At 45.2% G+C, this 57671-nt stretch carries 54 protein-coding genes (2 of these 54 cut by a window edge); 27 read left to right on the forward strand and 27 right to left on the reverse strand.

Annotated features, from left to right (window positions below):
- From ACLI09_RS07020 to ACLI09_RS07060, 9 genes are all read left to right on the forward strand, one after another.
- Nucleotides 1-1118 carry the final stretch of a T9SS type A sorting domain-containing protein gene (locus tag ACLI09_RS07020; protein WP_411418887.1) on the forward strand. 2011 nt of this gene lie to the left of the window's left edge, so only the last 1118 of its 3129 coding nucleotides appear in the window; the start codon falls outside the window, past its left edge; it ends in the stop codon at nucleotides 1116-1118.
- A 463-nt stretch (nucleotides 1119-1581) separates the two neighbouring features.
- Nucleotides 1582-1995, forward strand: coding sequence for a response regulator (locus ACLI09_RS07025; RefSeq protein ID WP_411418888.1), 414 nt, complete (start codon nucleotides 1582-1584; stop codon nucleotides 1993-1995).
- A 9-nt stretch (nucleotides 1996-2004) separates the two neighbouring features.
- Nucleotides 2005-2538 (forward strand): heme NO-binding domain-containing protein, encoded by a 534-nt coding sequence (locus tag ACLI09_RS07030; RefSeq protein WP_411418889.1) that lies wholly within the window; start codon nucleotides 2005-2007, stop codon nucleotides 2536-2538.
- Nucleotides 2539-2540: 2 nt separating this feature from the next.
- Nucleotides 2541-4460: a PAS domain-containing protein gene (locus ACLI09_RS07035; protein ID WP_411418890.1), complete on the forward strand. Its 1920-nt coding sequence runs from the start codon at nucleotides 2541-2543 to the stop codon at nucleotides 4458-4460.
- Nucleotides 4461-4466: 6 nt separating this feature from the next.
- Nucleotides 4467-5600 carry an FIST signal transduction protein gene (locus ACLI09_RS07040; protein ID WP_411418891.1) on the forward strand — a complete coding sequence of 378 codons (1134 nt, stop codon included), beginning with the start codon at nucleotides 4467-4469 and terminating at the stop codon, nucleotides 5598-5600.
- Nucleotides 5597-6649 carry a sensor histidine kinase gene (locus ACLI09_RS07045; protein WP_411418892.1) on the forward strand — a complete coding sequence of 351 codons (1053 nt, stop codon included), beginning with the start codon at nucleotides 5597-5599 and terminating at the stop codon, nucleotides 6647-6649. The genes ACLI09_RS07040 and ACLI09_RS07045 overlap by 4 nt, the downstream gene beginning before the upstream one ends.
- Complete coding sequence (locus tag ACLI09_RS07050; protein ID WP_411418893.1) at nucleotides 6622-6939, forward strand: Hpt domain-containing protein; 318 nt, start codon at nucleotides 6622-6624, stop codon at nucleotides 6937-6939. The genes ACLI09_RS07045 and ACLI09_RS07050 overlap by 28 nt, the downstream gene beginning before the upstream one ends.
- Nucleotides 6940-6953: 14 nt before the next feature.
- Entirely contained in the window at nucleotides 6954-7721 is a 768-nt protein-coding gene (locus ACLI09_RS07055) for a LytR/AlgR family response regulator transcription factor (RefSeq protein WP_411418894.1), read from the forward strand.
- A gap of 157 nt (nucleotides 7722-7878) precedes the next feature.
- Nucleotides 7879-8289, forward strand: a complete 411-nt coding sequence (locus tag ACLI09_RS07060) for a response regulator (protein WP_411418895.1) — start codon at nucleotides 7879-7881, stop codon at nucleotides 8287-8289.
- Between the two features lie 107 nt (nucleotides 8290-8396).
- On the opposite strand, the gene ACLI09_RS07065 is transcribed toward ACLI09_RS07060, so the two are convergent.
- From ACLI09_RS07065 to ACLI09_RS07080, 4 genes are all read right to left on the reverse strand, one after another.
- Nucleotides 8397-9320, reverse strand: coding sequence for a transporter (locus ACLI09_RS07065; protein ID WP_411418896.1), 924 nt, complete (start codon nucleotides 9318-9320; stop codon nucleotides 8397-8399).
- Nucleotides 9321-9343: 23 nt separating this feature from the next.
- On the reverse strand, nucleotides 9344-10384 hold the full coding sequence (locus ACLI09_RS07070; protein WP_411418897.1) for a cytochrome-c peroxidase: 1041 nt from the start codon (nucleotides 10382-10384) through the stop codon (nucleotides 9344-9346).
- A gap of 12 nt (nucleotides 10385-10396) precedes the next feature.
- Nucleotides 10397-11197, reverse strand: a complete 801-nt coding sequence (locus ACLI09_RS07075; RefSeq protein WP_411418898.1) for an MbnP family protein — start codon at nucleotides 11195-11197, stop codon at nucleotides 10397-10399.
- Between the two features lie 98 nt (nucleotides 11198-11295).
- Nucleotides 11296-11670, reverse strand: coding sequence for a hypothetical protein (locus ACLI09_RS07080; protein WP_411418899.1), 375 nt, complete (start codon nucleotides 11668-11670; stop codon nucleotides 11296-11298).
- A gap of 109 nt (nucleotides 11671-11779) precedes the next feature.
- Here ACLI09_RS07080 and ACLI09_RS07085 point away from each other — a divergent pair, with 109 nt between their 5' ends.
- Together ACLI09_RS07085 and ACLI09_RS07090 are read left to right on the forward strand one after the other, a co-directional pair.
- Nucleotides 11780-12235, forward strand: a complete 456-nt coding sequence (locus tag ACLI09_RS07085; RefSeq protein ID WP_411418900.1) for a hypothetical protein — start codon at nucleotides 11780-11782, stop codon at nucleotides 12233-12235.
- Nucleotides 12236-12316: 81 nt separating this feature from the next.
- On the forward strand, nucleotides 12317-12673 hold the full coding sequence (locus tag ACLI09_RS07090; protein ID WP_411418901.1) for a hypothetical protein: 357 nt from the start codon (nucleotides 12317-12319) through the stop codon (nucleotides 12671-12673).
- A 90-nt stretch (nucleotides 12674-12763) separates the two neighbouring features.
- Here ACLI09_RS07090 and ACLI09_RS07095 read toward each other — a convergent pair whose 3' ends face one another.
- Both ACLI09_RS07095 and ACLI09_RS07100 read right to left on the reverse strand, forming a co-directional pair.
- Nucleotides 12764-13054, reverse strand: a complete 291-nt coding sequence (locus ACLI09_RS07095) for a hypothetical protein (protein ID WP_411418902.1) — start codon at nucleotides 13052-13054, stop codon at nucleotides 12764-12766.
- A 55-nt stretch (nucleotides 13055-13109) separates the two neighbouring features.
- Complete coding sequence (locus ACLI09_RS07100) at nucleotides 13110-13967, reverse strand: SDR family oxidoreductase (RefSeq protein ID WP_411418903.1); 858 nt, start codon at nucleotides 13965-13967, stop codon at nucleotides 13110-13112.
- 200 nt (nucleotides 13968-14167) lie between these two features.
- On the opposite strand from ACLI09_RS07100, the gene ACLI09_RS07105 reads away from it, so the two are divergent.
- Together ACLI09_RS07105 and ACLI09_RS07110 are read left to right on the forward strand one after the other, a co-directional pair.
- Nucleotides 14168-14680 (forward strand): hypothetical protein, encoded by a 513-nt coding sequence (locus tag ACLI09_RS07105; protein WP_411418904.1) that lies wholly within the window; start codon nucleotides 14168-14170, stop codon nucleotides 14678-14680.
- A gap of 114 nt (nucleotides 14681-14794) precedes the next feature.
- Nucleotides 14795-15661, forward strand: a complete 867-nt coding sequence (locus ACLI09_RS07110) for a hypothetical protein (RefSeq protein ID WP_411418905.1) — start codon at nucleotides 14795-14797, stop codon at nucleotides 15659-15661.
- Here ACLI09_RS07110 and ACLI09_RS07115 read toward each other — a convergent pair.
- Complete coding sequence (locus tag ACLI09_RS07115) at nucleotides 15644-19357, reverse strand: metallophosphoesterase (RefSeq protein WP_411418906.1); 3714 nt, start codon at nucleotides 19355-19357, stop codon at nucleotides 15644-15646. The two genes, ACLI09_RS07110 and ACLI09_RS07115, sit on opposite strands and share 18 nt — an antisense overlap.
- A gap of 28 nt (nucleotides 19358-19385) precedes the next feature.
- Here ACLI09_RS07115 and ACLI09_RS07120 point away from each other — a divergent pair, with 28 nt between their 5' ends.
- Nucleotides 19386-20564 carry a Pycsar system effector family protein gene (locus ACLI09_RS07120; RefSeq protein WP_411418907.1) on the forward strand — a complete coding sequence of 393 codons (1179 nt, stop codon included), beginning with the start codon at nucleotides 19386-19388 and terminating at the stop codon, nucleotides 20562-20564.
- Between the two features lie 139 nt (nucleotides 20565-20703).
- Here the strand turns inward: ACLI09_RS07120 and ACLI09_RS07125 are convergent, their stop codons facing one another.
- Entirely contained in the window at nucleotides 20704-23082 is a 2379-nt protein-coding gene (locus ACLI09_RS07125; RefSeq protein ID WP_411418908.1) for a GAF domain-containing protein, read from the reverse strand.
- 153 nt (nucleotides 23083-23235) lie between these two features.
- Between ACLI09_RS07125 and ACLI09_RS07130 the strand changes: the two genes are divergently transcribed.
- The 4 genes from ACLI09_RS07130 to hemL are packed head-to-tail and all read left to right on the forward strand — an operon-like array spanning nucleotide 23236 to nucleotide 27249.
- On the forward strand, nucleotides 23236-24015 hold the full coding sequence (locus ACLI09_RS07130; RefSeq protein ID WP_411418909.1) for an enhanced serine sensitivity protein SseB C-terminal domain-containing protein: 780 nt from the start codon (nucleotides 23236-23238) through the stop codon (nucleotides 24013-24015).
- Between the two features lie 21 nt (nucleotides 24016-24036).
- Entirely contained in the window at nucleotides 24037-24939 is a 903-nt protein-coding gene (locus ACLI09_RS07135) for a 1-aminocyclopropane-1-carboxylate deaminase/D-cysteine desulfhydrase (protein WP_411418910.1), read from the forward strand.
- Complete coding sequence (locus ACLI09_RS07140) at nucleotides 24932-25957, forward strand: glucosaminidase domain-containing protein (protein ID WP_411418911.1); 1026 nt, start codon at nucleotides 24932-24934, stop codon at nucleotides 25955-25957. Before ACLI09_RS07135 ends, ACLI09_RS07140 begins: the two co-directional genes overlap by 8 nt.
- Nucleotides 25958-25962: 5 nt before the next feature.
- The gene (gene hemL / locus ACLI09_RS07145) at nucleotides 25963-27249 is read left to right on the forward strand and encodes a glutamate-1-semialdehyde 2,1-aminomutase (protein ID WP_411418912.1); all 1287 of its coding nucleotides are present in this window, start codon (nucleotides 25963-25965) and stop codon (nucleotides 27247-27249) included.
- Between the two features lie 287 nt (nucleotides 27250-27536).
- Here hemL and ACLI09_RS07150 read toward each other — a convergent pair whose 3' ends face one another.
- Both ACLI09_RS07150 and ACLI09_RS07155 read right to left on the reverse strand, forming a co-directional pair.
- Nucleotides 27537-28616: a fatty acid desaturase family protein gene (locus ACLI09_RS07150; RefSeq protein ID WP_411418913.1), complete on the reverse strand. Its 1080-nt coding sequence runs from the start codon at nucleotides 28614-28616 to the stop codon at nucleotides 27537-27539.
- Between the two features lie 211 nt (nucleotides 28617-28827).
- Entirely contained in the window at nucleotides 28828-29472 is a 645-nt protein-coding gene (locus tag ACLI09_RS07155) for a response regulator (RefSeq protein WP_411418914.1), read from the reverse strand.
- 178 nt (nucleotides 29473-29650) lie between these two features.
- On the opposite strand from ACLI09_RS07155, the gene ACLI09_RS07160 reads away from it, so the two are divergent.
- Together ACLI09_RS07160 and ACLI09_RS07165 are read left to right on the forward strand one after the other, a co-directional pair.
- Complete coding sequence (locus ACLI09_RS07160) at nucleotides 29651-31663, forward strand: sensor histidine kinase (protein WP_411418915.1); 2013 nt, start codon at nucleotides 29651-29653, stop codon at nucleotides 31661-31663.
- A gap of 340 nt (nucleotides 31664-32003) precedes the next feature.
- Complete coding sequence (locus ACLI09_RS07165; protein WP_411418916.1) at nucleotides 32004-32372, forward strand: hypothetical protein; 369 nt, start codon at nucleotides 32004-32006, stop codon at nucleotides 32370-32372.
- Here the strand turns inward: ACLI09_RS07165 and ACLI09_RS07170 are convergent.
- Entirely contained in the window at nucleotides 32360-33235 is an 876-nt protein-coding gene (locus tag ACLI09_RS07170) for a hypothetical protein (protein ID WP_411418917.1), read from the reverse strand. The genes ACLI09_RS07165 and ACLI09_RS07170 overlap by 13 nt on opposite strands.
- A gap of 308 nt (nucleotides 33236-33543) precedes the next feature.
- Between ACLI09_RS07170 and ACLI09_RS07175 the strand changes: the two genes are divergently transcribed.
- A complete protein-coding gene (locus ACLI09_RS07175) occupies nucleotides 33544-36324 on the forward strand; it encodes a class I SAM-dependent DNA methyltransferase (protein ID WP_411418918.1) in 2781 nt (926 codons plus the stop codon).
- 383 nt (nucleotides 36325-36707) lie between these two features.
- Here ACLI09_RS07175 and ACLI09_RS07180 read toward each other — a convergent pair whose 3' ends face one another.
- The 12 genes from ACLI09_RS07180 to ACLI09_RS07235 all read right to left on the reverse strand — a co-directional run bounded on the left by ACLI09_RS07180 (nucleotide 36708) and on the right by ACLI09_RS07235 (nucleotide 47343).
- Entirely contained in the window at nucleotides 36708-37697 is a 990-nt protein-coding gene (locus tag ACLI09_RS07180) for an aspartate-semialdehyde dehydrogenase (RefSeq protein ID WP_411418919.1), read from the reverse strand.
- 182 nt (nucleotides 37698-37879) lie between these two features.
- A complete protein-coding gene (gene mscL, locus ACLI09_RS07185; RefSeq protein WP_411418920.1) occupies nucleotides 37880-38272 on the reverse strand; it encodes a large conductance mechanosensitive channel protein MscL in 393 nt (130 codons plus the stop codon).
- A gap of 363 nt (nucleotides 38273-38635) precedes the next feature.
- Nucleotides 38636-39412 carry a TIGR03915 family putative DNA repair protein gene (locus tag ACLI09_RS07190; RefSeq protein WP_411418921.1) on the reverse strand — a complete coding sequence of 259 codons (777 nt, stop codon included), beginning with the start codon at nucleotides 39410-39412 and terminating at the stop codon, nucleotides 38636-38638.
- Between the two features lie 65 nt (nucleotides 39413-39477).
- Entirely contained in the window at nucleotides 39478-40737 is a 1260-nt protein-coding gene (locus ACLI09_RS07195; RefSeq protein ID WP_411418922.1) for a putative DNA modification/repair radical SAM protein, read from the reverse strand.
- A gap of 594 nt (nucleotides 40738-41331) precedes the next feature.
- Entirely contained in the window at nucleotides 41332-41751 is a 420-nt protein-coding gene (locus tag ACLI09_RS07200; protein WP_411418923.1) for an endonuclease domain-containing protein, read from the reverse strand.
- Nucleotides 41752-42051: 300 nt separating this feature from the next.
- Nucleotides 42052-44493 carry a bifunctional UDP-N-acetylmuramoyl-tripeptide:D-alanyl-D-alanine ligase/alanine racemase gene (locus ACLI09_RS07205; protein ID WP_411418924.1) on the reverse strand — a complete coding sequence of 814 codons (2442 nt, stop codon included), beginning with the start codon at nucleotides 44491-44493 and terminating at the stop codon, nucleotides 42052-42054.
- On the reverse strand, nucleotides 44490-44780 hold the full coding sequence (locus ACLI09_RS07210; RefSeq protein WP_411418925.1) for a type II toxin-antitoxin system RelE/ParE family toxin: 291 nt from the start codon (nucleotides 44778-44780) through the stop codon (nucleotides 44490-44492). Before ACLI09_RS07210 ends, ACLI09_RS07205 begins: the two co-directional genes overlap by 4 nt.
- Complete coding sequence (locus ACLI09_RS07215; RefSeq protein ID WP_411418926.1) at nucleotides 44777-45169, reverse strand: hypothetical protein; 393 nt, start codon at nucleotides 45167-45169, stop codon at nucleotides 44777-44779. Before ACLI09_RS07215 ends, ACLI09_RS07210 begins: the two co-directional genes overlap by 4 nt.
- A 128-nt stretch (nucleotides 45170-45297) precedes the next feature.
- Nucleotides 45298-45711: a type II toxin-antitoxin system VapC family toxin gene (locus ACLI09_RS07220; protein ID WP_411418927.1), complete on the reverse strand. Its 414-nt coding sequence runs from the start codon at nucleotides 45709-45711 to the stop codon at nucleotides 45298-45300.
- 2 nt (nucleotides 45712-45713) lie between these two features.
- Nucleotides 45714-45956 carry a DUF6364 family protein gene (locus ACLI09_RS07225; protein ID WP_411418928.1) on the reverse strand — a complete coding sequence of 81 codons (243 nt, stop codon included), beginning with the start codon at nucleotides 45954-45956 and terminating at the stop codon, nucleotides 45714-45716.
- 47 nt (nucleotides 45957-46003) lie between these two features.
- Nucleotides 46004-46696 (reverse strand): hypothetical protein, encoded by a 693-nt coding sequence (locus ACLI09_RS07230; protein ID WP_411418929.1) that lies wholly within the window; start codon nucleotides 46694-46696, stop codon nucleotides 46004-46006.
- Nucleotides 46697-46707: 11 nt separating this feature from the next.
- A complete protein-coding gene (locus tag ACLI09_RS07235) occupies nucleotides 46708-47343 on the reverse strand; it encodes a thymidine kinase (protein WP_411418930.1) in 636 nt (211 codons plus the stop codon).
- A gap of 101 nt (nucleotides 47344-47444) precedes the next feature.
- Between ACLI09_RS07235 and ACLI09_RS07240 the strand changes: the two genes are divergently transcribed.
- The 4 genes from ACLI09_RS07240 to ACLI09_RS07255 all read left to right on the forward strand — a co-directional run bounded on the left by ACLI09_RS07240 (nucleotide 47445) and on the right by ACLI09_RS07255 (nucleotide 52202).
- Nucleotides 47445-48980 (forward strand): hypothetical protein, encoded by a 1536-nt coding sequence (locus ACLI09_RS07240; RefSeq protein WP_411418931.1) that lies wholly within the window; start codon nucleotides 47445-47447, stop codon nucleotides 48978-48980.
- Nucleotides 48980-49672, forward strand: a complete 693-nt coding sequence (gene rsmI / locus ACLI09_RS07245) for a 16S rRNA (cytidine(1402)-2'-O)-methyltransferase (RefSeq protein WP_411418932.1) — start codon at nucleotides 48980-48982, stop codon at nucleotides 49670-49672. Before ACLI09_RS07240 ends, rsmI begins: the two co-directional genes overlap by 1 nt.
- Nucleotides 49673-50068: 396 nt before the next feature.
- Nucleotides 50069-50704, forward strand: coding sequence for a hypothetical protein (locus ACLI09_RS07250; protein ID WP_411418933.1), 636 nt, complete (start codon nucleotides 50069-50071; stop codon nucleotides 50702-50704).
- A 118-nt stretch (nucleotides 50705-50822) separates the two neighbouring features.
- Entirely contained in the window at nucleotides 50823-52202 is a 1380-nt protein-coding gene (locus tag ACLI09_RS07255; RefSeq protein WP_411418934.1) for a glycine-rich domain-containing protein, read from the forward strand.
- On the opposite strand, the gene ACLI09_RS07260 is transcribed toward ACLI09_RS07255, so the two are convergent.
- From ACLI09_RS07260 to ACLI09_RS07270, 3 genes are read right to left on the reverse strand one after another with little or no spacing between them, the layout of a single operon-like run.
- Nucleotides 52199-53329, reverse strand: a complete 1131-nt coding sequence (locus ACLI09_RS07260; protein WP_411418935.1) for an NAD(P)/FAD-dependent oxidoreductase — start codon at nucleotides 53327-53329, stop codon at nucleotides 52199-52201. The two genes, ACLI09_RS07255 and ACLI09_RS07260, sit on opposite strands and share 4 nt — an antisense overlap.
- A 3-nt stretch (nucleotides 53330-53332) precedes the next feature.
- Entirely contained in the window at nucleotides 53333-54079 is a 747-nt protein-coding gene (locus tag ACLI09_RS07265; protein ID WP_411418936.1) for a DedA family protein, read from the reverse strand.
- A gap of 26 nt (nucleotides 54080-54105) precedes the next feature.
- Nucleotides 54106-55326, reverse strand: a complete 1221-nt coding sequence (locus ACLI09_RS07270) for a dicarboxylate/amino acid:cation symporter (RefSeq protein WP_411418937.1) — start codon at nucleotides 55324-55326, stop codon at nucleotides 54106-54108.
- An 84-nt stretch (nucleotides 55327-55410) separates the two neighbouring features.
- Here ACLI09_RS07270 and ACLI09_RS07275 point away from each other — a divergent pair, with 84 nt between their 5' ends.
- On the forward strand, nucleotides 55411-55731 hold the full coding sequence (locus ACLI09_RS07275) for a hypothetical protein (RefSeq protein ID WP_411418938.1): 321 nt from the start codon (nucleotides 55411-55413) through the stop codon (nucleotides 55729-55731).
- Nucleotides 55732-55884: 153 nt separating this feature from the next.
- On the forward strand, nucleotides 55885-56946 hold the full coding sequence (locus tag ACLI09_RS07280) for a DUF6438 domain-containing protein (RefSeq protein WP_411418939.1): 1062 nt from the start codon (nucleotides 55885-55887) through the stop codon (nucleotides 56944-56946).
- A 51-nt stretch (nucleotides 56947-56997) separates the two neighbouring features.
- Here the strand turns inward: ACLI09_RS07280 and ACLI09_RS07285 are convergent, their stop codons facing one another.
- Nucleotides 56998-57671: the final stretch of an MATE family efflux transporter gene (locus tag ACLI09_RS07285; RefSeq protein ID WP_411418940.1), read on the reverse strand. 742 nt of this gene lie beyond the right edge of the window; 674 of the gene's 1416 nt are visible here — the last part of the coding sequence; its start codon lies beyond the right edge, outside the window; it ends in the stop codon at nucleotides 56998-57000.

Here is a 57671-nt window from a genome sequence, read left to right on the forward strand (position 1 = left end):
TAAAGAATAAGTTTTTCACTTATGGAATTTCAGCCGAATCGGTAGACCATTTTAATTTTATACCCGTACCAAGCGCTTTAGACATCGGAAAAGGCACAACGACTTTAAATAATTCCGATTATTTTCAAAAGTACACATCGGATAATCCGCCTTTATCACCAAAAGATTCACCATTTTCAAACTTTACTACATCATATACTCCTGACAGTAATCTTAACGAATCTCATATAAGCTTTAATACCCGGAATGGCAACTGGCTTGCTTTGGAACTAGATACGGATCCCGGTAATAGTAGTTTTTTTGATTGTGAATACAAGTGTGATATCGAAATAACCGGCCCGGCTATTGCTTGTGGCTTACAAACCTTCTCAGTTCCCGCAGGGGCAGATGGTATAACATGGTCTGTAATTCCATCAAGCGCAGGAACAATAAGCAGTGGCCAAAATACACCAAATGTTAGTATTTTATCTACACCGGGGTATAGGGGTGCCGTCAAAATACGGGCTGTCATTACATCGGCGTTATGTGGCGGCGTTACACTCAATAAAGATATTTGGGTAGGTACACCGTTGCTTAGCTCAACAATGGATGCCCTTATAACCCCCGAAGAAGCTGAAAATTATGTGTTCTGCCAAAATGAAGACCCTATTGTGGTTCCATTTACCGCAAAAGGCTATACCTCACTAGAACTGAACGCTCAAACGCAAAACTTTAATTACGTGATTGCAGGCAGCAATATTTATATCTATACGTATCAAACCGGCACTATTGCCTTTACGCTACAGGCAGAAAGCCCCTGCGGGGCGGCAAACCCGGTGATGTTTTTATTTACGATAGTCGACTGTCCTTCATCAAGTGAGTTTTATTACAAGGCATACCCTAACCCTGCTACAGACTATATAAACATTAAGATTCGCGATGCAAATGTGCTTCCCGCGTCAGGTAGCGCTATTTCGGCCACGCTGCACGATTTTACGGGCAACCCTGTAAGGAGTAATATCCCTGTTGCAAATAATGAGGCGGTTATAGATGTAGCAGCACTTCCTAAAGGATATTATATTTTAACCATAAAAGTAAACGATGCCCCTGAATCGCACCTTGTTTATATAGAGAAATAGAGGTTATTTTAAATAACATTATAGTACAAAAAAAACAAACCTGCAGCTTTGGGGCGCTGCAGGTTTTTTAGCATGGTAGCATTAGTAGTCTTCAAAAATAATGGGGCTTTTTGAAGTATATTTTTTTATTGTAGTGTCTTATTATATCAGGTACGATCCTGTGTTCCTTATTTACATGACAAATATAGGGCTGAGACACAATTTGACCGGCCCTAGTTCGGTTACCGTGTTATTTGTGTAGCCCATAACAGCTAATGTGTCGACGAACTGTCGTATAACCCCTATTATATATTAATAAATTGTTAATTAATATATTTACCTGACAATACCATTACCATTCATCGAAACTTTATTGCTTCCCAACGACACAAAGCCGCAAAACAGCGTTGGTTGTATTTTATTAAAACCATGCACGGTATTTTTGATGTTTTACAATACACACCTTATTTACCACACTTGCCACATGTCAGGAATACTAAACATCTTATTGATAGAAGACGACGCTATTGAAGTAATGAAATTCAATAGGGTACTGAAATCGCTGGGCCTCAGCCACAAAGTTATTGAAGCCGGAAATGGCGAAGAAGCCCTTACCATATTAAAAGAAAAAAACATAATACCTGACATTATATTGCTTGACCTTAATATGCCTAAAATAAATGGTATTGAATTTTTAGGCATATTAAAATCGGATGAGGTGCTTAAGTACATACCCGCGATAATATTAAGCACCAGCAACAACCACCGCGATGTTATGGAGTGCTACAGTATAGGCATAGCCGGCTACCTTATAAAGCCGCTTCGGTATGAAGATTATACCGACCGTATAAAAAAATTACTGGAATACTGGAGCGCAAACGAACTTACTTCGCAATAAAACGCATTTATGTACGGAGTAATTTATATTGCAATAAAAGAGTATGCAGAAACCGCGTTTGGCCCGGTTAAATGGCAGTCTATTGTAGAAAAAAGTGGTGTTACTGTTGATTTTACCCTTACCGAACAACCATATAACGACGATATTTCTTATAAATTAGCAAAAGCAACCGCTGATTGTACCGGCATGCTACTGCAAAATATTTTGTATAACTTTGGGCTTCAGGTAATCCGCACAACAAATGCAAGCTTTAAGCCCATAATGAGCGGCAGGGGCGAATCCCTGCGTGATTATTTACTTAATTTACCTAACTTCCATAACCGGATAAGCTTTATTTACCCGGAACTTATGCCGCCGGAGTTCAGGCTGTCTGATATAAACGACATCAGCCTGATGTTTCACTACCGCAAAAAAAGGGAAGGGATGACCGAATATTTTAGGGGATACCTGACCGGCCTGGCGGAAGTTTATAAAGAAAACGTAACCATAACAGCTGTATCGGCCACTAGCGATACCGAGGAAGTGTATAAAATAACCTGGTAGTAATGCAAAAATTTACTTTTAATAAAGAAGGTTTTAATAACCTCTTTCCTTTTCACTTACTGCTTGATGGCGACCTCAATATAACATCCATTGGCAAAAGTATTGCAAAACTATACCCCAATCTTAAAGAAGGTGAAAGCTTTAAAGCGCTGTTCCGCATTAAACGGCCTTTTTTAGACACCATAACGCCGGCCGGCCTGCTTACTAACCTTACCCAGCTTGTAATACTCGAATCGCGCACCGGCTCTGATGTGCAGCTGCGCGGGCAGTTTGAACAAATGGACGATTGCTTTTTATTTATTGGTTCCCCGTGGTTTGTATCTTTAGAAGAAATAAAGCAGCAAAACCTTAGCATTTTAGATTTTGCAAACTATGACCCGCTGCTGGACCTGCTGCAACTTATAAAAACACAGGAAATAACTACCCTTGAGCTGCGCAACCTCTTAAAAATAAATAATAACCAGCGTGAGGAGCTGCGAAAAGACCGCGAAGAGCTAAACCGCATCGCCATGGTGGCCAGCGCTAATAATAACGGAATTGTTTTTACCACGCCCGACGCTAAAATATTTTGGTGTAACGACGCTTATATGAGGCAAACCGGTTTTAGCCGTGAAGAAGTAATAGGCAAAACACCTGTACAGATAGGCAATAACCCGGCAATAGATAAAGTTGAGCTGCATACCATGATAGACCGCTTTTATAAAGGCGAACCTTTTGATGTAGAAATAACGCACGGCCGTAAAGATGGTTCATACTTCTGGACACGCATACAGGGACAGCCCGTATATAACGATGATGGTAAAGTGCTACAGTTTTTTGCCATGGTTGAAGACATGTCTGAAATGAGGGAAAAGGAAGAAGAGCTAAAACTCCTCTCGGTAATTACCGAAAAGAATACTAACTCTATAGTGGTGTGCGATAAAAATGGGCATATAGAATGGGCAAACAAAAGCTTTGAACAAACAACCGGGTACAGCATTACAGAGCTGATAGGCAAAAAACCGGGTAAACTGCTGCAAGGGAAGGAAACTAACCCTGAAACAGCGGCATACCTTGCACAACAAATAAGGGCAGGCGAGCCCTTTAAGTGCGAAATATTAAACTACAAAAAAAACGGAATTAAATACTGGGCGCAGATACAGGGCCAGGCACTGTATAATGAGCGTGGCGAAATAGCGCGCTACTTTGCCATAGAAGAAGATATTACCGAGCGAAAAAAGCTGGAACGGCAAAAAGAAGAGCTTGTAACAAGCCTTGAAAAAAGCAATAAAGAACTGGAGGATTATGCCCAGATTGTATCGCACGACCTTAAGTCGCCGCTGCGAAGCATTAACTCGCTAATTGCCTGGATAAAAGAAGAGAATGAAGGCGGGCTAAGCGACCAGACCGCGCTTTATTTAAGCATGATTGAAAACAAGCTCGAAAAAATGGACAGCCTTATACAGGGTGTGCTTACCTATTCGCGTATAGACAAGGCCGATGTAAATAAAGAGCGTATAAACCTTCATGAAATAGTACGTAATATTATAAGCATTATACACATACCTGATAATATAACCGTGCAGGTAGATGGCACACTGCCCACAATACTGGCAGACCGCTACCGCATGCACCAACTCTTTCAAAACCTTATAGGCAACGCCGTTAACTATATAGATAAGCCGCATGGGCTGGTAAACATAGGCTACACCGAAACAGGCGCACATTATACCTTTTATGTAAAAGACAATGGCCCGGGCATAGCCCCTGAAAACCACCAAAAAATTTTTAAGATTTTTCAGTCCCTTATTAAAAATGAAAGATCTACCGGCCTGGGGCTGTCTATCGTAAAGAAAATTGCGGATAACTATAAAGGCAGGGTATGGCTGGAAAGCGAACTTAAAAACGGCACCACTTTTTTTATACAATTACCTAAAAAATAAAATACCATGAAATTAGTACAGGCATATTATACTACAGCAGGCGGGTGGAAGTACCTAACAGACAAAGTAATGCTTAGCAACCCGCTTGTACTTGTTTTTGGCAACAGGCTTTTATTGCAGGATGAAGCGGCATTTGCCGGTATAAAAGCCGAGTTTCCTTACAGCCATTTTGTATACGGCTCTACCGGCGGCGAAATTGCCGGTACCCGCGTACTGGAAGAATCTTTTTCTGTTATAGCCCTTGATTTTGAAAAGAGCACCTTTGTAGTAGCAACAGATAATATTTACAACCATAATACCGATGCCGCACTTTTAGGCAGTACCTTATATAATAAACTGCCGCAGGATGGGCTTACCCATGTTTTTTCGCTCTCTGGCGGCAACTACATTAATGGCAGCGCGCTTATAGCGGGCCTTGAAAGCGCTATAAAAAACGGCGTTGCCATTACCGGCGGCCTCTGCGGCGACGATGCACGCTTTGAATGCTCTGTAGCATCCTATAACGAAGCGCCTAAAGAGGGTGAGGCGGTGCTTGTAGGCCTTTATGGCAAAGACCTGGAGATAACATACGCCAGCTTTGGCGGGTGGCAGCCCTTTGGGCCGGAACGCATAGTAACAAAATCTGAAGGCAATATACTGTATGAAATAGACGGCAAGCCAGCACTGGATTTATATAAAAAATACCTGGGCGAAAAGGCAAGCCAGGAACTTATTTCGCTGCTCTCCTACCCCCTTAGCATTACGCCCCCGGGAAAAGACTACTCCATAACCCGTACCATACTTAACATAGAGACCGATAACAACTCTATCATACTGGCAGGCAACTGCCCCGAAGGCAGCAAATCGCAGCTCCTTATGGCCTCGGTACACGGCATTGTAGACGGTGCACGCGAGGCGGCCGAACATGCCATGATGGGCCGCACTAAAAGGCCGGAGGCCGCCCTGCTTATAAGCTGCGTGGGCCGCAAGTCGCTCATGGACCAGCAGGTTGAGGAAGAGATAGAACAGGTGCAGGAGGTTGTGGGCACCACCACTGCCCTGGCAGGCTTTTACAGCTATGGCGAAATGGCACCGTTTTTTAACTCTAAAAGCTGCGAACTGCACAACCAGACCATGACACTTACACTTATTAGCGAATGATAAAATCGTTACTTAGCAGGCAAATGGATAAGTTCCTTGTGGGCGTAGATACCACGGGGATGGAGGCTTTTTTGAAAGCGGTAGAACATTCGTATGCTAACTATGTAGAACAGATAAACATGCTTCAAACGTCTATGAAACTAAGTTCTGACGAGCTGTTTGAAGCAAATGCCCGCCTGCGGGAAGAAGCACAAAGCCTAAAGGCGATAAACAACGACCTGCAATCGATACTTTTTTCTATGAACCTTTCGGTAGAAACCACCGGGGGAGAGCACTTTAACCCCGCCGAATATATTAAAAAGCAAACCGAGGAAATTGTAAAAATAAGCAGCCAGCGCGAAGGGCTGCTTAAAAGCCTGGAGAAGCAAAACCAGGAGCTTAACGAGTATGCGCACATGGTAAGCCACGACCTTAAGGCGCCACTGCGCAATATAAATACCCTTATAACCTGGGTAATAGCCGATAATAAAGACATCCTCGATGCAGATTCTGTTAAATCATTAAACCTTATTTTGTTTAATGTAGAAAAAATGGACCTGCTTATCAGGGGCATCCTTAACTATTCATCTATTGACAAACTGGATTCTGAAAACCGGGTTATTGATTTTAATGTGTTGCTGGATGAGATACGGCGCACGATAATGCTTCCGGAAAATATTTCACTGCACATTGTAGGCAGCCTGCCAAGAATAGAAGGCAACTATTACCGCTTTAGGCAGCTTTTTCAAAACATAATAGACAACGCCATTAAATATAACGACAAGGAGCAGGGGCTGATAGAAGTGGGCTGCACTGAAAATGATACAGAATACCGATTTTTTATAAAAGACAACGGAAAGGGTATCCCCGAAGCATATTTTAATAAAATATTTAATATATTTACTAAACTTGATAATAACAGCCAGTCATCGGGTATAGGGCTATCTATTGTAAAAAAGATTGTGGCTTACTACAACGGGAGCATTTGGCTGGAAAGCATCGAGCACCAGGGCACAACGTTTTATTTTACGCTACCAAAAATATGGAACAACCCAACCTTGATTATATAAACAGCCTGGCAGGCGATGACGATGCCTTTAGGGAAAAGCTGGTAAGCACTATACAAAATGAACTGCCCGCAGAGATTGCCGTGTATTTTGAGGCCCTGAATAGTAACGACCACAAGGCGGCAGCCGCGCATGTGCACAAACTGAAACACAAGATTAGCATTTTAGGTTTGGAAAAAAGTTATTACCTTGCCGAACAATACGAAGAACACCTAAAAAACAACACAACTGAAGAGGCCGGAGCATTTGCAGTTTTATTGCAAAACATGCAAAGTTTTGTAGCCACTTTATAATTACAAGCTAAACCATGAACTGCATAATTGTAGATGATGAAGGGATGGCCCGCACTATTATTGCCGGTATGATAGGCCGTGACCCTGAACTTACCCTTAGCGGCGAATACAGCAACGCCATGCAGGCAATGAAGCACCTTAACCAGGAGGGCGACGCGACCGACCTGATTTTTCTTGATATACATATGCCCGATTTTACAGGGTTTGATTTTATACAAACCATAAAAAACCCACCCTGTATAGTACTGGTAACATCTGACAAAAATTTTGCCACAGAGGCGTTTGAGTATGATTGTATTGTAGATTATATGGTAAAGCCCATTACCGAAGAGCGCTTTTTAAGGGCAGTACGCAAGGCAAAATCAATAAGGGGTGCTGCTGCAGAAGCGCCTGCTACCGCTACCCCTGCTTCGGGCAGTAACACGGCACCAGATACAAAAGAAGTCCCTGTCGTGCAGCCTGCCGATACGGCTACAGAGTTTTATGTAAACATAGACCGAAGGCTAATAAAGATAGACATACAATCGGTTAACCTCGTAGAGGCTAAAGGCGATTACATCCACATAAAAACCGAAGGCAAAAACTATATAGTGCACAGCACCCTTAAAAAGATTGAGGAAAAACTGCCTGCTCACCTGTTCCTTAAAGTGCACCGCACCTATATTATAAACACAAAGAAAATTGTAGATATAGAAGACAACAGCGTGCTGATAGGTAAGGATGTGGTACCGGTAAGCCGCGCTAACCGCCCTGAGCTGATGAAAAGGCTTAATATGTTATAGTAAAAACGACCATTATTAATTAAAATTTGAATTTAAATATTTAAAATTCAACTCAACGCTTCAAACATACCATTCACCGATAGTGGTGTACCGTTAGGCTAATAGCACCCCGCAGGCAATAGTTACTTTGTATCTTTGTGACTTAAATATAAAGAACATGTCAAGGCCTTTAAACATACTTTTAGTAGAAGACGACGCGATTGAGATAATGAAGTTTAACCGTGTGATTAAAAACCTTGAAACAAAACACAAAATTACCGAAGCCCATAACGGTGAAGATGCCTTAAACCTGCTTAAAGACAGGTCTCTTAACCCGGATATTATTATTTTAGACCTTAATATGCCGAAGGTAAGCGGATTAGAATTTTTAAAGATTATTAAAAAAGACGCTGTTAGAAAGTACATACCCACCATTGTACTCACTACGTCTAACAACCATACTGATATTAAAGACTGCTACGATATGGGTATAGCCGGGTATGTGGTTAAACCCCTGAAACATGAAGACTATGTAGTTAGTACTAAAAAACTTTTAGCATACTGGAGTACTAACGAGCTTATATCATAACTGCAACTGTTAAGTAGTTATAGCTGCATCGGCAAGGAGAAAACCGTTGAAAGTGGAGAATGGCACCTGTAAGGGTGCCATCTTTATTATAGGCCCTGCTGTAATAACTACAAACTGTAATTAAAATTTAAAGACCAGCGGTAATTAGCCTGTACCCTGCCCCCGGTAAGGTTTTGGCTTACCGGCAACATTGCGTTTATCCCTATGGAAAATTTGCCTGTCCCGGCCTCAAGCCCTGCCTTTGCCAGCACTATACCTCCTTTTGTTTGCGGCACTTCCAGGTTGTGCTGCCAGTTTGTGGCATATACCTCGCCCGCTATACCTGCCTGGGGTACGAGCGTATACCTTGATTTCTCTATCATGTAGAAAGCGGTCGCCGCATAGTTAAGCTGGTTGCCAAACTGGTATTCCTTATTGTTTTCGGTCTTAAGCACATAATTAGCCATGGCATTAATCCCTGTTTTCTTATAGGCTACAACATATTCGGCCGCTATGAGATAATCCCAGCTGCCAGTACCTAACTGAAAGCTGGGGTTAACGCTGCCGTTGTTAGCGCTGTCATATTTTCCGGTAGGGGCCTTAACACCACCGCCCGCCTGTAGCGTATGTGTGGCCACTGTGGTGCTGTCGGCGGTTTTTTGCCACAGCGTATACAGGCCCATAATCGTGGTATCGCCCAGGCCGTCTATCTGCTCATGGCCGGTACTCCGGTTGCGGTTAAAAGTATGGTAAGGCAACTGTGCAGAAAACTGGAAGTTTTTAAAAACAGGTATACGCGCCCATAATTGTACGGTATTAAAATTTTCTTCTACCCAGGGCGAGTTATTAAAAATGCCGTCGCGGCTGGTGTAGCTCTGGTAAAAATACCGCACGCCTATAAAGTTAGCATCTATCATAGAGCTAAATCCCATCCCGCCCCCGCTTGCCGAGCAGCCACAGGCATCGCAGTCAAACTCATATAAGTATTTTTTAAAATCGGGCGGCGGTGTTTCTGTAGCAATCATTCGCGTAAGGCAAAAAAGAGTTAGCATGCAGTACATTATGTTTTTTTTCATTAATCGTGGTAACTAAATGATGTATTTGTAATAAAATCGGTATCGGTAAGGGTATTTAAAAACGCTATTATTACCTCTTTTTCGTGTAGTGATAGCGGTATGCCCAATGTGCCGTTGTTGTTAAGCAACGGGTCGAGCGTAGGGCTGTTAACAATGCCGGAGCTGTAATGGTTCAACACCGACTGTAGCGAACCAAACCTTCCATCGTGCATATAAGGCGCGGTAAGCGCCACATTACGCAGGCTGGGTACGCGGAACTTATAATAGTCGGCAGCAGCCTCGCTAACCTTATAACGGCCCACATCGTTAACCTGCGGGTTTACCGCAAGGCCATTATTGCGGAACGAATTATCCGTCATCAGGTCGGTAGCGTGGCAGGCGGCACATTTTTGGTTAAAGAGTGTGTAGCCCTCCTGCTCATCCGGAGTAAGGGTAGCGCCTTCTTCACCCCGGCGGTACTTGTCAAACTTACTGTTGCTGCTTACCATCATTACCATAAACTGCGAGAGTGCCTTAAGCATATTTTCCGTATTTATTTCTTGTCCCGGAAATGCCTGTGCAAACAGTTTTTTATAGCGCGCATCGCCCTTCATCATGGCAAGTATACCGCTAAGGTTACCGTTCATTTCTATTTCGCTGGTAAGGGGTATAAGCGGCTGTAGGTCGAGGTGGCTGGTAACGCCGTCCCACATATAGGTGGTTGAAAAGCCCATGTTTTGTATGGCCGGCGAATTACGCGTACCCACGCGGTTGTCTACCCCGTGGCTTACCGTATGCCCGTGGTGGGTAAACGCGTTTTCCTGTATGTGGCAAAACGCGCAGCTTACCAGGCCATCGCTGCTAAGGCGGCCATCATAAAACAACTTCCTGCCCAGTTCAAAACCGCTTTGCGTAGGTGGGTTTTGCGAAACATCATACGTAAGCGCAGGAAAATTAGAAGGCTGAACAACGGCCAGCGGCACATCGTGATAGGAGTCGTCACTGCCATCGCAACTAAAGAGCAAAGGCAGTAACAACACCGTTAAATAAATAACTTTCATAAGATAAACGTACTAGTCGTTGTGTACGTGGTTTACCGTAAACGCGCCGCTTAAGTTATCAGTAATAAGTGGCAGCGCCCCGCCACCCATAATCATCGCGCCCATACCCATGCTGTTGTTAGCGGTCAGGTTTATCTTATTAGTGCCGTCAATAAATTTAGAAACATCGGTTACTATGTGTACCTGCGGGGTAATGTCCTGGCGCACCAGTGCCTGTGTAGGCAGGTTCAGGGTTATCTCGGTATAGTTATAAGCAGTGCCTATCTGCCCGGTATGTACCATAAACGGTGTAGCATCGGCAACGGTAGCTGATGTAAACGTGCCCTCAAAAGCTACAAATTTATAACCAGCACTCCAGCTCCACAGCATGCCTTGGGCCTGGGCAAGGGCAAGGAAATCGCCCTGACCACCAGCACCGGCGTTAAACTGGCCCTGGTCTACGCCAATGCCAAATTTTATTTTGGTATAGTTGCCCGCAGGGATATTGCTCAATTCAAGCACATGGGTGCTTTCATCAGACTCGTTTACAATAAAATAACTTTCGCCCTTTGGGTAGGTAACCGTTGTACCATCCTGTTTAGTAAGTACAATATTGCTTACAATGTATTTTACGGTGCTTATAGTAAGCACTTCATTTTGCGATGTGGTATAGGCCTGGCTGTTAAGGAGCAGGTCGTCTCCTGCAAAGGCATTGTCAAACTCCACATTAAGGGTTCCCATCCCCGAAACGTTAGTAGCGGTATCATCACTATTAGTACAAGATATAAGGGTAGCGGCCACTATAAAAGTGGTAAGGATATATTTTAGTTTCATTTTTTATTTATTAAATTATAAGTGCTATGGCTTAGTGCCCAAAAAGGCACCAAGAGAAATTTCGGCTACAGTGCAGCAGAAAAAATTACATTATATCTTTAAGAAATAACCGCAGGCGGATGAAACACTGTGCCGGTGCAAAGCCGGGAATACAAACAGTTATATACAGGGAGTTGTTTTGGCGATACTACTTTTACGGGAGCGGTAAGTGCTAATGACTGAAGCGGCTGGAAAAAAAGCACTTCGGGGGTGGCGTGGCCCGCTTTTTTTCCGGAAGAAACGGGGTTCTCCTGCCCGGATGTTTTGGCAAGTTCTTTCATAAGGTGGCACTTACCGTTACAGTGCATCTGTGGCTTTGCCTTATTTACACAAAGCACATTGGCTATATAATCATAATTAATTATATACTCGGCCACAGGCACTACAGGCCGCGCCAGAAACAGCAACACCACTATTAAAGCCAGGTATTTCACGGGGACAAAGGTAACGGGCAAAACCCACAAATTGAAACTTTAACATGATTTAATTAAACCTTTTTTTACATGTGCGGTCTTATATATATAACATTAAAAATTATACCTTATGAAAACGTGGATTTTAGCAATGATGATGATTACGGGTGTAGCAATGAACGCCCAGCATGGTGAAAGGAAAATGGACCGTATGGCGCAGGCCAAAGAACGCCATGAAAAACTAACACCGGAGCAGCGTACCGAACTTAAAGCGAAACAGCTTACCCTGGCGCTTGGGCTTGACGACAAACAGCAAAAAGAGGTGAAAAAACTTATACTGGAGCGTGAAAACAGCAGGCAGCAGTTAATTGCCCAGCATAAAGCGAATAAAGAGGACGGAAAACAACTGACAGCAGACGAGCGCTTTGCCGCAAAAAGTAAAATGCTTGATGGCCAGATAGCCATGCAGCGCGAAATGAAAAAGATACTTACACCGGAGCAGTTTACAAAATTTGAGAAAATGAAAGCTGCCAGGCAGGAAGGCCCTAAAAGAGGGGAACATTCTAAAAATGTGGGTAGAAAATAAATTTTATGTGTTAAAGTTTTGTGTTGTTTTGTAAATTAAGTAGATTTGGGGATATTAACACTAAACAAAAAACCATTTGTTATGAAAAAAATAGTTGCCCTTGTTGTTATGATGCTTGGATTTGGCGTTACCGCCAGTGCCCAAACTACCGCCAGGCCCGCTAAAGCCGCTGTAGCCACACAGTCTTCATTTGCAGAGTCTGCTAAAAAAGATGTTGCTGCACTTGATAAAGTTGTGGCGCTTTCTGCCCAGGAGAAACAAAGTTTCCAGGGTTTGTTTGAATACAAATACCGCGAGCTTGAGCAGGTGTCAAAAAGCGAAGATCGCAAAGCGATAATTGCACAAACTATTGAGGCTAAGGTAAGGGCTACCCTTACACCTGAAAAAATGGCAAAGCTTGAGGCGAAGCCGGAAGTGCTTAAACAGATTACACACTAAGAGATTAGTAATTGATACAAAAAAATCCCGGAAAGTAATTTTTCCGGGATTTTTGTTTTATGCGATGTTTTAATTAAGTTAAGCTACTGCTTACATAAAACCATCGGTAGTATTGCTGTTAGTATCGGTACGCACTATATTGCGGCCTTCGCGCAATGGTGAACGTTTTTCATGTAGAGTATGGGTCCTGTTTTCCTCTTCTACGTCAGCCGCATCTACTATGGGTGCCGGTTTGGGAAATGTAGCCAGTTCCTGCGGGTTTATTATTGCCGGGTCTTCATACGGCAATGTAGTATCGGGCATAACTTTTTTAGTCTCTGTGCTTTCGTTTCCTGTTACAGGGTCTTTTGTATATACCCTGCCTGTTTTGCTTGTTTCCATAATTGTATAATTTTTACGGTTTTTATAATCTGTTACTGTCTTTTCATATTTAATTCTATCCCCCTACAACCTCACCCCCGTTTACATGCAGCACCTGCCCGGTAATATAAGAAGCATCGCTACTGGCCAGGAACACATAAGCGGGCCCTACCTCGCTGGGCTGGCCGGGGCGTTCCATAGGTACATCTTTGCCAAATTTAGCCACTTCATCTGCCGTAAAGGTAGATGGTATCAGCGGAGTCCAGATAGGGCCCGGAGCAACGGCATTTACCCTGATGCCTTTTTTTGCAAGCATGCCTGCCGCTGATCGGGTAAAAGACACTATTGCCCCCTTAGTGCTGCTGTAGTCCAGCAGGTGCTCGCTGCCCCTGTATGCCGTTACCGACGTGGTGTTTATAATGCAGTCGCCTGCGTTCATATACCCGAGTGCCTCCTGCGTAATATAAAAGAACGGGTAAATATTGGTTTCAAAAGTTTCCCGCACCTGGGCCGGGTTAATGGCCTGTATATCTTTTTTAGGAAACTGCACCGCGGCGTTGTTCACCACAATATTCAGACCGCCTAATCCGGCAACGGATTGCGCTACAGCCTCGCGGCAAAATTTTTCATTCTTAAGGTCGCCCGGCAACAACAGGCACTTTTGGCCTTCGGCTTCAACAAGTTCCTTTGTTTTTTGGGCATCCTCATGCTCATCAAAGTATACTATGGCAACAGCTGCACCTTCGCGCGCAAAATGTATTGCAACACTGCGGCCTATCCCACTGTCGCCACCGGTTATAAGCGCGGTTTTGCCAGCCAGCTTGCCACTGCCTTTATAGTTCTTGCGAATAGACTCCGGCTCCGCTGTCATTTTATGCTCATCACCGGGCTGGTGGTTTTGGTGCTGCGCCGGTATGCTTATATCGTTTGCCATAGAATCTTGTTTATCATCAAAGTATAAAGTTACCCCTGTACTATTGTAATAGCAAACCAATTAACGCATGCTTAACAGCCGGCTTATCAGTACAACGCAGCTATTTGTCGCCAAAAAAAAGCCGTTCAACGTTTTTTCAGTCTTTGTGTTTTTTATGTATCGCAGAGGTTATATGTTTGACACATCAAAACAACCTTACAATGAAAAAAATATTATTACTCCCCCTAATGTTGCTTTTAGCAGTAGCCTGTTCTACAGATGCCGATGAAATAATTACAAACCAGGACAATATGGCTGTTGACAGCAGTAGCGCTTCGACAAGCAAGCCCGATCCTGAACTTCCTGCACCTATAGTAGGCGCATGTTACACTACACTGCCTGCACATATTGAAAACTTTGGCGGGCTTAACCCTATATGGCATTTTGTTGCCGATGTACCTACGCCGGTTGCCACAGGTATGGGCTTTAAAGTATACCTGGAATACCAGGCAACAGACTGCGAAAGCTTTACTACGGGTACAGGCACAATTTTTTCTAAATACGGCGGATTGTTTACAAACCCTAACACGGTACTGCCCTACGTAGAAGCCATGCCGTCTGAATTACTGCCCTGCTACAGGTGGAGGCTGAGGATTTACGGTGTAAATGGCAAACAATACTCAAATGTTGTATGCTGGCAGGTTACCCAATGGTATGACGCACCCGTAGGCTAAACACCTTAATATAGTAAGTAGTTTATATATTTTAAAGGCCACCGGAATGCATCCCGGTGGTTTTTTATTTTTATTAACGTACTTATACTTACCTTTAGGGTATATATTATCATTATGCGAATGTTATTCCCCTTTGCCCTTTGCCTGTTTTTAAGCAGCTGTGCCGACAGCAAAACAAAACAGGATAACCCTATATTACAGGAAACCGCAACCCTGGCACTTAACGAAGCTTCGGGCCTGGAATATGCAAATGGCATATTGTGGACCCATGAAGACAGCGGCAACAAGGATAAAATATACAAGCTGGACCCTGCCACGGGAATAGATGAGGGATTTAAAGTGAAGGGTATAAAGAATAACGACTGGGAAGATATTACATCTGATAAAGACGGCAGCCTGTATATAGGCGACTTTGGCAATAACGATAACGACAGGCAAAACCTTGCCATTTATAAAATTGACCCCAATGCGCCGGGGGATGTACAGTATACCATAAACTTTTATTACCCCGGCCAAAAGGAGTTCCCGCCCGGGAGGAGGGAGCGTAATTTTGACTGCGAAGCCTTTTTTGAATATAACGGCTACTTTTACCTGTTCAGCAAAAACCGCAATTTTGAGAGCGACGGCACAGTACTGGTACACAAGCTAAAAAACCAAAAAGGCTACCAAAGCGCCACACCTTCGGGAAGCTTTAAAACCTGCGAAAGCTTTAGGAAATGTGCCATAGCCGGTGCCGATATAAGCCCTGACGGTAAAACGGTGGCCCTGGTAAGCGGAAGCAAACTTTGGCTGATAACCAATTTTAAAGGCGATGATTTTGCCAATGGCACAGTTACATCTTACGATTTAGGAGCGCTTACCCAAAAAGAAGGCATTTGCTTTAAGGACAATACTACGCTTTACATAGCCGATGAACGAGACAAGCGTACCGGCGGAAAACTCTACACGCTTAACCTTGCCGACCTAAAAGCCAACCGCTAAGCGGAACGCTATACGCGCGCCGTCGCTGCCGTAAAAACAGCTTATAAAGGCCGAAGCAGCATCTGCGGCATTAAGCCAAAGCCCGCCCCCCACGCTCTGGTGCCATTTATCCGAGTTATCTCCCGGCAGCCATACGCGGCCATAGTCATACCCACCGGTAAGGCCGTAGGTAATGGGCGCAACACTCTTAAATGTGCCCAGTTTATAGCGCAGGTCGTTGCTGTTAAAGAACGCCGAACGCCCGTTAAACCTTTCGCGGCGGAAACTGCGTAGCCCGGCCTCGCCGCCCAGCATGCTGCCCTGGTAAAACTCATAATTGTTATTAAAAATAAACTTACCGTTAAAGGTTGTGCCAAAAACAAGGCGTTCGTTGCGCGTTACCTTATGGTAAAACGTAACCCCCGTTTCAGCATGGGTAAAGTTGCGTTCAAAAAGGTCGAGGCTGGCCTTGTAGCCCAGCGTGGCATTAAAGCGGGTACCCATTACAGGCAGTGATGCATTGTCAAAATTTTCAAACCCATAGGTGGCCTTTATACCGGCAAACTGGCGGTGCTCAAACAAATAATCAGATATTACGCCCGGCACATTTACCAGCCGGTTGTTAGATCCGTCTACTTCTATGGTTTCAAAATCGGCCTTGAGCTCCATAAAACTGCCGTTGCGCCCCTCCCTGAAAAACGATGGCGACACCCGGAACACCTGTAGCTTTACACGGTTATAGTCCATCCCCAGGCTATCATCATTATTAACCGTTTCATTACCGCTGCCAAAGTAGTTGATGCTAAAGTTAGGGCTGGTATATCGGGCATCGAGCGCGAAGTTCCATTTGCTTGCCACGTTCATAAACATACCGAGGTAAATAAGTTCAAAGCCATTGGTTGCAAAAAAGTAATTTGCGGTAAGCTTATGCTTTTGCGAATACGGCCTGCGGTTAAAGCCGTTTACCACATAACCCGCAGACGCACCCAGTTTTACGCCGTCGTCAGGGTTAAAACCTATTGAAGGATATGCCGTAAAAATATTATAGTCGGGCTTTTTAGGATTGTAAAGATTGGTTTCATAATCATCCGTCAGCTTAAGGGCTGCCCCCTTTGCGGCATAGGTGTTGTCCTTGCTTTTAAAGTCGTATATCTTTACGCGGCGGGCATTATCAGCAATGTATTCATCATGGTTCTGCCCGCCTATCAGGCGCAGCAGTATGGATTTAGATGGATTGCCTTTTACCTCAAACACATCGTTGTCGTCGAGGCCGTACAGCCACAGTTCTTTCGTGATTTTCCTGTCATACGAATGCGAAAACACCAGTGAATCGCCGGCCTTCCTGCGGCTGTATATTTCCACTTTAGTAATGCCTTTCGGCTCACGGCTTACCACAAACTTCTCCTTTTTATCGGTACCGGTAAGCAGCACGGTTTTTAGCAGCGCCTTCCTGTATTGGGGAATGTACTTTAGCAGCTTGTCGCGGCGTGCCCTCAGGTTGCGCTTTATGGTTTCGGTATCACCGTCTATTACTTCCGGCGGCAGCTTTGCAAAAGCGTCATCAATTACCTTGTCAGTTAAGTTTTGCTGAAGGTAGAGGGCTTCGTTTATCCAGTCCTGCTCTGTACTTTTGGTTATAAAGGCCACATCCTGGGTGTAGCCCTGCTTCATTTGCCATTTAACATTGGGCACATCATCTTCATAGTGGCGCATGTAGCGCAGCGGGGGCACCTTCATAAGCAGCGATAGCAATGCCCCTCCATATTTAGGGAACGCCTGGTCGCGGTCGCGCGGTATGGGACGGTAGTAGGTACTGTCGGCCTCTTTAAACTTTGCCCAGCGCCACTGGTCGCTGTGCCTGTCCCAGTCGCCCACCATAAGGTCAAAAAGCCGCACGCGTATATAGGCTTTCTCATCTATAACCGTCTTTTTGCTTTCCCGAAGTGCCGCATATACATCATCCACACCATCTATCCCATCGGGTTTACCAAAGCTTTCCAGCTTTTTGAACTCATCGGTAGGGCGCTCCTCAACCATATATAACTCATCGCCAAATTTTTCGTTCTGCGTGCCCAGCGCGTTTTGCTTAGGGATATAATACAGCTCAGGATTGGTATGGTATATGCCTACCGCTTCTTCAAGATCGGTTATAATAAACGGCGTATACGGGTGCGAAGACGTATAAAAATCGAGCAGGAAACTTTCGGCAAAGGTATCCTCAAAGGCATCGCCCACATAACGGGTTTTAAACGCCTGCGCCTGTAAAAACCTTGTGGCGCTTTTACGCTGCGCGCGCATTACAAACTCACGGCCTTTTTTGTCGGTTATCCTTAACGAATTACTCTGGTGCCCGCCGCCCGCACGGCCTACGGTAAGTCCGCCATAGAGCGTATCGAGCACCGCTACCCTGGCCCTAACCGGCGTGCTGTAATACTTGCGGTAATGGTGCCCAAACAGAAAGTTATAAAAGTTGCTGTGCGTGGTTTCTTCTTTTGTATAAATGGTAGCCAGTGTATCTTTAGGGAAGCTTGCCGGGTATTCTTTTGGCTGCGGCTTTACATTATCGAGCAGGCGCACCTCAAATACTTTTTCTTCGGAGGTATCGGTTACTTTATAATATTTTACGCCAATAATGCCGCTGGTAAACACATCGAGGGTGGCATAGCCGCGGCCCCCGTATGAGAAGTCGTGCTCGTTAACCGCGCGGGCGGCTTCTTCTTTACTTCCCGCCCCTGAGATTACCTGGCGGATGTTGTCTTTCTCTACATATTGCAGGTTATGGTCGTGACCCGAAATAACCACTACGTTATCATGCGGCTCTAAAAGCGTGCGTATGCGTGCAGACATGTTGCGGTATATTTTGCTTTGTATATCCTGCGGGCTGCCGCCGGAGGTACGCCGTACAAAGTTCATAAACGAGCCTGCAATGGGCATGGGAAATTTATATTTTAAGGGGTACAGCTCTTTGCGCAGCGAAAGCTGCCCGCCGTGCGCGCCGTTTGTAAGCATGGGATGGTGTATAGCAAAGAGCACGGTTTTATCCTGATTTTTATTGAGCAGGCTTTCTATCTCCAGGAAAAAGCCTTCGCGTGTTTTTATGTCGCAATCGTCGTTCATGGTGGGGTAATCGTCCCAGTTTTCTATAAACCACTCGCTATCTACCGTAATCAGGGTAATGTTATCGGTTATTTCGGTAGCGTCGATACCGCAGCCTTTACCGGGTAAAAAGGTTTTTTTGCCCAGTGCCTTTTCTACCAGTTTTTCCTCTTCTTTAAGGCCGTCAAGCCCGTGGTACCAGTCGTGGTTACCGGGTATAAAATAGGTAGCGCCCTTAAACTTTTTGGCCACATCCAGCTGCGCGTTAAGCGACGCCTCGGCTTCTGCCCTGCCTTTCTTTCCTTCTTTGGGCATGCCCAAGGGGTAAATATTATCGCCCATATAAATGAGCGTGGTGTTTTTATCGTCGCCCGAAATTCGTTCCGTTACGGCCTGTAGCAGGCGCGCGCCGTTTGGCTGGCTGGCATAGCCTGCATCGCCTACCAGGTAAAAACGGTGTGCCAGGGTATCGTGGCGCACTATGGTATCGCGGCCAGGCAGCTGTGCCTTACTGCCATATTGAGGGTGGTTTGTAGCGCACGATGTAGCGCTTATGATAACAGCGGCCAGGGCCAGTAACTTAATTTGTACCGGTGTGCCGCCATGCCAAAAGAATTTCATAATTTGGTAGTATTAATTATCATGCCTGATGGATATCCTTGAAAAATCAGAAAACAACGTGTTCCACCTATTCAAAGATAGGTTATCTCCTGATTATATTTACCACAATTTTAACCATACTTTACGTGTAGTTAACGCCGCTAAAGATATAGCACAGGGCGAAAACCTAAGCCCGGAAGATACTGAAATACTTACCCTTGCGGCCTGGTTTCATGACACCGGCTATACTGAGGGTGCCGGGGGGCATGAAACCCGCAGCAGCGCCTATGCGCTGAACTTCCTGAAAGAACACCATTATCCTGCCGGAAAAGCGGCTAAAGTTTCGCGCCTGATACTGGCCACCCAGATGCACCAGGAGCCCGCCGATATACTGGAATATGCTATTAAAGATGCCGATAACGCACACTTTGCCGACCCAAATTACCTGCAACTGGCAGAATTGCTGCGCGAAGAATGGAAAATTACCGAAGGAAAGGACTTTAGCGACCTTGAGTGGTGCGTGATAAACCGCCTGATGCTGCTGCACAAGCACCGCTATTATACTAATTACGGCAAGACAATATTGCAGCCTAAAAAAAACCATAACATAGCCTTGATACAGGACACAATAAACTTGGTGGACAGCTCTAAGAAAAAGAAAGACAAAAAGAAAAAGGAGAAGGAAGCCAAGGCCGAAAAGCCCGACCGCGGTATAGACACCATGTTTCGCGTAACGCTAAGCAACCACACCCGCCTGAGCGACATTGCCGACAGTAAGGCAAACATACTGCTATCGGTTAACGCTATTATCATATCGATATCGCTGAGCACCCTCATTCCCAAGCTTGATACACCCGGTAATGCCCACCTTATATTGCCTACATTTATATTAATGGCATTCAGTACATTATCTATCGTATTTGCAATTTTATCTACAAGGCCGAAAGTTAATACGGGCAATTTTACCCAAAAAGATATTGACGAACGCAAGATAAACCTGCTGTTCTTTGGCAACTTTTACAAGATGTCGCTACCCCAGTATGAAGCCGCCATAGGCGAGATGATGAAAGACCGCGATTATGTGTATGGCTCGCTGGTAAAAGACCTGTATTATCTGGGGCTGGTACTCAACCGTAAGTATAAGCTGCTGCGCATTACCTATACCATTTTTATGATCGAGATAATTGTATCGGTACTGGCGTTTGTTATCGCATTTTGGAGCATATAGGCCTCACCCCAGCCCTCTCCGAAGGAGAGGGAGCAGCTTCACTCGGGCCTGAATAGCAGTTTCTGTCATTGCGATGACAGAAACTGTACCCGTTCCAGACTCCCCTCTCCTTCGGAGAGGGGCCGGGGGTGAGGCCATTTTACTTCTGCTGTTGCAGTTCGTGCAGTAAATCTTCATAGGTATAGGCGCCCTCTTTCTTCTGGCTGGTTTTGTAGTTTATAGCCACCCGCAGTGCCTTAAGGCCGGTAACGCCCTGAAGGTCTTCTACATCAAAGGTTTCTATTACGTTGCCCAGCAGGTGCTTGTGTTGCAGGAACTGTATGTAGCGCCTGTACTCCTGCTCTTCTTTTTTCTGGCTGTATACTATGGTTATCTTCCCTTTTTGGGTAATGCGCTCGTTTGTGCCTTTTATATTGCTTTTGTCTATACGCTTTTTAACCACCTCATATCGCGCATTATAGGTACCGTCTACATCAAAACGCTTCTCATCCATACGGAAACGGATGGATATGGGCGAACTGAATACCAGTATCATAGAGGTTACATCAAGCTCATACGGCAGTGTGGGCTTAATGCGGTAATACTCGTTTTCCATTTCGCACATTACCTGCAACTGCCACAGCCTAAGGTTATTAAGGTACAGCGGATTGTACTGGTGCTTAGGCGATATGCTGGCGCCTATATACAGGTTATGCTCTACGCCATCGGTTTTAAAGCGCTCATAATAGTGCGGGAAAAACTTTTGTGCATCCTTCTGCTTTTCATCCAGCAGGGCAGCCATTTGCTTGTTGATGGCCGAAAGGGTATCGTCAAAATCCTTACGGCTGTCGTATACCATTTTTACCTTTGTATCCAGCGAATTAAAGTACTCTTTAATACGGGTATGTATGGCGTTGTTAGCAGTATCAAAATGCTGTAGTACCGGGTGCACTTCGGTAATAATGTAGTTTTGGATGTTAGATTCGGTGTCGGCCTTAAGCGCGTCGCGCAGCTTATCCTCTACGCTTTCAAGCTCATAAATGTGCTGCTCTATCAGCGGCAGCTGCTCTTCGTCAAATATAAAGCGGAAAAGCCTTAGCAGCTTTTGTATCTGTAACACCAAATCTTTTTCGGTGCTCTGGTTACGGGCGGTACTGCTGCCTTTTACGTCTATCTGCCCGTACAGCGGATACACCTCTTTAAACACAATCTCTTTAAAGTTTTGCGAATTTTTCTGCTGCCGCAGGTGCGCCATGGCTTCTTCCCTGAATTTCCAATACACACTGTGGTGAATAGCGGTATATTCGTTTTGTATTATGGCATCTATCTCGTTTTGCAGCTCGCCGTAGTAACGCTCTACCGTATCGGTAAGAAATGGCAGTATGTAGTCCAGCTTATTGGCATTAATACTGTTAAGCTCTTTTGGCCGGGACGATACCAGTTCTATAAACCCATAAAAACGCTCGTTTTTTATTATTGGGGCCAGTATACAGCTTTTTATATCCTGGGCAAGCAGGTGGTGTGCCAGCTCGGCATCTTCGGGGTTTTCTTCAAGAAATTTTTCTACATCGCTTACTATAAGGTACTTTTTATCGTGCAATATTTCGTCGAGCGAATCACTGCAAAACATGGCACCGCAGTCCATCTCGTTAACGTCCTTCAGGATGTGGCTTTTAATATCGGCAAACGGTGCCATGCGGAACTGGTTATCCTCCGTGTTTACTTCGGTAAAGCCTATGCGCAGGTCGGCAATCTTATATATGGATCGGAATATGCCTTCTACATTATCCTTGGTAAGTTCGTCAAATTCCTCGCTGATGAGCAGGTTGCTCTTAAGGTTAGATATGGCGCTCTCTGTAGTGGCATCATATAACGTTACCATGCCAAAACCTTTTACAAGCCAGCTCTCTTCGGGGAATTTTTCTTTCCAGAGTGCCAGGTCGTCAAAGTTGTCCATAAGTACCTCTACCTCTTCCGGGGTGATTTCCTTAGCCTTGTCGGTAGGGATTATTTCCATAAAGTCGCCGTTATACAAAATGCGGTAGTGGTGCATAATACCTCCGGCATCGGGGATATCGTAAAATAAGGGCTTATTAAAATCGAAATGGTAGCCGTAATACGAATTAAGCACCAGGCAGCAGCAAAATACATAAAACTGGTGCTCATCCATATTACGGATGTTTATGTCAAAATCGGTGCCTGCGGCGCTCAGTATGTTCTGGAAACGCGCGGTATGGTTAAAGGTAAGGTTAAAAAAGGGTATGGTAGCCGCTTTAATCTCGTTGTTGGTAAGCGCCGTAGGAAACAGGTCGGCCAGGAGGTTGCGTATCAGCGGGGCGTGTTTTTCTATCTGGGTTATGTCATCAATACCATCCCTGAGTTCGGGTGAAGCAGCGGCGTGTTTAAGCAGGGCCCTTGCATAATCAGCACGGTAATCTACATCATTTTCGGCAATCTCTTCCAGTTTTTCTAAAACCTTGTGGAACGCTATACGGGCTATAAAGGGCCCTTTTATGAGTTGCGCATCTTCCATCTTCATTCTTAATTAATCCTACAAAATTACTAAAAAATATAATCGGTTATACTAATTACGAAAAAGTTGCGTTGCGCGGGATTCTATTGCAGCAATCTTTATAATTCGGTTGCAGATTTAACTATTATTACCGTTATTTGGTTGTAATAATTAGACTTCATGGGACTATTTGATTTTTTTAAAAAGAAAAACCCTCCGCAAGAACATCCCCTTACGCCATTTGAGGAAATCATGAAAAAAGCTTCGGGTGATGTAGCTTATAGAGCCGCATTTTATAAAGAACTAATCGCAAATAAACTGACGGTTATTACGTCCGGAGACGAGCCATACCAGGAAGGTGAAAAGGTGCTGAGGGAAGCTACGATAGTAGGAATATACTCCTATGCAGACGGGCGTATTCCTGTTTTTACCAGCCCGGGGCGTATAATGGACAAAAATATTATAAAAGAACGGGTACGTTTTATGGAGATGAACGCTACCGACCTCCTGAAAATTATTGGCGGTGCAACCATTTTGCTAAACCCTTATTCTGACTTTGGCAAAGAACTGCTGCCCGCAGAAGTAAAACGGATACTGGATGGTACTATATTAGGAAGCCATAAGCAAATGGTAATGGAAAAGGATACCCAGGTTCGGATTGGCCAGCCTGCGGTGTACCCGCATGATATTGTTAATAATCTTTGCCGCCTTTACAAAGAAAGGCCTACGGTTAAAGCTGCCTACATCGCATGGATACACTACCCGGAAAGTAATGAGCCGCCCCACTATATTTTTGCACTGGACATTTCCGGTGATAAAAGCGAAGTTTTTAGCGAAACTGGTTTCATAGCAAAACAATCACTAAAACCTGAGGAATTTATTGACATCGTAAAATTATCATCATCAGGAGAAGGTATTGATAATTATTTCCTAAGCCAGGAACCGTTTTACCGCTCATAACAACCTCTGCCCATTAACTAAATGAACCACCCCCTACCCCTACTCTTCCCCCACAACATTACCGTTACCATAAAACGGGAAGACCTGCTGCACCCACATATTTCGGGCAATAAGTTCCGAAAGCTTAAGTACAATATACAGGAAGCGCAGCGCCTGCGCAAAACCGCGCTGCTTACCTTTGGCGGGGCCTACAGTAACCACATAGCGGCTACAGCCGCGGCCGGAAAGGAGTATGGCTTTAAAACCATCGGCATCATTAGGGGTGATGAGCTGGTTGATAAAATTGGTGATAACCCAACGCTTTCGTTTGCAGCAGTTTGCGGCATGACGTTTAAATTTGTAACACGCGAAGCCTACCGCAATAAAACCGGGGCAGCGTTTCTGGCAGCATTGGAGGCAGAATTTGGCGACTGCTATATAGTGCCCGAAGGCGGTACTAATACCCTGGCCGTTAAAGGCTGTGAGGAGATTTTAACGGAAGAAGATGCCTGTTTTACACATGTGTGCTGCGCAGTAGGTACGGGCGGAACAATTTCGGGGCTTATAAATTCGGCGGCAGAGGGCCAGCAGGTACTGGGCTTCCCGGCGTTAAAAAATGCCCATTTACAGGATGATATCCTTACCTTTGCAAAAAGCGGTAACTGGCGGCTGATTGAAGAGTACCATTTTGGCGGGTACGGAAAAGTAACGACGGAGCTAATACAGTTTATGAACGATTTTGCTGAAAAAACCGCTATTCCGCTTGATCCGGTGTATACGGCGAAGATGGTTTTTGGCGTTATAGATTTAATTGAGAACGGATTTTTTGCGCCCGATTCTTCGATATTGCTCATACATACCGGGGGATTGCAAGGGATAGCGGGCATGAATGCACAACTCATAAAAAAGAATTTACCTACGATAAAAACACTGACGAATGATTAAAAAGATCGCAGCTTTTATAGTTTTAATTAGCCTCGCGGCCTGCGGAACAAGCAAGCCGCACATACAAACCACCAAAGCAGACAACGACCGTAAAAAGGCCCAACGCGAAAAGGCATACGCGGCCCATTCGCGGAAACCTAAAACCACTACCAAGGCTAAAACAACAAAGGAAAAAGAGTCGGTAACACTGGTAGCTACCTCTAAAACCACCGTATACAGCGAGCAGGTTAAGCAATATGTAGATAATTATAAAGGTATTGCGCAAACCAATATGAAAAAGCACGGTATACCTGCCTCTATCATACTGGCGCAGGGCATACTGGAAAGCGGCGCGGGCTATGGCGACCTTGCCGTGAACGCTAACAACCATTTTGGCATCAAATGCCATAACGACTGGACAGGCGATAAGGTGTACCACGACGACGATACAGCGCAGGAATGTTTCCGTAAATACCCTACCGCGGCAGGCTCTTTTGAAGACCACGCGGTGTTCCTTACCGGGCGCAGCCGCTATGCCGAACTTTTTAAGCTTGATAAAGACGACTATGAAAGCTGGGCAAAAGGCCTGAGGGCAGCAGGCTACGCCACTGACCCAAAATACCCGGAAAAACTAATCGGCCTGATAGAGCGTTTTGAGCTGGCACAATACGACCAGGAAGTACTGGGCGGAAAAGTAAAACCAAAACCGGTAATTGTAAAAGACCAGCCTGCCCTGGTGGAAGCCGAAAAACTTCCGGCGCAGGTAAAAACACCTAAGGTTGTTGCCCCGGGCACAACCGTTACCGTAACAACACCTGCCGAAAAGGCCCCGGCTACAATAACCCCGGCCGCTACAATACAGCAGGCCGGTTCGCCGCAACCGCCCGATACTATAGTTGCCCAGAGCTATACCGTGGCCCAGGGCGATACGCTGTACTCCATATCAAAAAAGCACAACACTACTGTAGACGAACTTATACGCCTTAACAGCCTTGAGGGCAATGCCATAAGCATAGGGCAAGTACTTAAAGTAAGATAAAAACCATGTTATACGAAAGAAGCAGCCGCCTTTTTGCCGCAGCAAGCGCGGTAATACCCGGCGGTGTTAATTCGCCCGTGCGCGCCTTTAAGGCCGTGGGCGGTACACCCATTTTTATAAAAGAAGCTAAGGGGCCCTACCTTTTTGACGAAGACGGCAACCGCTATATCGACTATATTAACAGCTGGGGGCCTATGATACTGGGCCACGCCTACCCTCCCGTGGTAGATGCAGTTATAGAGCGCGCTAAAAAAGGCACCTCATTTGGTACGCCTACCGCACTGGAAACCGAGATTGCCGAACTGGCCATAAGCATGGTGCCTAATGTTGATAAAATACGTTTTGTAAACAGCGGTACCGAGGCCTGTATGAGCGCCATTCGGCTGGCACGCGGCTATACCAACCGTGAAAAGATAATAAAATTCGCGGGGTGCTACCACGGCCATTCCGACTCGTTTTTGATACAGGCGGGCAGTGGTGCGGTAACGTTTGGCAGCCCTAACAGCCCCGGCGTTACCCAAGGCACCGCTAAAGACACGCTGCTGGCTACCTACAACGACCTTGATAATGTAGCCGGAATTTTAGCGGCAAATACTAACGAAATTGCCGCCATAATAATAGAGCCTGTAGCGGGTAATATGGGGTGCATTCCCCCTGCTGATGGATTTTTAGAGGGCCTGCGCCAATTGTGCGATGACAACGGTACGCTGTTAATTTTTGACGAAGTAATGACGGGTTTCCGCCTCGCAAAGGGCGGCGCCCAGGAGTTGTACAACGTTAAAGCCGATATTGTGGCCTTTGGCAAAGTAATAGGCGGTGGATTGCCCGTAGGGGCTTTTGCCGCGCGTAATGAAATAATGGGTTATCTTGCGCCCGTAGGCCCCGTATACCAGGCCGGTACGCTAAGCGGAAACCCACTGGCTATGGCTGCGGGACTCGAAATGCTGAAGGCGCTTAATGCTGATGCGGATATTTTTACCAGGCTTGATGCCAAAACCGCTTACCTTGAAACCGGCATCCGCAACATATTAGAAAACAAGAACATTGCCCATACCATAAACCGCAAGGGCTCTATGATATCGGTGCATTTTGACGAAAGGCCGGTAACTGATTTTGCCACGGCAGGCTACGGAAATAACGATACGTTTAAGAAATTCTTCCACGGATTGCTGGAGAACGGCGTATACATAGCGCCATCGGCTTACGAAACCTGGTTTATTACAGATGCCTTATCGTATGAAGATTTAGATTTTACGCTGGCGGCGATAGATAAAGTGGCGGAGACGCTTTAGATATTAAAAACAAACCTGACAGATTTTTAAAACATAACTGTTCATAAAGCATTTAATATTAATTTACGATCGTGTCCAGCTCCGGAGGAGCGACATATTTATAGGGAATAATTTCCGGATAGGCTCAAAAGTCCCGCAGGGATGGAATATAAATGTTGTAAATATGCCGTCCCTCCGGACTCTGACTTCTATTCATCAAATAGTTGCCATAAATTTGCCACCCCTCCGGGGTTCTATAAACCGTACAAGTTATTTTCCTTTAAAAAACTATCAGGCGCAGGCTAAAACTACCCCGCCTGCAAAGCAAACTTTTTCAAAATCCTGTAATGCGATTTTAGCGCCGCTGCAAACGTGGGGCTCTCTATATAGGGCACATTAAATTCTAAGGCGGTTTGCTTTACAATACGCCCTATTTTGGCGTAATGTATGTGGCATACTTTGGGGAACAAATGGTGCTCTACCTGCCTGTTTAACCCCCCTAAAAAGAAGGCGGCAAAGCGGCAGTCTGAAGCAAAGTTTGCCGTGGTACGCATCTGGTGTACCGCCCAGGCTTCTTCAATATTGCCGTCTTCGCCCGGTGCCGGAAAATCAGTACCCTCTACCACATGCGCCAGCTGAAACACCAGCCCCATGGTAAAACCCTGCGCAAAATGCATGGCAAGGAAACCTATAATAAACTGCCACCAGGTAACGTTAAGCACCAGTAACGGAAGCACTATAAACAAAAAGTAGTAGGCCGCTTTAGACAAATACAGTTTAATAGTATCGGTTAAAGAATGCTTTAGTACGGTATTGCCCACCTTAGCCTGGTAAAATTTTTTGTAATCTTTACGAAACGCCCATGAAATTGACGCAAGGCTGTATAGCGGGAATGCATACCAGTGCTGGTAACGCTGTATTTTATGCACCGGCTCATCGGGCGATATGCGTATAAGGTAAGGTGCTATCTCAATATCTTCGTCGTGCCCGGGTATGTTAGTAAACGTATGGTGCACGGCGTTGTGGGTTATGTTCCACACATAGGCGCTGGCGCCAAGCAGGTTAAATATCGAGCTAAGTACACTGTTTACAAATTTATTAGATGAAAACGACCCGTGTATGGCATCGTGGCATACATTAAACCCTACAAAGGCGCTAAACATGCCCAGTAGCATCGCCATACAAAGCATGGCCCATACACCGAACTGGTTTGAGATAATAAGGCTGTACAGCAAAAAGAAGCCTGTAAGGAAAAACGCGGTTTTAACCCACATTTGCAGGTTGGCGTTTCTTGTAGTGTTTCCTTCATCAAAATGAGCATCTACACGCTGGCGCACCGTTGCAAAAAATTGTGATTTTGGATTGTTTTTAAATCTGAGTTTATTCATCTATAACTAAATAGCTACAACCTTAAGTACTATTCTGTTATGAGATAGATGTACAGCAGGGTACAATGCCGGTAGAAATCCGGAATTTTCGGTCAGCCCGCTACTGCCTGTTGAAGTATTGTGCTAATATAAACGAAATAAAAACAGAAATAGTTTTAATTATTAAATATTTAACTGCTAAATCGCCATTTAATAATCAAACTTTTAAAATTTACAAAAACCCCTGTTGTATGGCCTCCTTAACCAGCGAACTGTTGTCTATTACACCAAATGCCTTTTTCATGCTGGCAATGCGTTTTTGTATACTGCTGTCAGATAGGAATACCAGGTTAGCCAGTTCCATTGCCTTATAGCCTTTTGCCATAAAAAATAATATCTGCCGGTTAGTGTCATCTACCATCAGTTCCTTTTTCCATACTTCCGTAATACTGTTGCTCACTGTGGTGCTAATGTAGGTATCGCCCCCGGTAATTGCTTTGGCTGCGTTGCCCAGGTTTTCGGGCGTAAGTTCGCTTTTGGTAACAAAGCCTTCAGGGTTTACCCGTTTAAATATGTCATACAGCACCAGTATTTCGGTATGCGCGGTAATCATTATTATTTTGCATGAAGGCATGGTTTTGCGCAGCAGTAGTGCAATATCGGTACCGTTGCGCAGTTTTTTTTCGTCATAAGCCGGCAGGTTCTGGTCTATAACCGCCAGGGTGAAAGAATCCCGCGCGGCTGCAACCGCATCGTAAGCAGCTTTGCACGAAGCGGCAATGGCAATGTTAGTTACGTTTTCAGCAAAACTTTTCAGCATTACCGTTTTGTAGCCATCTGTAGTAAAGGGGTGGTCGTCTACAAGGAGGATGTTCATTATAATGGTCAAATAGGCTTATATACTACCGAAGGTACTAAAGAGCGCGTAAATTTCTGTATAATTTATCTTAAATTTTTACTTAATGTAGTACATATCTTTCCATAATAACGCTATACCAGTATTTTAACGTATGCACATTTTTATAAAAACCATACATTTGAAAAAACAATTTTAAATGCCCGCGACTTTCTATAAATACCTGCTCCTTTTGTGCTGCTTGTGCCTTGTTTTTGGGTGCCGGAAAAAACATGAAATACAGGAAGCCCAAAGCATTATTAAACAACTGGAAGCTTCAGACAGCCTTGAGCCAAAACAACGGGTGGCGCTGCTGGACAGCCTGTATTCCAACATTAAAAACCTCAGTAACGACAGCATCAACCGTTTATTGATCTGTAAAATAGGTGCCCGATATTACAATACGGGCAATAATAAGAAACTGGGGCGTATTGCAAGGCACGTATACAGCATGGCTGAGGAATACAACGATACGTTAATAATGGCGCACGCGCACTATTTTTTGGGCGATTTTTACGACCTGGAAAATAAACCTGATAGCAGCCTGTACCATTTCCTGCAAGCCGAAAAGAAGTATATGGCCGCCCATGATACACTAAGCGCAGGACGGTCAATACAAAGCACTGCCACCATACTGTACTACAACGGCAGCTATGCAGAAACCGAAGTACAGGCCGTTAAAGCCCTGAAACTCTTTATGAAGGCGAACGACCATGAGCTTATATACGACAGTTATATGGCGCTGGGGCTGGCGCTGAGCGACATGAAAAACTATGACAAAGCGCTTGAATATTTTCACCTTTCGCTGGACCAGATTGAAGAGATGGAGAAAGACAAAGCATATAATGTTAACCTTGTAAGCAATTTAAGGGCAACCTCATATAACAACATGGGCGTTATGTATGAATATAAAAAGGAGTATGCAACCGCCATATCCTTTTACAATAAAGGCCTGGCCCTTACTAAAGTACGCAGAACATACCCCCACATATATGCCATGCTGGTAAGCAACAAGGCTTATGCAAAAGTATTAACAAACGACCTGAGCGCACCTGTAAAAGCGAAACTGTTTGAGGCTAAGGCCATTCGCGACAGCCTGCACCTTAAAGTAGGGGTAATATCCAGCCAGATGCACATAGGCAAATACTACCTAATGAAGCACGACACCCTTACCGGGCTGCGTTATATAAAAGAAGCGCTTGCCATTGCAAAAGCCATAAAAAGCGAAACCGATGTTACAAGCGCCCTTTCGCTGCTTGCGCTGTGCGACCGTAAAAACAACAGGCAATATTCTAAAGAATACTTTAAAATTACCGATAGCCTGCAGCAGGCAGAGCGCGCCACACGCAATAAATTTGCCCGTATAGCCTATGAAACTGAGCGTATTGAGCAGCAAAATAAGCTCCTGAGCAAGCGTTTTAACATAGTAGTGGCCGCCTGTGCCATACTGCTCATTTTTACTACCGGGCTTGTTATTATTATCCGGCTGAGGGCTAAAAACCGCGAACTACGCCACGCCGGCGAGCAGCAAATGGCCAACGAGAAGATATATACCCTGCTCATGCAGCAGGAAGCCGAAGCTGAAGCCGCGAAAATTAACGAACGCAACCGCCTGGCTATGGAACTGCACGACGGCATACTGAACCGTATTTTTACTACCCGCTTTAACCTCAGTCAGTTAGGGGTGCAGGATGAAGAAAAAAAGAACCGCCTCGTGCAGGAACTACAGGATACACACGAAGAAATACGCAAACTTTCGCACGACCTTAAGGAGAGCTTTTTAGCTGAAAATGAAAGCTTTACAACAGCGTTAAAAGACCTGGTGGAAAAGCAGCAGCAGCCAAACGGCCCAGTTTTTGACCTCTATATTGATAAGTTCATCAGCTGGGGGGGCGTAACGCCCGAAACCCGTGTGGCCATCTTCCGGATCATACAGGAGGCCAGTACCAATGCCCGGAAACACGCCCACGCAACTACCTGTAACATAGCGCTTATGGCGCAGGGCGAGACCATAAAACTACGCATTTGGGATGATGGTAAGGGCTTTGAGGCGAAAGCCGAAAAGCAGGGCATAGGCCTTAAAAACATTGCCGACCGCATTAAGGCCCTGGGCGGGTCGTTTACGGTAAGTTCAGAGCCGGGGCAAGGCACTGTGCTTGAGATACTTGTGTAGCATTCCGGATAAAAAAAAGCGGCTTTTTTTTACCGCCACCGTAACCCGGGGTACAGCGGTGAGGCTGCAAATCCGGGAGGGATGGCGCGGGTTTTACCAAACAACAAAAACCCGCAACAGGGAAAATCAGAATTGGTAATCAATTATAAATCAATGCATTGTGTTAACCGTGCCGCTCTAAAAGCATGGATTTTTGCAAAGCATAATTGTGTTTTTTTGGTAAGGTAGTGTGGCCTGTTAAGAAACGATATGCCAAATGTATAGTTTCTTAACATAATTTGTAGTATTATGCAGGCATAAAACGCAGGATAACTGTGTTAAATGAGGAAAAACCGTAATTATGTTTCGTTTTTCAAAAAATTACAACCGTAAAATTCGAGGGGTAAAAGCCATCCCTTCAAATTTGTCCTTGACGCAACTTTATGTGCCACTTTATACTTCACAACAGGCCTGTTTTATTCCACTTTGCGGAACAAACCGGTTAAATATAGATTTAGGTAAAAAAACACGTTACCCGCTGTATATAAAACACTTAACACCTTATTTCACAAAAAATCATCTTCCACAGTGTCTTCCACTATTTTCCACAGCCGTTTTAGCCGCCGTGCCCATACGCATTTTTTCAGCCTGTAGTACTGAACAACTGCCTTCAGTACAGGCTGTGGTTTTGGGTTGTAATTTTGCAGTGGGTTTAGGTTACGGCGTGTAGGGGGCAAATTCTTCTAACGTGTCAGAATAATATCCCGCCTCATGTTCATAAAAGTTATCATAGTAATATATCCTGTTTTTATTAGCCAGCAAATACAGGTATTGTTGTACAACGTTATTCAGGTCAAGGTACACCCATTTATTTATAGTGGTAAAGAACCGGGAATTTTTACTTACGTATGAATATGGCTTATCCAGATAGGCGTTAAACCCGTTAACATCGTTAAATTGATATAAATGTATAATTTCATGCGATAGTAAATTATTAAACCCCGGCTCGCCCGGCTTATATACTATATTACCCGGATATGCTATGCCAATACTGTTAGTATCTGCCCATCGTTTAGTATTTGAAGAAAAAATAAAATGCCCCGTTTGCAAGGTCTGGCCCAATTCAAATTTAGTTTGCAGCGCTATTCCTACGGTATATACTAAAGCTACGGGCATAACTTTATAGCGCACACTAAACCTGTCCTTAACGTTTAACTCTATCCTGCTGAAGCCATAATTAACGTGCCATCGTTCCCAAAAATTGATATTTGCAGCGGCATTTTCGACCATTGAAGTCCCTGCTGCGTTTAAAATTTTTGATGGCCATGCAAAGCCGGGTTCGCTATTCCGTACAATAAGCCGTACCATGCGCTTGCTCTCAAAAACAGCATATCCGCCAAGGGCACCCTGCCACAACCCCTTAACAAATACTTTACCCAGCTTTTCGTCAGGTTTTTTATTAATCACCGCCCCAATGCCGCCCGTTAGCGAACCCAACCCTATATTGTATAAGCCCGCCTGTGTGTCATTGCGCTGGGCAACGGATAACTGGTAAAAAAATGAAAGTAGTAAAACGGTAATTATTTTTTTCATTCATTAAATTGGTTAAGTTGATTTAATTGAAATCAAAATGTATACCATAGTTCAGCGGTTAAGATTTTGAAATGCGCCGGCACGAGTGAAGCTCATTCCCCTCCTTCGGAGGGGTGTTCGCCGCGGCGCAACGGGGTGGATTAAAATATTGTTTTCGTCTTTAAGAAAAACCACCCCATCCGCCGCGGCGGACATACCTCAAGAGGGGAATAGCTTCACTCGGAACTGAAAATCAAAACGCCTGCAACTCCATCCAAATACACCATATACCAAATTAATTGTTACTTTTATAACATTAAACCTAACCGATGACAATAAGCTGGAACGAAATTAAGGAGAGGGCTGTAAAATTCTCTAAAGAGTGGGAAAACGACTTTAACGAAGAAGCTGAGGCAAAATCGTTTATGGACGATTTCTTTAATGTATTTGGAGTGCCCCGCAGGCGTGTGGCGTCTTTTGAAATTAACGTTAAAAAAGACGGTGGAAAACAGGGGTTTATAGACCTGCTCTGGAAGGGTGTTATATTAATTGAATTTAAATCAAGAGGCAAAAACCTTGATAAGGCGCACAGCCAGGCAAAAGGATATTTCCCCGGGCTTAAGGATGCCGAACTGCCCAGGTACATACTGGTATCTGATTTTGCCCGCTTCAGGCTGTATGACCTTGAAGAAGATACCATAACCGAGTTTAAGCTTACAGACCTTGTAAAAAACATACAACACTTTGGCTTTATAGCGGGCTACCAGAAACAGGTATATAAAGAACAGGATCCTGTAAATATAAAGGCGGCCGAGCTAATGGGCAGGCTGCACGACCGGCTGGAGGCCATAGGCTACGACGGGCACAACCTTGAGGTATACCTGGTGCGCATTTTGTTTTGCCTTTTTGCCGAAGATACCACCATTTTTAACCGCCAGCAATTTCAGGATTATATAGACCAGCGCACCAGCGAAGACGGCAGCGACCTTGCCGCCAAGATACAGGAACTGTTTGAAGTGCTGAATACGCCTAAAGAAAAGCGCTTTAAAAACCTTGACGAGCAGCTTAACGATTTTCCGTATGTTAACGGAAAGCTGTTTGAAGAGCCCCTGCGCATAGCGAGTTTTGACAGTAAAATGCGGCAGGCCCTGCTGGATTGCTGCTACCTTGACTGGAGCAAAATATCGCCGGCCATTTTTGGCTCGATGTTCCAGAGTGTAATGAACCCTAAAGAGCGGCGCAACCTGGGCGCGCACTATACCAGCGAAAAAAACATCCTTAAAGTTATTAAGCCCCTGTTTCTTGACGGGCTTTGGCAGGAATTTGAAACCATAAAAAGCAATAAAAATAAACTACAGGAATTTCATAAAAAGCTAAGCGAACTGAAATTCCTTGACCCGGCGTGTGGCTGCGGCAATTTCCTGGTGATTACATACAGGGAGCTGCGCCTGCTGGAAATGGACCTACTGCGTGCCATGAACAAAACGGGCCAGGGCTTTTTAAACGTGGCCGATATTATTTGGCTGGATGTAGACATGATGTATGGCATAGAGTATGAGGAGTTCCCCGCGCGTATAGCCGAGGTAGCCATGTGGCTTATGGACCACCAGATGAACATGCTGATAAGCAACGAGTTTGGGCAATATTTTGCCAGGCTGCCGCTAAAGAAAGCTGCTACCATAGTGCATGGTAATGCATTGCGTACCGACTGGGCCAGCCTTATCAAACAGGAAGAAGATTCCGACACCTCGCAGGGATGGAAAAATTTTTCGTACATTATAGGTAATCCACCTTTTATTGGAAAGCACCTACAAAACGAAGTACAAAAAGAAGACATGAATCTCGTGTTCGCAAATCGTAAAGGGATAAATATTCTTGATTATGTTTCGGCCTGGTATTTCAAAGCAGCGCAATTTATTCAAGGTACAAAAACAAAAGTTGCTTTCGTTTCAACAAATTCAATAGTGCAAGGCGAACAAGTTGGGGCTTTATGGAATTTACTTTTTGCTCAATTTAAAATCAAAATTCATTTTGCACATCGAACATTTTCGTGGAGTAACGAGGCGAAAGGAAATGCGGCTGTTCATGTTGTAATTGTTGGTTATGCAAATTATGACACAAATAGAAAACTAATTTTTGAATATGAGAATATAAAAGGTGAAGCCCAAGAAATAGAAGTAAAAAACATTAATCCGTACTTAGTTGAGGGAAAAGATTTTGGATTGTCGGCAAGAACAAAACCAATTTCGAAAGTTCCCGAAATGCTTTATGGAAACAAAATTGTTGATGGCGGGAACTTTTTGTTTAACGATGAAGAAAAAGCACACTTCATCGAACAAGAACCAAAAGCAGAAAAATTTTTCCGACATATTCTTTCAGGCGATGAGTTTATAAATGGTAAAAATCGTTGGATTTTATATCTGAAAGATATTGAACCAAGTGAACTGAGAAATTTACCTTTGATAAGGCAACGAATTGAAAAAGTTGCAAAATATCGCTTAGCAAGCACAAAAACACAAACAAGAGAGGCAGCAAAAACACCAACGCTTTTTGCGGAACCGAGACAACCAGGAAATGATTTTCTTTTAATTCCAAGAACATCATCAGAAAACAGATGTTATCTACCTTTGGGTTTTTACACGAAAGATTTTATCGTAAATGACAGTTGCACTGCTTTACCAAACGCAACAAACTATCATTTCGGCATTTTGACTTCTACAATGCATACAGCCTGGATAAAATATGTTTGTGGAAGACTAGAAAGCAGGTTTAGATATTCTAACACTATCGTTTACAACAACTTCCCGTGGCCCGAAAACCCATCAGACAAACACATCAACGCCATAGAAAAAGCGGCGCAAAAGGTTTTAGATACCCGGGCAATGTTTCCTGATAGCTCACTGGCCGACCTGTACCATCCGCTTACCATGCCCCCCGCATTAGTAAAAGCCCATAACGAGCTGGATAAGGCCGTAGACCTTGCCTACCGCCCGCAGCCTTTTGTTAGCGAAGCCAAGCGCATGGAGTTTTTATTTGAACTGTATGAAAAGTATACCGCCGATTTGTTCAGCAAAGAAAAACCGAAGAAAACACGCAAAGTAAAGGAGTAACGGTGTTTACCACGTACAGTAGCAACCGTGGCATTCCCCCGCTGCGGCGGGGTGGCTGAAAGCCGGGGTGGGTTACGTACAAATTTTAACTTTTAATTCTAACCCACCCCACCCTACGGGCACCCCTCCGCAGGAGGGGAATGAGCTTCACTCAAACCTTGAAAAATCTGCGATAATCCGCGTGTTCCATGTCGACTGAAGCGCAGCGGAATGGAGACATCTCAAGTAACAAATGTACACTCATATTAAAAAAAAGAGATTCCTCCACTTCGGTCGGAATGGAAAAAACGCGTTCCATCTACAAAACAAAAAACTCCCACCTTACGATGGGATTTACTATATTAAAACGTTGAGATTCCTCCTTCGTCGGAATGGAAAGCAAACTACACTAACCCCTTCGCTACAAGATACTCGGCAATCTGCACGGCGTTAGTAGCGGCGCCTTTGCGAAGGTTGTCGGCCACGATCCACATATTAAGCGTGTTGGGCTGGGTTTCATCGCGGCGGATGCGGCCCACAAAAACATCGTCTTTGCCTTCGGCATACAGCGGCATGGGGTATTCAAAGGCATCAATATTATCCTGAACGGTAATGCCCGGCGTGTTCTCTAAAATCTGGCGTACTTCGGCCACGTCAAACTCACGGCTAAACTCTATGTTTACGCTCTCGCTGTGCCCGCCCACGGTAGGGATGCGCACGGTGGTAGCCGTAACCCGTATGGAGTCGTCGCCCATTATCTTCTTGGTTTCCTTAACCATTTTCATCTCCTCTTTGGTATAGCCATTCGCCTCAAACACATCTATTTGCGGTATGGCATTACGGTGGATGGGGTACTTATAGGCCATTTCGCCCTCTATGCCGACGTACTCGTTTTCCAGCTGTTTTACGGCCTTAACGCCCGTGCCGGTAACGCTCTGGTAGGTAGAAACCACCACGCGCTCTATGTTATATTTTTTGTGTAGCGGGTTAAGCGCCAGCACCATTTGTATGGTAGAGCAGTTAGGGTTGGCTATCACTTTATCATCGGCAGTAAGCTCAAACGCGTTGATTTCGGGCACTACCAGCTTTTTGGTGGGGTCCATCCTCCAGGCGCTGGAGTTATCAATAACGGTAGTACCGGCTTCGGCAAACTTGGGCGCCCACTCCAGCGACGTGCTGCCCCCCGCCGAAAAAAGCGCTATTTGCGGCTTCATGCTTACGGCAGTTTCAAGGCCCACAACCTTATACTTGGTTCCCTTATACTCCACTTCCTTACCTACCGACCTTTCTGAGGCCACGGGAATGAGTTCGGTTATCGGGAAATTACGTTCCGCCAGTACTTTAAGCATTACTTCGCCTACCATTCCGGTAGCGCCTACAACAGCAACTTTCATAATAATAGTGTTATTAATAAATTATATTGAGCCAAAAGTAGTTATAAAACGGTTTGCCCGCACAAAAATATAACAAAGAAAAACCGCCCCCTAAGGACGGTTTTGTTAATAATAGAATATATAGTATAGCGGAAACTTCTAATATAACATAATGTTACAATTGTAACAAAATTATGGTAATGCTACAGGCGCGGCTTGTTTTGTAATGCATCGCGTATTTCCATAAGCAGTTTTTCTTCATTGGTAGGTGCAGGCGGCGCGGCAGGAGCGGCTTCCTCCTTCTTACGGATTGAGTTAATGCCCTTTACAATAAGGAACAGCACAAACGCCACCACTATAAACGATATAACGTTACTAAGGAAGTTACCGTACTTAACCCCGGCACCCCAGGTAAGCTCCTTAATATTCTCAAGGCCGGCTTTTTCAAGAACGGGCGAAAGGATAAGCGGGGTAATAATATCTTCAACCAATGATTTTACAATGGCCCCAAAAGCAGCACCGATGATTACACCAATGGCCAGGTCCATTACATTGCCTTTTACCGCAAATTCTTTAAATTCTTTTAAAATAGCCATAATGATTCAGGGTTTTAGTTTAAAATTTGTTTTCTGGTTATGCTAAGTTACAAAAAGTAAGCTATAGTTTACAGAAAAAGGTGTTATAGCGGTGTGAAAGGGTGTTAAAAGCGGTGATGGTTGATGGTTGATGGTTGATGGTAGCTTCACTCAGAGTCAAAACATCCGAGTGAAGCTTATTCCCCTCCTTGGGAGGAGTGGCTGAAAGCCGGGGTGGTGGTTATACCTCAAAAAATTATCAGCTTTATGAACCACCCCACCCTACGGGCACCCCTCCGAGGGAGGGGAATGGGATACGTGCTACGTACGTAAAACATCTGAGTGAAGCTGCTCCCTCCCTTTCGGGGAGGGCTGGGGAGGGGATTAATTCTTCCCCTCCTTTTCGTTTAAATATTTCCAATACCGTTTCGGCACATGTTTTATGTGCAGCTTCATGTTCTTGCGGGCGGGGATGTTAGTGCTGTTAAAATAATCCTTCCACAGCAGTGAGGCCAGTTCCTCCGTTTCATCCTGCAGTGCAGCAGGCAGCACAACTTTTGTAGTGTCGATATTGGCCACGAACTCACAGGTAATTTCTTCAACGGTTTTCAGGTTGTAATACAGGCCGTACTTACGTTTGATGTCGTAAATAATCCATTGCTGGTCGGCATAGCGGTCCTTAAAAAACTTACTAATGAGCGGCAGCACATTAAAATCAGGGGCCACCGGGCAGTAGTACATACCGTCAGCCGTTTTCTGGAACCGGATAAACGCTTTCATACGGTGCTTTTCGCGGTTTACGCTTTTATCCATCTTACTGACGGCCATTACGTAGGGATTGCCAAAATTAGCCTCCGCGCCCGGCGGGTTATCAAAAATATAGCGCGCGAAATTAAACAGGTCTTTAAACGTTTGCGGGTCTTCGCTTAGGTAGGCCTTGTAGAACATAATTTCCCAGCGCTTGTCCATCTTTTTGCCCATTGCCGTCCACACCCGTTTGGCTTTAGCCGCGTCGCTTACTACGGTATAGGGTTCCTCAAGCATGGCGGGCTGGTAGTACTTATCCCAAATTAGATCCACGGCCTTATCCTTCCGCTCATAACTGTCAAACACAGCCGTAAGCAGTCCCTCAAATGAACCGTCAAAAACGTAAGCTATCAAATTTTCTATTTTTTATGTTCTATTTTCTATTGTCTCACATCTATTATCTATCATCTCACCGTCTCTCAAAATAATGAAAGTTGGTTCTGCGCCGTCTTCAAATACTTGCTGTTGCTCTCTGCCAGTATCAGCCCTTTCAGTTGCGGGGCATCGGGTTCGCTAAGGCTGTAGGGGCTGTCGGCACAGCGGATAAAGTGCTTGGCACGGTTGTAGGCAATGCCTATTTTTTGCAGCTGGTAACTGTACAGCCGCCCAAATTTCCGCGCCTGTACAATCTTATTGGCTGAGCCCACCCCTATGCCCGGCACGCGCAGTATCATTTTATAATCAGCCGTATTAATGTCTACGGGAAACTGGTGCAGATTGCGCAGCGCCCAACTCAGCTTGGGGTCGATATCCACATCCAGGTGCGGGTTTTTAGGGTTGAGCAGTTCCTGCACGCCAAAGCCGTAAAAGCGCATGAGCCAGTCCGTTTGGTACAGGCGGTTTTCGCGAAGCAGTGGCGGCTGGCTGCCTATAACCGGCATGCGCGTATCGTGGCTTATGGGGATATAGCCGCTGTAATACACCCGCTTAAGCGAAAAGTTTTTATAGTACTGGTCGGCGCTGTACATAATCTCCATATCGGTTTCGGGTGTGGCGCCTATCACCATCTGGGTGCTTTGGCCGGCAGGCACAAACTTGGGCGCGCTTTTTATCAGTCCGGTTTTCTTCTCGTCCTTATATTGGGTTATGGCGTTTTGAATAAAGCCCAACGGCTTCTTTACGTCGTCGTGGCTTTTGTCGGGAGCCAATAGTTTAAGCCCTGCCTCGGTAGGCATCTCCAGGTTAATGCTCATACGGTCGGCATAGAGGCCGGCTTCAGTAAGCAGTTCCGGGCTCGCGCCGGGTATCGTCTTTAAATGAATATAGCCGTTAAACCGCTCTTCCAGCCGCAGCCGTTTTACAATGCGCACCAGGCGTTCCATGGTGAAATCAGCATTCTTAAAAATCCCCGAACTCAAAAAAAGTCCCTCTATATAATTGCGGCGGTAAAAGCTCATGGTAAGCTCCACCACCTCATCTACCGTAAATGCGGCGCGTTTTACATCGTTGCTTTTGCGCGATACACAAAAGGCACAATCGTAAATACAATGGTTGGTAAGCAGTATTTTGAGCAGCGACACACAGCGGCCGTCTTCGGTATAGGTATGGCAAATACCGTTGCTGGCATCGCCTATACCGCCATTTTCGTTCTTGCGCTTGCTGCCACTTGACGAACACGACACGTCATATTTTGCAGCATCGGCCAGTATATTCAGCTTTTCCCTTATCCGATCGCTCATATTTGAATATTTTCTTCAAATATAAGAAAATATTATTTAGTTAGTTTGGTTTTAACCATTGTCTAACGGAGAATTGGAACACTAATGACACTGATACTGCGCAAACGCTGATTTGAAGTATGAGTGAAGCTATTCCCCTCCTGCTGAGAGGAATGGAATACTTGCTACGTGTGTAAAACACCTGAGTGAAGCTATTCCCCTCCCGCGGAGGGGTGGCTGCAAGCCGGGGTGGGTAAATTTCAAAATTATCACCAGGCTATAAACCACCCCGCCCTGCGGGCACCCCTCCGAAAGGAGGGGAATTGGATACGTGCTACGTGTGTAACACACCTGAGTGAAGCTATTCCCCTCCTGCGGAGGGGTGGCTGCAAGCCGGGGTGGTAAATTTCAAAATTATCACCAGGCTATAAACCACCCCGCCCTGCGGGCACCCCTCCGAAAGGAGGGGAATGCGATACGTGCTACGTGTATAAAACACCTGAGTGAAGCTATTCCCCTCCTGCTGAGGGGAATGGGATACGTGCTACGTCTGTGAAACACCTGAGTGAAGCTAATTCCCCTCCAGCGGAGGGGTGGCTGCAAGCCGGGGTGGGATTATACACTATAATTATCAATGACGAACTGTTCCAATTCGGTCATTACATTATCCAAGTCATGTAAAACCCTTACATATGAAATCCGGTATACTTTCAATCTCAACGATATTAAAAATTCGTCACGTTTCCTATCGTAATCTTCTTTTTCGTTATGTACAGTGCCGTCGATTTCTATTATTAAGCAAAGCGACTTAATATAAAAATCTACAATATAATTCCCTATAATGCGCTGCCTGTCAAAATCAATCTTGTAAAATTGCTTTTTGTTAACTTGTTTCCAAAATACTACTTCAGGATAATTCCCTGCTTTCCGTAATTTTTTTGACCAATCTTTTAAATCGTGATTGGCCGGGAGATTATAGATATAGTTACTATAAATCGGCTTTCCATTTATATGTGCTATAACATCCCTGTTCATAAAGAGGCGTTTTGTAAAGATAATTATGTTACCCACCCCGCCCTGCGGGCACCCCTCCAAAGTAGGGGGAATAGACTCGTGCTACGTCTATGAAACACCTGAGTGAAGCTATTCCCCTCCTGCGGAGGGGTGGCTGAAAGCAGGGGTGGTTAATCTTCTAAAGTTATTTATTAGATTCGTGAACCACCCCGCCTTGCGGGCACCCCTCCAAAAGGAGGGGAATGCGATACGTGCTACGTGTGTAAACACCTGAGTGAAGCTGCTCCCTCTCCTTCGGAGAGGGGCCGGGGGTGAGGCCAATTACTCCTTAAAAAACACCCGCTTAACCCGCTGCGAAATACTGGTGAGTATCTCGTACGGAATGGTGCCCAGCGCCTGTGCCATTTCTACAACAGTGGGGCTTTCGCCAAATACAATGGCCGTGTCGCCCTCTTTGCAACTGATACCCGTAACGTCTACCATAAGCATATCCATACAGATGCTACCCAGTATTGTGGCCTTTTGCCCGTTAATAGTTACAAAGCCGTTACCGTTGCCCCATGCACGCGGAATACCATCAGCATAACCTATTGGCAGGGTGGCGATGCTGGTGGTGTGCTGCGCCATAAAGCGGCGGCTGTAGCCCACACTATCTCCGGCGGGGACTTCTTTTATCTGTAGTATCACCGTTTTTAGCGTACCCACAAGTTGCAGGCTCTGGCGCTCGGTCGCGTCGTTGCCCACGCCGTAGAGGCCTATGCCCAGGCGTACCATGTCGTACTGCGCTTCGGGGTAATTGTAGATGCCCGAGGTGTTAAGTATGTGCCGCATGGGCTGTATGTTAAGGTCGGCCATCAGCTGGTTTGACCATGCCTCAAACTTGCCGAACTGCTCCACCGTAAAATCACGGAACTGCAAATCATCGCTTGCAGACAAATGCGAAAAGATACTTTTAACCGAAACAAGGTTATTGTTCCGCAGCAAATCTGTAAGCTCTTTTAGCTGGTTTTCCTGGAAGCCCAGGCGGTGCATGCCCGTATCGAGCTTTAAGTGTATGGGGTAGTTGCTCAGGTTTTTCTGCTGTGCCATAGCGATAAACGCACGCAGCTCTTTAGCGGAATAAATTTCCGGTTCAAGGTTATACGCCGCCATAGCCGCGAAGGTAGTGCTCTCGGGGTTCATCACCATTATGGGCGTACTGATGCCCGCGTTGCGCAGCGCGATGCCTTCATCGGCAAAGGCAACACCCAGGTAATCTACCTTTTCGTGACTCAGCGCCTTGGCAATTTCGTAACTGCCCGCCCCATAGCCAAAGGCTTTTACCATTACCATAACTTTGGTCGTAGGCTTAAGCCTGCTCTTATAAAAATTGAGGTTATGGATAACGGAATTGAGGTTAATCTCCAGTACTGTTTCGTGCGTCTTCTCCTCCAGGAACACCACAATTTCGTCAAACCGGAAACTGCGTGCGCCCTTTATCAGCAGGGTTTCGTCTTCAAAGCCTCTTGCTAACGGATGGTTCAGGAAGTCCTTCGTGGTTTCAAAAGGATAGAAATTCGGGAAGCTGGCCAGCTCGCGGCTTATCGTTTCCCCAATGCCTATCACCTGGCTGATGTTGTGCCCGGAAAGCAGTTTGGCTACCTTGCCGTACAGCACTTTGGTATCAAACCCACTCTGGAACACATCCGATAATATAACTGTTTTTTTCTGGTGCGTTTTCTGCTGCTCTAAAAAGTCGAGCGCTATTTTAAGGCTCTGGTAGTCGCTGCTAAAACTGTCGTCTATCAGCGTGCAGCCGTTAATGCCGTTCTTTACCTGGAGGCGCAGCTCTACCGGATAGAGTCCGGAAATGCGGTCGGCTATCGTCTCTGTGCTATAGTCTAAATGCAGCATGAGCATGATACAGCTTATGGCATTTTCGACAGAGGCGTTATCAATAAACGGCACGTGAATTTCAAAATCGCCACGGTAGTGTAGTGTAAGTGTAGTGCCCCCGTTTTGCAGCTTTTTAGCAATGTTTACGTGTGCCGTAGCATCGTCAAATCCCCAGGTGAACGTATTTATATGCTCAGCCACTAAAGCGGTTACGGCAGCATTATTTTGCAGGATAAGCGTTTTCACATGGATAAACAGTTGCAGCTTTTCGGCTATCTTCTGCTCCCGCGAAGTAAAGCCCTCATCGTGCGCGGCGCCGATATGGGTCAGTATGCCAATATCAGGGCGGATGATGGGTTCCAGCTTTCGCATTTCGCCCACGGTAGAGATACCCGCCTCAAAAATACCCAGGTCGTGGTGTTCGTTAATGCCTATCACGCTCAGCGCCACCCCCACCTGCGAGTTGTAGCTGCGCGGGCTGCGGATGATGTTATATTCAGGGCTCAGCAGGTAGTTGAGCCACTCCTTAACAATGGTCTTGCCATTGCTGCCGGTAATGCCTATAACGGGGAAGCTGTACAGCCCGCGATAGTATACCGCAAAGTCCTGCAGCGCTTTTAAGGTATCGGGCACCAGGTAAAAGTTGGCTTTGCCCTTAGCGTCTTCTGGGATTTGGCTCACCACAAAGTTTAGCACCCCCTTTGCCATAAGCGCGGGGATAAACTGGTGGCCGTCGCGGTTTTGCCCGCCCAACGCAAAGAACAAGGTACCTGAATTGTTTTGCAGCGACCGGCTGTCGATAGACACGTTGTCTATCTCCATATCGGGCTGCGGGCCTTCAAATTGGGCTTTTAAGGCAGTGGTGATATTGTGGGTGTGTACGCTCAAGGGTTAGGTTTTTCTGGATGTTGCCTTGTGCCAAAAACACGGGATATAGTTATTGAATCTTTTCTAACAACATAAATGAGTTTCATATTCCATAATACAGTAAACCTAACATTAGGTTTACCTGCAGAAGATAGAATAGGATATTTTTCGGGAAAAAGCAGTAAACTATCAGCCAACTTATGAACTTCTTCAAATACCATTACCGCATTTTGTGGGCTGTCTTTCTTTATGTATTCAATTATTGCAATTAATTCTGAAGAAGCTTTTTTAGTCCATTGTATCTTCATGAACCAAAAATCATTCGTTTTACTTCTTCAGTAGTATACGTTTCAAGAGTGCCGTTTTCAAGTTGTTGTATCGTATCATCTAAATCTTCCATAAACGATCCATGTGTAACAGCTTTGCCTTCAGCATCGTAACCAACAATGTTTGCTTTATCTAAAATTTTGCGCTTCACTTCCTCTGAAGTATAAGTTTCCATAGCGCCTTCCCTGAACTCAAGCAGTGCGGAATGTATGTCTTCAATATATTGCTTTTCATAGATAACGTTTCCACTGGCATCATAACCTACAACGTTTTCTTCGTCTAAAAGGTTGGCTATTTTTTCAAGTAGCGTATCGTCTGACAAACCGAGAATGCGTTGGGCAACATTTATTTTTAATTTCTCTGATTTCATGGCCGTATGTTTCTATCAAAGTTAATCATTTTTTTGAAGTATGCATACATCAAATTTGATTTCCATATCGGGCTGCGGGCCTTCAAATCGGGCTTTTAAGGCAGTGGTAATATTGTGGCTGTGTACGCTCATTTTTTATATACCGCCAGAAAATCATCGGGAGTAAGCACTGGTATTTCGGCGTTTTTAAAATCTTTTATATTTCGGGTAATTATATATTGGCATTCAGCCTGTATCGCTGAGAAGTATTGCAAACCGTCTTCAAAATCTGTAAAGCCTGAGTTGAGGCTTTTCTCAATAATAATTTGGTCGAGGGAAACAATGTCAGAAATGGTCTTAAATTTCCTTAATAATTCAATACTCTTATTTACCCCAAGAATTTTACTGAGAAAATAATCTGTTGTAGCATAAGAGAACGCAGAAACTACAATATTAGCTTTGCCTTTATCGGCCAATGAAACTATGCGTGCTGCATTTTCAAAGAAAGGTTCCCGCCTGCCCAAAAGGTCAAGCATTACATTAGTGTCAAGAAACAAGCGCACGATTACTGGTGTTTCTTCAATAAGTGTTCAAAATACTCATCAACATCAGTATCTGCGGGAAGCGATGTTTCAGCCATCATACTCCTTACAAAAGGCGTAATTTCATCGTCTGAAATTTCATGCTTTACTTTTACAGCTTCAAGCAGCGATTCTATAAAAGATGAAAGGCTTCTATTGTTTTTAGAAGCATATTCTTTTGCCCAAACAATGGTATCATCTTTAATATTTAAAGTTAGTTTAGACATAATTCAAATTAGTTATACGTACAAATATAAAAAATTTATACGTACGCTCAAAACCTAATTACCTGCCGCTCAATAATGTTTTTATCCTGTTGTAAATCATACACCTCACAATCTATAATTATCCTGTCTCCTTTAAAAATAACCGTATCTAAGGGTGCCATGTCACTACCTAAAGCGTAGCCTTTATTTTTATAGGTTACCGATTTTGTACTACCCCGGTTCAGGTCGGTAGCGCTTACAGCCAGTGCATCATTTTGGTCATACTTTCGGTACACCACCTGTCCTAAGTCAGTATTATAATCAAACACGGCTTCAAAATCTTTAACTTCTGCGCTGGTGTCCTTTGGCAATACCAAAACAGCCCAGCAACCCGTGGCGCATGCGTGTTCTAAAAAAATATGCGTTTTATTTTCTTTAGAAAGATCCGGTATAAAGTAGCGGCGCATCTGCAGTACATCGCTGTCTTTATACACTCTTTTTAGTGTTCCTTTTTCCCACTGTATGTAGAGGTCATTATAACGCGTAGTATCATCCTTTACAAGATAACTTATTTTCCAGCCATCATTTGTAACCGTATCACGGGCATAACTTGCCAAATCATAGTACAAACTGTCTTTAAAATCGATGGGTATTAGTTTTCCGGTAGCGTGCCTGGCAGGTGGGGCACCGTTAACTATTCTTTCGTCAGTACGCCCACAACCTGTAAGCACAAGCAGCAGCAGAAAGATAAAGTATTTCATAATATAAAAAATTACAAACTTTCCGCCCTGTTTTCACCATCACTTCCCCCTTTTAGAGTTAAGGGGTTTTGGCTCCGCATCGCCTCATAATACGCCGCCCTGCTTAGTGGCTCATATTCTTCAGTCTCGCCCAGCAATACCAGCTTATCGTTATTCGCTTTACGGAAGCTGTAGTTGGCCAGGTTCCCGGTGCGGGTACACACGGCATGCACTTTAGTAACATACTCTGCCGTAGCCATAAGCGCGGGCATGGGGCCAAAGGGGTTACCCTTAAAATCCATATCCAGCCCGGCCACGATAACGCGGATGCCGCTATTGGCAAGGTCGTTGCACACGGCCACGATTTCATCATCAAAAAACTGGGCTTCGTCTATGCCTACCACTTCGCAGCCCTGGGCTAAAAGCCGGATTACCGAGGCGCTTTCTACCGGCGTACTGCGGATTTCATTGGCATCGTGCGATACCACCATAACATCGTGGTAGCGGGTATCTATAGCGGGTTTAAAAATCTCAACTTTCTGTTTGGCAAACTGCGCGCGCTTAAGCCTGCGGATCAGTTCTTCTGTCTTGCCCGAAAACATGGAGCCGCAGATGACCTCTATCCACCCAAATTGTTCTTTATGGTTAACCGTATTTTCGAGAAACATTTTGTACCTTGAGTCTGTAAAACAGAAATGTTTTGTGTTACTTTGTGTTGAAACAAATTTATTAAAAAACTATTGCGCCACCCCTTATTATCTCAAAAGTTATGAAGAAAAAGTTAGAAGCCGAGCTTATAAGCATTGCCCACCGCATCCTGAAACTCAAGAACAGGGCTGAGCTTGACCAACTGAGGGAAGAAACCCTGAAACTATACGAAAAGCTGTCGGTGCTTAAATTTGTAGAAGATAATTTTAGCGACGTAAAACCCACTATAGGCTATGCTTCGGCAGAAGCGAAACTGGACGAGATATATGAAAGTCCGGCCCCTGAAAGCCACCTAACCCCCGAAGGTGGAAATGATGCCCCGGTAGCAGACGGGGAAGAAACGGAAGTTGCAGAGACAGCACCGGCAGATGCTAAACAAGCTGAACCTGAAAAAGAGCAAGAATCTGAAAAAGAAACATCTGAGGCTAAGGAACAAGCGCAGCCTAAAGAAGATAAAGAAAATGAAAGCGGCGAAGGCGTAGATACCGATAGCCCCACATCCCCCGAAGGGGGAGCAGCCCCTGTAGCCCCTGAAGAGGAAGCCGCACAGGAGGTGGCCGAAAAAGAAGATACCGAAGCGCAGCCCGCTAAAGAGGTACAGCCCGCAAAAATAATAGTAGATGCCGAAGTAGGCCTGCACCCCGAAGAAGAAACAGCTATAACCCCAGACCCGGAACTGCCTGCTACAGGTGGCCTGAGCGAAACCGAAGGCCAGGACAAAGACAACGGCGCCGGCGAAGGTGTGGAAAGCCCATCAGGTAAGCCTGCCGTTTCTACCGAAGAAAAGAAGAATACCGAAGCCAGCGGCGCGTTTGACTTTGGCTTTGAAAAGAAAGAATCACCTGCAAAGCAAAAAGAAATTTCGTTTGAGGATTTCCACGATTATAAGGAACCTGAATTTGTAAAAAAAGGCAACCCTGAAACCCCTGCACAGCCAAAGGCGGAGGAGGCAAACGACTGGCGTAACTGGCAGCCCAATAAAACTGCCGAAACCCCTGCCCCACCTAAAGAAGAACCAAAAGCAGAGGCGCCCAAATATGACCCGATAAGCGACTGGCGCAACTGGGAACCTAATAAATCGGACACCCCTAAACAACCTCAACCGGAGCAGCCCAAAACCGACCCTGTGGTAGACGACTGGAAAAACTGGGAACCGTCTAAATCGGCTGCGGCCGTAACTCCTGAAGCACCCAAGGAGCAGCCTAAGGCTGAACCCGTGATAGACGACTGGCGCAACTGGGAGCCTGCAAAGCCCGCCGAAGTTCCTAAAGAAGAGCCAAAGGCAGAAGCGCCAAAATTTGAAATTCCAACACCGGAACCTGTTAAAGCTGCACCTGCCGCAGCGCCTAAAGTTAACGACGGTTTTGTACGTGCCATGAGCCTGGGCCTTAACGACCGCATAGCGTTTGAAAAGAACCTTTTTGGCGGCAGCAGCGAAGACCTCAACCGAGTGGTGTCGCAGCTTAATACGCTCAATACCTTTGAGGAGGCTAAAGATTTTATAGCCGACCTTGTAAAGCCGGACTATAACAACTGGAAAGGAAAAGAGGAGTTTGAAGAGCGCTTTATGCAGCTGGTAGAGAAAAAATTTAGTTAATGTCTAAACTATATATAGTACCCACACCCATAGGCAACCTTGAGGACATGACCTTTCGCGCCATACGGGTGCTAAAGGAGGTAAACCTCATCCTGGCCGAAGATACCCGCACCAGCGCCAAGCTGCTCAAGCATTTTGAGGTAGGCACCCACATGATGAGCCATCACATGCACAACGAGCACAAAACGGTAGAGAGCGTTATTCAGCGTTTACAAAACGGTGAAACCATAGCCCTGATAAGCGATGCCGGTACGCCCGCCATTTCCGACCCCGGTTTTTTGCTTACGCGTGCCTGTGTGGAAAACAACATTCCCGTGGAATGTTTGCCCGGCGCTACGGCCTTTGTGCCTGCCCTGGTAAACAGCGGCCTGCCGAATGATAAGTTTGTTTTTGAGGGTTTCCTCCCCGATAAAAAAGGGCGGCAAACGCGCTTTTTGGCCCTGGCCGAAGAAACCCGCACCATGATATTGTATGTGTCGCCGCACAAGCTGGTGAAGACGCTGGGCGAGTTCATACAGTACTTTGGCCCGGAACGCGCGGTTTCCGTTTCGCGGGAGCTGAGCAAATTGCACGAAGAAACCGTACGCGGCACCGCAACCGAAGTCCTTGCCCACTTTACCGCCAAAGAGCCCCGCGGCGAAATTGTGGTGATTGTAGGGGGAGCTGTGATTGAGAAGAAGAAAAAAGAGTAAGCAGTGTTCAGTGGCAGTAAGCAATTTTTAGTCGCAGTGATCAGTCGCAGTAGGCAGTAGCTTCACTCGGGCGTAAAAATGGAACGCGGATGACGCGGATTGAGCGGATTTTTTCCACGCAGGAGTGAAGCTAATTCCCCTCTTGAGGGGTGGCTGAAAGCCGGGGTGGTAAACGCTGTTCCATTTCGAGATTTCTACACTGCGCTGCGGTCGACCCGAGGCATGCCCGAACTGGAGAAGCAAATGGAAGAACGTTACCAGCAAAGCAACGCAAGAGTGATGTTCAATTTCGACGATAGGAGACACCGAAGGTTCAACGAAGTTAAATCTCGGCTTGAATTTGTATAATAGTTTCTATTTTCCACCGTTACATTCAGATAACCACCTACATTCACTATGAAAATAAAGCCAATCATTTTCTCTATTGTAATAAGCTTTTCACTGCTACTTGCTTTATCATGCAAACAAGAAACTGAAGTATTACCCGAAAAACCTGTAGCAGAACCAAAAGCAAAAATAGAAGTTGACACAATAGCTACAACGATACCAGACACAAACAGGATTGCTACAGATCCTTTCAGATCAGGCGATTATGTTTTTGCTGAAACAGCAGAAGTATTCAGGGAGCGATTCAACAATTATGTTAGGAAATCGGGTTGGGATATACACCTTGAAAAAGGTAAAATAATAAATATCGAAGCTGACACCATTTGCAACATGCCAGTAAGTGAACACATAAATATTGCTGCAAAACTTAATAAAAAGGGGGAGGTAGTGAAGGTAGTTCTTTTTAGTGGTGAGGATTTTGACGTACCCTCTCAAATGAAAATCGTATACGCTATGAAGGGCATGATTGCCGCTGGACCCGACTACCACTACATTACTGATGATGAAATTGAAATTATAATGTATCGCCTTGGCACTTTGGCTAATGACAAAATTTATCCAAAGGGTATCTATCATAGAGACGGAACACGCTATGAAGTTAAAGTAGATTTAAGTAATATATATTTCGGTGTAAGTGGAGTATAGTCGCCCGACAGTATTACCGCCAAAACATTTGCATCAAAACCCCATACTCCTGTAACAAAAAACACCCTTCAACACCGTACATTATGTAACTTTATCATGCAAAATAACCTAACCAATTATGAGCATGAATAACGAACTTTGGCAAAAGGTACTCAATTTTGACTTTGACGGCCCCGGGGATTACACGTTTTCCATCCGCCTTGCAAAAGAAAACCACTGGACCCGCAACTTTACACAACAGGCCCTGCTGGAATACCGCAAGTTTATGTACCTGGCCGCCACATCCGGCAGTATGGTATCGCCATCAGAAATTGTAGATATCGTGTGGCACCAGCACCTTATCTTTACACAATCGTACACCGAATTTTGTACCCTGCTGGGAAGGCAAATACAGCACATCCCTTCTACCCACAACAAGCAGGAGGCCGAAACCTTTAAGCAGGCTAAAGAACATACCACACGGCAGTACAACAGCGTTTTTGGCGCACAGCCAAAAGCAATTTGGGAATACAACGATATGTTTGAACCGCTTAATCTGCCCCAGGCAAAACACGACATTCGCGCCACGGTAACCATAGGGCTTGTATTATTTTTGCTGTTGCTGGTGCCTACCTATTATTGCCTCATGCCACTTTACATACACATATCAGGGCCGGCATTCGTTACCGGGTTTGCGCTTATTATTTTAGCGGCCTACACCTGGATATCTAACTACAACCGCAATAAACTACTACAGATTATAACCGAAGCCGATGAAAGCGCTTTTGTATTTAACCTGCAGCCGTATGAGCTGGTATACCTTAAAACGCAAAGTCCGGATTATGTGGTGCACGGCAGCGTAAACGAACTTATAGTGCGCAATGCCATAACTATTAATGAAGACAAGTCGGTTACCCTTAATGAAGATGCCGTGCCCGAAGGCAGGGAGCAGGCGCAGGTGGTAGATGTTTTAAATGAATTTAAATGGATACCCTATCCCGGCCTGCTGAAGCTGCTGGTTAATAAGCCGGTATTCAGTTCCATTGCCAATGCTATGGATGCATTCCGCAACTATTTTACAAACTCAGAAAAGTTTGCAAAGCTCTTCCGCCTCAACTTTATTATAGGGCTATTACTGCTGCTAACAGGCTACACACGGTTTTTCACCGGAGTATCCCGTAATAAGCCTGTCATGTATATCTTTTTACTCAATATAGCTTTGACTATCGGCGTAATACTCCATTTAAAACGCTTTAAAAAAGAAGCGTTTAAAACCACGATACCAAACCTTTATACAACAAAAAGTATACCCCAAACCGAAGTAAACGACAACTGGCAATGGCGTTATCTTGCAGAAGGAACCGCGGTACTGTACCCGGTTTTTATACCCATAGCGCAACAAAAGCCTGAGGCCGGCACCTGGGGCGACGGAGGCTCGGGAGGGTGCGGCTCATCCGGTGGTGATGGCGGAGGCGGAAGTTGCGGTGGGGGCTGTGGCGGTTGTGGTGGCGGGGATTAGTTGTTGACCAAATCTCCAAGCTCCCTACCCACAACACTCCCTATCGCAATGCCCATACCGCCAAGGCGTACGCCACAATACACATGATTTGAGAGTTGCTCAACAACAGGCCGCTTCTGGGTGCCCATACCCATGATGCCGCTCCAGCGGTGGGCGATGTGCACATCGGTATCGGGTAAGATAGTTTCGCGGAGGAGTTGCTCCAGGCGGTTCTGGATGATATCGGTAGTGCCAAACTGCGTGGTGGTTTCGCCCTCAAAGTCGAGGTTGCGCGCACCGCCAAAGAGGATACGGTTGCCAATATTGCGGAAGTAGTAATACCCCCTGTCGATATGGAACGTACCGCGGATGTCGAGGTTGGGAATCGGCTCGGTAATCAGTACCTGGGCACGGGCGGGTTTTACGGCACCGTTGGTCAGCTGGCCTGCAAAGGCATTGGTAGCAAACAGCAGTTTTTTGGTATGGAAAGAAAATTGTACGGCGGAATCGCCCAGGGCCACGTCTACCCCATCGGATTTTTCGTGATAACCTGTAACCGTCTGGCTATTTAAGATAAGTATGTTTTGCGCGTGGACTTCCCTGAGGAGCGCCTGCATCATCTTGCCGGTATCAATCTGCCCTTCAAACGGGTTAAATATCAGGTATTCTTTGGTACCCTTAAAGTTAAAGCGGTCGGTTTGCTTAGTAAACACATCGGCTTTAAACAGCGGGCGCAGCACCTCGTTTGCAAACGGCATCCGGCGCAGGCAATTTTCATAACCGGCAGTATCATCCTCAAGGAAAATCTCGTAGCCACCGTAGGGCTTAAAGTCGATAGCTGTATCGCCCAGCCGTTTGCGGAGCAGTTGCAGCCCCTGCCAGCGCTTTTGTATCAGTGCGGTTACTTCGGCTTCGGTGTGGTGGTTAAGGTCGTCTATAATTTCGCTAAGGCTGCCAAAACAGGCAAACCCGGCATTCTTAGTGCTGGCGCCCTGCGGCAATGGGCCGCGTTCTAACACCAGTATCTTGCTATGGGGGAAACGCTCGCGCAGGCGTAATGCCGTGTGCAGGCCCACAATGCCACTGCCCACTATGGTGTAGTCTACATTGCTGAACCAGCCGTCTATTTCCCACCAGCTAAGGTGCATGGTTTAGTTAGGGAAAATTTTCGATTCGTTATCGTCGTTGCCGTCCTTTAGTTCTTCTTCAGCCTCTTCCTCGGTTACCTTGTTGCCTTTCAATATATTAAGCAATACCGGGAAGGTAGTAATAAGCACAATGCCTATAACTATTTTTTCGATGTGGGCCTTAAGGTCGATGTTAAACTGTGTAAGGAACAGTTCGTTAAGGTAGTGCCCGGCAAATATCATGGCAAACGCCCATGCAATAGAACTCACAATATTAAAAAACATAAACCGTTTTTTATCCATCTTTACAATACCTGCTATTATGGGTGCAAAGGTGCGTATAATGGGCAAAAAGCGCGCAAAGATGATGGCGCGGCCACCGTGTTTTTCAAAAAACTCGTGTGCCTGTATCAGGTATTTTTTCTTGAACAAAAGCGAGTCTTCGCGCGTGTACAGGTAGGTGCCGCTTTTATAACCAAACCAGTAGCCAAACATATTGCCTATAATACCGGCGCATGCAACCATGGCAGCCAGCAGCGTTACATTTATAAAGCTGTTGTCAAAATCAAACAGCGTTGCCATAAGCGCGTCGCTGTATATACCGGCCAGGAACAAAAGGCTGTCGCCCGGCAAAAAGAAGCCTGCAAAAAGGCCCGTTTCGGCAAATACTATAAATAATACTACATAGATACCTACCGGCACAGAACCAACATGCAGGTTTATGTAAAACTCGGGGTTTAATAACTGCATCCAGTCGAAACCTTTTTCCATATCTTTTTAAAATTTATTTACATACGTTATTTTTCCCACTTGTCTATGGCCGATGTGGCAAGGGCGTTGCCCAGCACATTAGTCATACTGCGTGCCATATCGCAAAAGTGGTCTACGGGCAATATAAGGGCTATACCCTCCGGCGGAATGCCAAACATGGCACACGTGGCCACCACTACAATAAGCGACGCGCGCGGCACACCCGCCACGCCCTTGCTGGTAAGCATAAGCACCAGCAGCATGAGCAGCTGTTTTTCCAGCGGCATATCAATACCATATACCTGTGCGATGAACAGGCTGGCAAAGGTCATATACATCATGCTGCCATCAAGGTTAAAAGAATAACCCAGCGGCAGGGTAAACGAAACAATTTTAGGGTCGCAGCCAAAGCGCTCCAGCTCTTCGGTAAGCTTGGGGAAAACCGCCTCGCTGCTCGTGGTGCTAAACGCGATAAGCAAGGGGCTGGCCAGCCTCTTTAATAACGTAAAAAGCCTGTTGCCCAATATAAGGTAGCCCACGGTAAGCAGCAGTACCCACAGCAGCACGATGCCCAGGGCAAAATCGGCCAGGTAGCCCGCATACAATTTCCAGATGTCGAGGCCGTATAGGGCCACAGCACCCGCCACAGCGCCAAAAACGCCCAGCGGCGCCAGCCACATGATGTAGGTTACCATTTTAAGCACTACGTGTGCTACCACATCAAGCACTTTAATAATGGGCTTCCCTATTTCGCCTACACCGGCAAGCGCGATGCCAAACAGGATAGAGAATACCACGATCTGTAAAATTTCGTTGGTGGCAAAGGCTTCAAAAAGGCTTTTAGGGATAATGTGTATTACAAAACTTTCGAGTGAAAACGAGTGGGTACCCGCTACAAGGTCGGTAGCCGATTCGAGGGTACTGATGTCGATACCCGAGCTTTTGCCCGGTTCCAGCCAGTTTACAAGCACCATGCCCAGCAGCAGCGATACCAGCGATGCCGTAAGGAACCAGCCTATGGCCTTGCCCCCCACACGCCCCACCATTTTTATATCGCCCATTTTTGCAATGCCCACCACCAGCGTGCTAAACACCAGCGGCGCGATAATCATTTGTACCCCGCGTATAAATACCGTACCCAGTAACTTGATGTTTTTTGCAAAAACAGGGGCGCTGTCCGGCACCCGGTAATAAACAAGTGCCCCCGCAAATACGCCAAGGATAAGGCCTATGAGTATGGCTATAAATAGTTTGTTATTGCTTTTCAAACGTTGCGCTGTTTTTGAGTGCGTGAAATTACTGATAATTTTTTAAAGCAGCTTTAGGCAAGGGTTAATTATGCGGGTTTATTTTTGGGTGAAGTTTTTTGCTTCCTGCCTTTGCGCCTTCGAGACGCAGAGTTAAATGTAATTTCACGCAAAGGCGTAGCGGCACAAAGTCTTTCAGCAGATAATTTATTATATTTGGCTACAGCCAATATAGCGGCTAATTCAGCTATGATACACACAGAAAAAGAATATAATGCAATAGTGGAAAGGATTGAAATTCTTTTACAAGAGCCTGAAAATATAGAAAACGAAAATACACAGGGATATATTGAACTCAATATACTATCTAACCTTGTGGCCGATTACGAACGGCAAGAGCGAACCTCCTTTAAAAATTGCCCGTGATATAATCCAAAAGCTGGATATCGACCCTGTAATTGTGTTGGGCGTTAATTAAACCTTTTGCTCGGGAGATGAGGAGTTTTTTTGTAGGGTATGTTTTTAACTGCAATATGAATTAGCGAAAATGCGTTATATTTCAAACAGCTAAAGAGCCGTATGCCGAAATCAATCATTGTTATATTCGTATCACTACTCCTACTTATTTCATGCAATAAGCAGGATGAATTTGTAAAAGCCAAACTCATACCTACAAGAATAGATTCGCTGAAAACCACTGCCGAAATTGAGAAGTATATTGGCAATACCGACAGCCTTTACCGAAAGTTTACCCTGCTGAAAGTACAGGATATTTTTTGCGGCAGTTGCGATACTTTACTTGATAAACTGGCGGATAGCCTGCATATTGACTTTTCGTGGCAAAAAGCCGATTTAGATAATAATGGATATACTGATTTATTGGTCACCGGAACAAATAAAACCTATGGCAGCTGGAATTACGACCCTAAAATGGAGGCAGAATATTCTAAAGAATTTAATGCATTTGTATTAATGAATTTTGGAAACAGCGGTATAAAGACATACGACCTTACCGACGGACACTATCTCACCCTTGTAGCCCGCATTGAATACAACGGCCGGCAGCCTTTTATAGCAGTTTATACGCCAAAAGTTATTTCTGTGGTTGACTTGCATAGGCGCGAGAAAACAAAATCGAAACTCACGTTTAAATTTAATGATTTTATTGAATACAATCCCAAGCCTGATACATACGATATCGAAAAAGTGGAATATATAACCACGGGATGTATGGGTATGTGTCCTGTTTTCTCACTTAATATCGGTAAAGATGGCAACGCTGCTTTTGTAGCCCGGGATTATAATTATACACTGCCGTGGCAAAAGGGAGTGTTGCTAAATGGCACTTACAAAACCAAAATTAAAGATAAAGATTTAAAAGAGTTAATTGATATCCTTGAATATACCGACTTCCCCAATCTAAAAAACGACTATCATGTACCATGGACATGCGATGACACAGGTGCCATAAAAATTACCTACAACGGTGGCAAAACAAAAACAATAGTTGACTATGGCGCACAGGGCACTTACGGTTTAAGGAAGCTTCACTCAGTATTTCATCAGCTTCGATTAAACCGGGAATGGAAATTTGTGAGTAAAGAAACGCCGTATAATTATGATATATTCAAAGGCAAGTAGGGAAATCACCCGTGTCAAACCTACAAGGTCGGTAAGACCTTGCGGGTTAGCCTACACCTCCACCTTTTTCCATCTCCCCCGTTTAAAAAGTATAAAGCTGGTAATGCTCATACAGGTTTCGGCAACGGGTATGGCAATAAATACGCCCACGGGCCCTAACCCTGCCTTTAGCGCCAGCACATAGGCCAGCGGTATCTGGAACAGCCAGAAGCCGAAAAAGTTGACTACCGACGGTGTTTTAGTATCGCCTGCGCCATTAAAGGCATTGATGAGCACCATACCCATGCCGTAAAACACATAGCCCGAACACAGTATGCGTATTGCTTTAACAGCAATATCGTGCACGTGCGGGTTATTGGTAAAAAACCACATCATGGGTTCGGCGGCCAGCAGTGTAATTACCATAATACCTGCCATATAAATAACATTAAACTTTGCAGTAACCCACACCGAGCGTTCTGCCCGACCGATGTCCCTGGCGCCCAGGTTTTGCCCCACAAGCGTAGCAGCGGCACCACTAAGCCCCCAGGCCGGCAGCATAAAGAACATCATAATGCGCAACGCGCTCTGGTATCCGGCAGAGCCTTCATCGCCTCCCGTTTCGGCTACGAGCCGTGCAAGGAAAATCCAGCTGCAAGAGGCGATAACAAATTGCAATACGCCCGGTGCTGCGATTTTTATTAGTGCTTTTATCTGTTCCCAGTGCGGTTTAAAGTAGGCCATAC

Source organism: Flavobacterium sp. RHBU_24 (genome assembly GCF_046613695.1).
Classification (GTDB): domain Bacteria; phylum Bacteroidota; class Bacteroidia; order Flavobacteriales; family Flavobacteriaceae; genus Flavobacterium.

Excerpts from the sequence above, each read along its gene's own strand:
- ACLI09_RS07025 (WP_411418888.1), top strand. The coding sequence starts at position 1,582 with ATGTCAGGAATACTAAACATCTTATTGATAGAAGACGACGCTATTGAA.
- ACLI09_RS07030 (WP_411418889.1), top strand. The coding sequence starts at position 2,005 with ATGTACGGAGTAATTTATATTGCAATAAAAGAGTATGCAGAAACCGCG.
- ACLI09_RS07035 (WP_411418890.1), top strand. The coding sequence starts at position 2,541 with ATGCAAAAATTTACTTTTAATAAAGAAGGTTTTAATAACCTCTTTCCT.
- ACLI09_RS07040 (WP_411418891.1), top strand. The coding sequence starts at position 4,467 with ATGAAATTAGTACAGGCATATTATACTACAGCAGGCGGGTGGAAGTAC.
- ACLI09_RS07045 (WP_411418892.1), top strand. The coding sequence starts at position 5,597 with ATGATAAAATCGTTACTTAGCAGGCAAATGGATAAGTTCCTTGTGGGC.
- ACLI09_RS07050 (WP_411418893.1), top strand. The coding sequence starts at position 6,622 with ATGGAACAACCCAACCTTGATTATATAAACAGCCTGGCAGGCGATGAC.
- ACLI09_RS07055 (WP_411418894.1), top strand. The coding sequence starts at position 6,954 with ATGAACTGCATAATTGTAGATGATGAAGGGATGGCCCGCACTATTATT.
- ACLI09_RS07060 (WP_411418895.1), top strand. The coding sequence starts at position 7,879 with ATGTCAAGGCCTTTAAACATACTTTTAGTAGAAGACGACGCGATTGAG.
- ACLI09_RS07065 (WP_411418896.1), bottom strand. The coding sequence starts at position 9,320 with ATGCTAACTCTTTTTTGCCTTACGCGAATGATTGCTACAGAAACACCG.
- ACLI09_RS07070 (WP_411418897.1), bottom strand. The coding sequence starts at position 10,384 with ATGAAAGTTATTTATTTAACGGTGTTGTTACTGCCTTTGCTCTTTAGT.
- ACLI09_RS07075 (WP_411418898.1), bottom strand. The coding sequence starts at position 11,197 with ATGAAACTAAAATATATCCTTACCACTTTTATAGTGGCCGCTACCCTT.
- ACLI09_RS07085 (WP_411418900.1), top strand. The coding sequence starts at position 11,780 with ATGAAAACGTGGATTTTAGCAATGATGATGATTACGGGTGTAGCAATG.
- ACLI09_RS07090 (WP_411418901.1), top strand. The coding sequence starts at position 12,317 with ATGAAAAAAATAGTTGCCCTTGTTGTTATGATGCTTGGATTTGGCGTT.
- ACLI09_RS07095 (WP_411418902.1), bottom strand. The coding sequence starts at position 13,054 with ATGGAAACAAGCAAAACAGGCAGGGTATATACAAAAGACCCTGTAACA.
- ACLI09_RS07100 (WP_411418903.1), bottom strand. The coding sequence starts at position 13,967 with ATGGCAAACGATATAAGCATACCGGCGCAGCACCAAAACCACCAGCCC.
- ACLI09_RS07105 (WP_411418904.1), top strand. The coding sequence starts at position 14,168 with ATGAAAAAAATATTATTACTCCCCCTAATGTTGCTTTTAGCAGTAGCC.
- ACLI09_RS07110 (WP_411418905.1), top strand. The coding sequence starts at position 14,795 with ATGCGAATGTTATTCCCCTTTGCCCTTTGCCTGTTTTTAAGCAGCTGT.
- ACLI09_RS07115 (WP_411418906.1), bottom strand. The coding sequence starts at position 19,357 with ATGAAATTCTTTTGGCATGGCGGCACACCGGTACAAATTAAGTTACTG.
- ACLI09_RS07120 (WP_411418907.1), top strand. The coding sequence starts at position 19,386 with ATGGATATCCTTGAAAAATCAGAAAACAACGTGTTCCACCTATTCAAA.
- ACLI09_RS07125 (WP_411418908.1), bottom strand. The coding sequence starts at position 23,082 with ATGAAGATGGAAGATGCGCAACTCATAAAAGGGCCCTTTATAGCCCGT.
- ACLI09_RS07130 (WP_411418909.1), top strand. The coding sequence starts at position 23,236 with ATGGGACTATTTGATTTTTTTAAAAAGAAAAACCCTCCGCAAGAACAT.
- ACLI09_RS07135 (WP_411418910.1), top strand. The coding sequence starts at position 24,037 with ATGAACCACCCCCTACCCCTACTCTTCCCCCACAACATTACCGTTACC.
- ACLI09_RS07140 (WP_411418911.1), top strand. The coding sequence starts at position 24,932 with ATGATTAAAAAGATCGCAGCTTTTATAGTTTTAATTAGCCTCGCGGCC.
- hemL (WP_411418912.1), top strand. The coding sequence starts at position 25,963 with ATGTTATACGAAAGAAGCAGCCGCCTTTTTGCCGCAGCAAGCGCGGTA.
- ACLI09_RS07150 (WP_411418913.1), bottom strand. The coding sequence starts at position 28,616 with ATGAATAAACTCAGATTTAAAAACAATCCAAAATCACAATTTTTTGCA.
- ACLI09_RS07155 (WP_411418914.1), bottom strand. The coding sequence starts at position 29,472 with ATGAACATCCTCCTTGTAGACGACCACCCCTTTACTACAGATGGCTAC.
- ACLI09_RS07160 (WP_411418915.1), top strand. The coding sequence starts at position 29,651 with ATGCCCGCGACTTTCTATAAATACCTGCTCCTTTTGTGCTGCTTGTGC.
- ACLI09_RS07165 (WP_411418916.1), top strand. The coding sequence starts at position 32,004 with ATGTTTCGTTTTTCAAAAAATTACAACCGTAAAATTCGAGGGGTAAAA.
- ACLI09_RS07170 (WP_411418917.1), bottom strand. The coding sequence starts at position 33,235 with ATGAAAAAAATAATTACCGTTTTACTACTTTCATTTTTTTACCAGTTA.
- ACLI09_RS07175 (WP_411418918.1), top strand. The coding sequence starts at position 33,544 with ATGACAATAAGCTGGAACGAAATTAAGGAGAGGGCTGTAAAATTCTCT.
- ACLI09_RS07180 (WP_411418919.1), bottom strand. The coding sequence starts at position 37,697 with ATGAAAGTTGCTGTTGTAGGCGCTACCGGAATGGTAGGCGAAGTAATG.
- mscL (WP_411418920.1), bottom strand. The coding sequence starts at position 38,272 with ATGGCTATTTTAAAAGAATTTAAAGAATTTGCGGTAAAAGGCAATGTA.
- ACLI09_RS07195 (WP_411418922.1), bottom strand. The coding sequence starts at position 40,737 with ATGAGCGATCGGATAAGGGAAAAGCTGAATATACTGGCCGATGCTGCA.
- ACLI09_RS07200 (WP_411418923.1), bottom strand. The coding sequence starts at position 41,751 with ATGAACAGGGATGTTATAGCACATATAAATGGAAAGCCGATTTATAGT.
- ACLI09_RS07210 (WP_411418925.1), bottom strand. The coding sequence starts at position 44,780 with ATGAAGATACAATGGACTAAAAAAGCTTCTTCAGAATTAATTGCAATA.
- ACLI09_RS07215 (WP_411418926.1), bottom strand. The coding sequence starts at position 45,169 with ATGAAATCAGAGAAATTAAAAATAAATGTTGCCCAACGCATTCTCGGT.
- ACLI09_RS07225 (WP_411418928.1), bottom strand. The coding sequence starts at position 45,956 with ATGTCTAAACTAACTTTAAATATTAAAGATGATACCATTGTTTGGGCA.
- ACLI09_RS07230 (WP_411418929.1), bottom strand. The coding sequence starts at position 46,696 with ATGAAATACTTTATCTTTCTGCTGCTGCTTGTGCTTACAGGTTGTGGG.
- ACLI09_RS07235 (WP_411418930.1), bottom strand. The coding sequence starts at position 47,343 with ATGTTTCTCGAAAATACGGTTAACCATAAAGAACAATTTGGGTGGATA.
- ACLI09_RS07240 (WP_411418931.1), top strand. The coding sequence starts at position 47,445 with ATGAAGAAAAAGTTAGAAGCCGAGCTTATAAGCATTGCCCACCGCATC.
- rsmI (WP_411418932.1), top strand. The coding sequence starts at position 48,980 with ATGTCTAAACTATATATAGTACCCACACCCATAGGCAACCTTGAGGAC.
- ACLI09_RS07250 (WP_411418933.1), top strand. The coding sequence starts at position 50,069 with ATGAAAATAAAGCCAATCATTTTCTCTATTGTAATAAGCTTTTCACTG.
- ACLI09_RS07255 (WP_411418934.1), top strand. The coding sequence starts at position 50,823 with ATGAGCATGAATAACGAACTTTGGCAAAAGGTACTCAATTTTGACTTT.
- ACLI09_RS07260 (WP_411418935.1), bottom strand. The coding sequence starts at position 53,329 with ATGCACCTTAGCTGGTGGGAAATAGACGGCTGGTTCAGCAATGTAGAC.
- ACLI09_RS07265 (WP_411418936.1), bottom strand. The coding sequence starts at position 54,079 with ATGGAAAAAGGTTTCGACTGGATGCAGTTATTAAACCCCGAGTTTTAC.
- ACLI09_RS07280 (WP_411418939.1), top strand. The coding sequence starts at position 55,885 with ATGCCGAAATCAATCATTGTTATATTCGTATCACTACTCCTACTTATT.